At 67.2% G+C, this 56,527-nt stretch carries 50 protein-coding genes (1 of these 50 only partly in view); 28 read left to right on the top strand and 22 right to left on the bottom strand.

Translation table 11 applies throughout. From position 1 onward, the window contains the following. From HMPREF2581_RS16135 to HMPREF2581_RS16120, 4 genes are all read left to right on the top strand, one after another. Window positions 1–60: the 3' portion of an HD domain-containing protein gene (locus tag HMPREF2581_RS16135; RefSeq protein WP_004365055.1), read on the top strand. 495 nt of this gene lie to the left of the window's left edge; only the last 60 of its 555 coding nucleotides appear in the window; its start codon lies beyond the left edge, outside the window; the stop codon is at window positions 58–60. A 66-nt stretch (window positions 61–126) separates the two neighbouring features. After that, complete coding sequence (gene metF / locus HMPREF2581_RS16130; protein ID WP_003084639.1) at window positions 127–975, top strand: methylenetetrahydrofolate reductase [NAD(P)H]; 849 nt, start codon at window positions 127–129, stop codon at window positions 973–975. A 69-nt stretch (window positions 976–1,044) separates the two neighbouring features. Continuing rightward, entirely contained in the window at window positions 1,045–2,115 is a 1,071-nt protein-coding gene (locus tag HMPREF2581_RS16125; protein WP_003084637.1) for a hypothetical protein, read from the top strand. A gap of 250 nt (window positions 2,116–2,365) precedes the next feature. Then, complete coding sequence (locus HMPREF2581_RS16120; RefSeq protein WP_003084635.1) at window positions 2,366–4,285, top strand: RNA helicase RhlE2; 1,920 nt, start codon at window positions 2,366–2,368, stop codon at window positions 4,283–4,285. A 95-nt stretch (window positions 4,286–4,380) separates the two neighbouring features. Here HMPREF2581_RS16120 and oprM read toward each other — a convergent pair whose 3' ends face one another. The 3 genes from oprM to mexA are packed head-to-tail and all read right to left on the bottom strand — an operon-like array spanning window position 4,381 to window position 10,147. Continuing rightward, window positions 4,381–5,838: a multidrug efflux RND transporter outer membrane channel subunit OprM gene (oprM, locus tag HMPREF2581_RS16115; RefSeq protein ID WP_003084633.1), complete on the bottom strand. Its 1,458-nt coding sequence runs from the start codon at window positions 5,836–5,838 to the stop codon at window positions 4,381–4,383. Window position 5,839: 1 nt separating this feature from the next. Then, window positions 5,840–8,980, bottom strand: coding sequence for a multidrug efflux RND transporter permease subunit MexB (gene mexB / locus HMPREF2581_RS16110; RefSeq protein WP_003107312.1), 3,141 nt, complete (start codon window positions 8,978–8,980; stop codon window positions 5,840–5,842). A gap of 15 nt (window positions 8,981–8,995) precedes the next feature. Next, the gene (gene mexA, locus HMPREF2581_RS16105) at window positions 8,996–10,147 is read right to left on the bottom strand and encodes a multidrug efflux RND transporter periplasmic adaptor subunit MexA (RefSeq protein ID WP_003118819.1); all 1,152 of its coding nucleotides are present in this window, start codon (window positions 10,145–10,147) and stop codon (window positions 8,996–8,998) included. A 274-nt stretch (window positions 10,148–10,421) separates the two neighbouring features. On the opposite strand from mexA, the gene mexR reads away from it, so the two are divergent. Continuing rightward, a complete protein-coding gene (gene mexR / locus HMPREF2581_RS16100) occupies window positions 10,422–10,865 on the top strand; it encodes an effux pump transcriptional repressor MexR (protein WP_004365054.1) in 444 nt (147 codons plus the stop codon). A 68-nt stretch (window positions 10,866–10,933) separates the two neighbouring features. Here the strand turns inward: mexR and HMPREF2581_RS16095 are convergent, their stop codons facing one another. The 3 genes from HMPREF2581_RS16095 to HMPREF2581_RS16085 all read right to left on the bottom strand — a co-directional run bounded on the left by HMPREF2581_RS16095 (window position 10,934) and on the right by HMPREF2581_RS16085 (window position 13,761). After that, the gene (locus tag HMPREF2581_RS16095; protein ID WP_003084626.1) at window positions 10,934–11,509 is read right to left on the bottom strand and encodes a YceI family protein; all 576 of its coding nucleotides are present in this window, start codon (window positions 11,507–11,509) and stop codon (window positions 10,934–10,936) included. Window positions 11,510–11,520: 11 nt separating this feature from the next. Continuing rightward, a complete protein-coding gene (locus HMPREF2581_RS16090) occupies window positions 11,521–12,090 on the bottom strand; it encodes a cytochrome b (RefSeq protein ID WP_003106133.1) in 570 nt (189 codons plus the stop codon). Between the two features lie 180 nt (window positions 12,091–12,270). After that, entirely contained in the window at window positions 12,271–13,761 is a 1,491-nt protein-coding gene (locus HMPREF2581_RS16085) for a flavin monoamine oxidase family protein (RefSeq protein ID WP_004365053.1), read from the bottom strand. Between the two features lie 173 nt (window positions 13,762–13,934). Here HMPREF2581_RS16085 and HMPREF2581_RS16080 point away from each other — a divergent pair, with 173 nt between their 5' ends. The 3 genes from HMPREF2581_RS16080 (at window position 13,935) to HMPREF2581_RS16070 (ending at window position 17,603) form a co-directional block, all read left to right on the top strand. Further along, on the top strand, window positions 13,935–15,338 hold the full coding sequence (locus HMPREF2581_RS16080) for an adenosylmethionine--8-amino-7-oxononanoate transaminase (protein WP_003084617.1): 1,404 nt from the start codon (window positions 13,935–13,937) through the stop codon (window positions 15,336–15,338). Window positions 15,339–15,430: 92 nt separating this feature from the next. Next, a complete protein-coding gene (locus HMPREF2581_RS16075) occupies window positions 15,431–16,153 on the top strand; it encodes a 16S rRNA (uracil(1498)-N(3))-methyltransferase (RefSeq protein ID WP_003128980.1) in 723 nt (240 codons plus the stop codon). 34 nt (window positions 16,154–16,187) lie between these two features. Then, a complete protein-coding gene (locus HMPREF2581_RS16070) occupies window positions 16,188–17,603 on the top strand; it encodes a hypothetical protein (RefSeq protein ID WP_003128978.1) in 1,416 nt (471 codons plus the stop codon). Window positions 17,604–17,610: 7 nt separating this feature from the next. Here the strand turns inward: HMPREF2581_RS16070 and HMPREF2581_RS16065 are convergent, their stop codons facing one another. The 10 genes from HMPREF2581_RS16065 to pilG all read right to left on the bottom strand — a co-directional run bounded on the left by HMPREF2581_RS16065 (window position 17,611) and on the right by pilG (window position 32,545). After that, complete coding sequence (locus tag HMPREF2581_RS16065; protein WP_003084610.1) at window positions 17,611–18,222, bottom strand: LysE family translocator; 612 nt, start codon at window positions 18,220–18,222, stop codon at window positions 17,611–17,613. A 76-nt stretch (window positions 18,223–18,298) separates the two neighbouring features. Then, window positions 18,299–19,093, bottom strand: a complete 795-nt coding sequence (locus HMPREF2581_RS16060) for an AraC family transcriptional regulator (RefSeq protein WP_003128976.1) — start codon at window positions 19,091–19,093, stop codon at window positions 18,299–18,301. Window positions 19,094–19,100: 7 nt separating this feature from the next. Further along, complete coding sequence (locus HMPREF2581_RS16055) at window positions 19,101–19,607, bottom strand: chemotaxis protein CheW (RefSeq protein ID WP_003084602.1); 507 nt, start codon at window positions 19,605–19,607, stop codon at window positions 19,101–19,103. Then, window positions 19,604–20,635 carry a chemotaxis protein CheB gene (locus HMPREF2581_RS16050; protein WP_004365048.1) on the bottom strand — a complete coding sequence of 344 codons (1,032 nt, stop codon included), beginning with the start codon at window positions 20,633–20,635 and terminating at the stop codon, window positions 19,604–19,606. The genes HMPREF2581_RS16055 and HMPREF2581_RS16050 overlap by 4 nt, the downstream gene beginning before the upstream one ends. Then, window positions 20,628–28,058, bottom strand: a complete 7,431-nt coding sequence (gene chpA, locus HMPREF2581_RS16045; RefSeq protein WP_004365046.1) for a chemotaxis signal transduction system protein ChpA — start codon at window positions 28,056–28,058, stop codon at window positions 20,628–20,630. The genes HMPREF2581_RS16050 and chpA overlap by 8 nt, the downstream gene beginning before the upstream one ends. Before the next feature lie 11 nt (window positions 28,059–28,069). Further along, the gene (gene pilK / locus HMPREF2581_RS16040) at window positions 28,070–28,945 is read right to left on the bottom strand and encodes a type 4 fimbrial methyltransferase PilK (protein WP_003084594.1); all 876 of its coding nucleotides are present in this window, start codon (window positions 28,943–28,945) and stop codon (window positions 28,070–28,072) included. Between the two features lie 60 nt (window positions 28,946–29,005). Then, complete coding sequence (gene pilJ / locus HMPREF2581_RS16035; RefSeq protein WP_003084592.1) at window positions 29,006–31,054, bottom strand: chemotaxis chemoreceptor PilJ; 2,049 nt, start codon at window positions 31,052–31,054, stop codon at window positions 29,006–29,008. Window positions 31,055–31,138: 84 nt separating this feature from the next. Next, window positions 31,139–31,675 (bottom strand): chemotaxis protein CheW, encoded by a 537-nt coding sequence (locus HMPREF2581_RS16030; protein ID WP_003084590.1) that lies wholly within the window; start codon window positions 31,673–31,675, stop codon window positions 31,139–31,141. Window positions 31,676–31,725: 50 nt separating this feature from the next. After that, window positions 31,726–32,091, bottom strand: coding sequence for a twitching motility response regulator PilH (pilH, locus tag HMPREF2581_RS16025; RefSeq protein WP_003084587.1), 366 nt, complete (start codon window positions 32,089–32,091; stop codon window positions 31,726–31,728). A 46-nt stretch (window positions 32,092–32,137) separates the two neighbouring features. Continuing rightward, the gene (gene pilG, locus HMPREF2581_RS16020) at window positions 32,138–32,545 is read right to left on the bottom strand and encodes a twitching motility response regulator PilG (protein ID WP_003084583.1); all 408 of its coding nucleotides are present in this window, start codon (window positions 32,543–32,545) and stop codon (window positions 32,138–32,140) included. 254 nt (window positions 32,546–32,799) lie between these two features. On the opposite strand from pilG, the gene gshB reads away from it, so the two are divergent. The 7 genes from gshB to HMPREF2581_RS15985 all read left to right on the top strand — a co-directional run bounded on the left by gshB (window position 32,800) and on the right by HMPREF2581_RS15985 (window position 38,765). Further along, the gene (gene gshB, locus HMPREF2581_RS16015; protein ID WP_003100943.1) at window positions 32,800–33,753 is read left to right on the top strand and encodes a glutathione synthase; all 954 of its coding nucleotides are present in this window, start codon (window positions 32,800–32,802) and stop codon (window positions 33,751–33,753) included. Between the two features lie 146 nt (window positions 33,754–33,899). Next, window positions 33,900–34,793 (top strand): TonB family protein, encoded by an 894-nt coding sequence (locus tag HMPREF2581_RS16010; protein WP_003084580.1) that lies wholly within the window; start codon window positions 33,900–33,902, stop codon window positions 34,791–34,793. A gap of 48 nt (window positions 34,794–34,841) precedes the next feature. Beyond that, window positions 34,842–35,411, top strand: a complete 570-nt coding sequence (locus tag HMPREF2581_RS16005; RefSeq protein ID WP_003084577.1) for a YqgE/AlgH family protein — start codon at window positions 34,842–34,844, stop codon at window positions 35,409–35,411. Continuing rightward, complete coding sequence (gene ruvX, locus HMPREF2581_RS16000; protein ID WP_003084575.1) at window positions 35,411–35,845, top strand: Holliday junction resolvase RuvX; 435 nt, start codon at window positions 35,411–35,413, stop codon at window positions 35,843–35,845. The genes HMPREF2581_RS16005 and ruvX overlap by 1 nt, the downstream gene beginning before the upstream one ends. A gap of 111 nt (window positions 35,846–35,956) precedes the next feature. Then, a complete protein-coding gene (pyrR, locus tag HMPREF2581_RS15995) occupies window positions 35,957–36,469 on the top strand; it encodes a bifunctional pyr operon transcriptional regulator/uracil phosphoribosyltransferase PyrR (RefSeq protein ID WP_003084574.1) in 513 nt (170 codons plus the stop codon). Window positions 36,470–36,492: 23 nt separating this feature from the next. After that, the gene (locus HMPREF2581_RS15990) at window positions 36,493–37,497 is read left to right on the top strand and encodes an aspartate carbamoyltransferase catalytic subunit (RefSeq protein WP_003084569.1); all 1,005 of its coding nucleotides are present in this window, start codon (window positions 36,493–36,495) and stop codon (window positions 37,495–37,497) included. Next, entirely contained in the window at window positions 37,494–38,765 is a 1,272-nt protein-coding gene (locus HMPREF2581_RS15985; RefSeq protein ID WP_004365041.1) for a dihydroorotase, read from the top strand. The genes HMPREF2581_RS15990 and HMPREF2581_RS15985 overlap by 4 nt, the downstream gene beginning before the upstream one ends. A gap of 227 nt (window positions 38,766–38,992) precedes the next feature. On the opposite strand, the gene HMPREF2581_RS15980 is transcribed toward HMPREF2581_RS15985, so the two are convergent. The 3 genes from HMPREF2581_RS15980 to HMPREF2581_RS15970 all read right to left on the bottom strand — a co-directional run bounded on the left by HMPREF2581_RS15980 (window position 38,993) and on the right by HMPREF2581_RS15970 (window position 42,194). Further along, complete coding sequence (locus HMPREF2581_RS15980) at window positions 38,993–40,177, bottom strand: cystathionine gamma-synthase (RefSeq protein WP_003110017.1); 1,185 nt, start codon at window positions 40,175–40,177, stop codon at window positions 38,993–38,995. Next, window positions 40,174–41,547 carry a pyridoxal-phosphate dependent enzyme gene (locus tag HMPREF2581_RS15975; protein WP_004365040.1) on the bottom strand — a complete coding sequence of 458 codons (1,374 nt, stop codon included), beginning with the start codon at window positions 41,545–41,547 and terminating at the stop codon, window positions 40,174–40,176. Before HMPREF2581_RS15975 ends, HMPREF2581_RS15980 begins: the two co-directional genes overlap by 4 nt. A 242-nt stretch (window positions 41,548–41,789) precedes the next feature. Continuing rightward, window positions 41,790–42,194 (bottom strand): NINE protein, encoded by a 405-nt coding sequence (locus tag HMPREF2581_RS15970; RefSeq protein WP_003084560.1) that lies wholly within the window; start codon window positions 42,192–42,194, stop codon window positions 41,790–41,792. A 154-nt stretch (window positions 42,195–42,348) separates the two neighbouring features. Here HMPREF2581_RS15970 and czcD point away from each other — a divergent pair, with 154 nt between their 5' ends. Beyond that, complete coding sequence (gene czcD, locus HMPREF2581_RS15965; protein WP_004365039.1) at window positions 42,349–43,248, top strand: CDF family zinc transporter CzcD; 900 nt, start codon at window positions 42,349–42,351, stop codon at window positions 43,246–43,248. Between the two features lie 7 nt (window positions 43,249–43,255). Here czcD and pilU read toward each other — a convergent pair whose 3' ends face one another. Both pilU and pilT read right to left on the bottom strand, forming a co-directional pair. Further along, complete coding sequence (gene pilU / locus HMPREF2581_RS15960) at window positions 43,256–44,404, bottom strand: type IV pilus ATPase PilU (protein WP_003110016.1); 1,149 nt, start codon at window positions 44,402–44,404, stop codon at window positions 43,256–43,258. A 177-nt stretch (window positions 44,405–44,581) separates the two neighbouring features. Beyond that, entirely contained in the window at window positions 44,582–45,616 is a 1,035-nt protein-coding gene (pilT, locus tag HMPREF2581_RS15955; protein WP_003084552.1) for a type IV pilus twitching motility protein PilT, read from the bottom strand. 214 nt (window positions 45,617–45,830) lie between these two features. On the opposite strand from pilT, the gene HMPREF2581_RS15950 reads away from it, so the two are divergent. The 12 genes from HMPREF2581_RS15950 (at window position 45,831) to HMPREF2581_RS15895 (ending at window position 55,323) form a co-directional block, all read left to right on the top strand. Continuing rightward, window positions 45,831–46,523: a YggS family pyridoxal phosphate-dependent enzyme gene (locus HMPREF2581_RS15950; RefSeq protein ID WP_004365038.1), complete on the top strand. Its 693-nt coding sequence runs from the start codon at window positions 45,831–45,833 to the stop codon at window positions 46,521–46,523. A gap of 11 nt (window positions 46,524–46,534) precedes the next feature. After that, window positions 46,535–47,356: a pyrroline-5-carboxylate reductase gene (proC, locus tag HMPREF2581_RS15945; RefSeq protein ID WP_003084546.1), complete on the top strand. Its 822-nt coding sequence runs from the start codon at window positions 46,535–46,537 to the stop codon at window positions 47,354–47,356. 10 nt (window positions 47,357–47,366) lie between these two features. Beyond that, the gene (locus HMPREF2581_RS15940; RefSeq protein WP_003084544.1) at window positions 47,367–47,960 is read left to right on the top strand and encodes a YggT family protein; all 594 of its coding nucleotides are present in this window, start codon (window positions 47,367–47,369) and stop codon (window positions 47,958–47,960) included. Then, a complete protein-coding gene (locus HMPREF2581_RS15935) occupies window positions 47,957–48,253 on the top strand; it encodes a DUF167 domain-containing protein (RefSeq protein WP_031632852.1) in 297 nt (98 codons plus the stop codon). The genes HMPREF2581_RS15940 and HMPREF2581_RS15935 overlap by 4 nt, the downstream gene beginning before the upstream one ends. Window positions 48,254–48,360: 107 nt before the next feature. Then, window positions 48,361–50,328 (top strand): dynamin-like GTPase family protein, encoded by a 1,968-nt coding sequence (locus HMPREF2581_RS15930; RefSeq protein ID WP_003084539.1) that lies wholly within the window; start codon window positions 48,361–48,363, stop codon window positions 50,326–50,328. Between the two features lie 88 nt (window positions 50,329–50,416). Further along, the gene (locus HMPREF2581_RS15925; protein ID WP_003084535.1) at window positions 50,417–51,556 is read left to right on the top strand and encodes a homoserine O-succinyltransferase MetX; all 1,140 of its coding nucleotides are present in this window, start codon (window positions 50,417–50,419) and stop codon (window positions 51,554–51,556) included. A gap of 7 nt (window positions 51,557–51,563) precedes the next feature. Beyond that, window positions 51,564–52,184: a methionine biosynthesis protein MetW gene (gene metW / locus HMPREF2581_RS15920; protein WP_003084530.1), complete on the top strand. Its 621-nt coding sequence runs from the start codon at window positions 51,564–51,566 to the stop codon at window positions 52,182–52,184. A 131-nt stretch (window positions 52,185–52,315) separates the two neighbouring features. Next, complete coding sequence (locus HMPREF2581_RS15915; protein WP_003084528.1) at window positions 52,316–52,735, top strand: DUF4426 domain-containing protein; 420 nt, start codon at window positions 52,316–52,318, stop codon at window positions 52,733–52,735. After that, window positions 52,732–53,325 (top strand): RdgB/HAM1 family non-canonical purine NTP pyrophosphatase, encoded by a 594-nt coding sequence (gene rdgB, locus HMPREF2581_RS15910; protein ID WP_003084527.1) that lies wholly within the window; start codon window positions 52,732–52,734, stop codon window positions 53,323–53,325. Before HMPREF2581_RS15915 ends, rdgB begins: the two co-directional genes overlap by 4 nt. 120 nt (window positions 53,326–53,445) lie before the next feature. Beyond that, the gene (hemW, locus tag HMPREF2581_RS15905; protein ID WP_004365036.1) at window positions 53,446–54,600 is read left to right on the top strand and encodes a radical SAM family heme chaperone HemW; all 1,155 of its coding nucleotides are present in this window, start codon (window positions 53,446–53,448) and stop codon (window positions 54,598–54,600) included. 80 nt (window positions 54,601–54,680) lie between these two features. After that, window positions 54,681–55,004, top strand: a complete 324-nt coding sequence (locus tag HMPREF2581_RS15900; protein WP_003084525.1) for a DUF3392 domain-containing protein — start codon at window positions 54,681–54,683, stop codon at window positions 55,002–55,004. A 61-nt stretch (window positions 55,005–55,065) separates the two neighbouring features. Next, window positions 55,066–55,323, top strand: coding sequence for a hypothetical protein (locus tag HMPREF2581_RS15895; protein WP_003084524.1), 258 nt, complete (start codon window positions 55,066–55,068; stop codon window positions 55,321–55,323). A gap of 12 nt (window positions 55,324–55,335) precedes the next feature. Here the strand turns inward: HMPREF2581_RS15895 and HMPREF2581_RS15890 are convergent. Continuing rightward, window positions 55,336–56,527: DUF1329 domain-containing protein (locus HMPREF2581_RS15890; protein ID WP_070867351.1), on the bottom strand; the 1,192-nt coding region annotated here is incomplete at its 5' end.

Genomic DNA, 56,527 nt, shown 5'->3' with positions numbered 1-56,527 from the left:
CACGCCGCGACGGCCCGACGCCTGCGGGAAAAAATCGAGCACTACCGCCAGTACTACTGAAGTACCCGGCGCTAGTCGGAATCAACAAGAAGAGGCGCGGCCGTGGTCGCGTCCAAGGAACCGATCATGAGTCAGAGCGAACGCCGTTTCAGCTTCGAGTTCTTCCCGGCGAAGACCGAGGCCGGCCATGAAAAGCTGTTGGCCACCGCCCGCAACCTGGCGGGCTACAAGCCCGACTTCTTCTCCTGCACCTACGGCGCCGGCGGATCCACCCGCGACCGCACGTTGAGTACCGTGCTGCAACTGGACGGCGAGGTGAAAGTGCCGACCGCGCCCCACCTGTCCTGTGTCGGCGACTCGAAAGCCGAGTTGCGCGAACTGCTCGGCCGCTACCGCGAGGCCGGCATCCGCCGCATCGTCGCCCTGCGCGGCGACCTGCCGTCGGGCATGGGCATGGCCAGCGGCGAACTGCGCTACGCCAACGAACTGGTGGACTTCATCCGCACCGAGACCGGCGACCACTTCCACATCGAGGTCGCCGCCTATCCGGAAGTCCACCCCCAGGCGCGCAGCTTCGAGGATGACCTGGCGAACTTCGTGCGCAAGGTGAAGGCCGGCGCCAGCAGCGCCATCACCCAGTACTTCTTCAACGCCGATGCCTATTTCTACTTCGTCGAGCGGGTCGCCAAGCTCGGCGTGGACATCCCGGTGGTCCCCGGCATCATGCCGATCACCAACTACTCCAAGCTGGCGCGCTTCTCCGACGCCTGCGGCGCCGAACTGCCGCGCTGGATCCGCAAGCAACTGGAAGCCTACGGCGACGACAGCCGCAGCATCCAGGCCTTCGGCGAGCAGGTCATCAGCGAGATGTGCGAACGCCTGCTGGAGGGCGGCGCACCGGGACTGCATTTCTATACTTTGAACCAGGCCGATCCGAGCCTGGCGATCTGGAAGAATCTCCAGCTGCCACGCTGATACCGCCCACGCGGTTCGGCCCGGCAGCGTATACCGGCAGGGAAGCCTCTCACGCGATCCACGACAGACATGGCCAACTCACGCAAGCATCTGATCTACCTGGTCTACGGGCGACAGACCTACCACCAGGAAGCCCTGTTCAGCATCGCCAGCGCCTTCGCCCACCTCCGCGACGGGGCGGCGCATGGCCTGACGGTCAGGGTCTATACCGACGACCCCAGTCCCTACGCCGGCCTGCCGGTGCAGGTCCGCGAAGTGACGGCCGAGGAGCTGGTCGCCTGGTGCCAACCGCACGGCTATCACTTCCGCGCCAAGCACGTGGCCCTGCGCGACGCCCTGGAAGACGCCGACCAGGCATTGCTGATCGACACCGATACCTTCTTCCACAGTTCGCCCCTGCGCCTGTTCGACCGCATCCAGCCCGGCAGCCTGCTGTGCAACGCGATCGGCGCGCGCTATGGCGAACACCGTAACTTCCCGCTCTACCGCGACCTCTCGCCCTACCTGTTCGAGCGCGGCTGGGCCGACGACGAGATGCACCAGCTCAACTCCGGCGTCATCGGCCTGCCTCGGGAAGAGGCGAAAATACTCGACCGTTCGTTGGAATTAATGGATGAACTCTATCCAATTGCCAACGGTGCCTATACTCTTGAGGAATTCGTCCTGGCCGTCGCCGCCCACAAGCGGCTGGAGCTGGTGGGTTGTACCGACCTGATCCACCATTACTGGAGCCGGAAACAGCTGTTCCGCGCGAAGATCCAGGCCTGGTTGTGCAAGCACGGTTCCTCCCTTCTCAGCGCTGCAGCCCTCGACGACACCCTCAAGGTGACCGATCGACTGCCACGCCCACCGCGTGCCAAGCGTCTGCTGTACAAGCTGGGAACCCTGCCGTTGCCGGCTCCGATGCGCCAGTTCAGTATCGAACTGCTCTACGGTTGCCACGAATACAGTAACGAGTTCGACCGGGCCTGCGGCCCCGTCTGGTGGGAGAAAGCCGCGACCAATGCCATCGAACGCTATCCGCAGGAACCGATTGCGGAACAAATCGAGGATTGGCTGAATCACAGCTTGCTGCGCAACCTCCTTGGCTCCCGGGCCAACGAGATCCGCCAGCATTTGCGCCAGCGTGACCTGCTCTGACCGCAGCCCTCCGTTGACGCTGCCCCCGGCCCCCCCACCCAGGGCCGGGAGCGAACCGGCCAGCGCCCCCGACCAGGTGCGCGGCCATGCCCGCGAGGGCACCCGTTCGACACCGGCCACCGAGCGCATACGCAGCGCCGCGGCCAGACCTTCCGCCCTGGCCGACAGGGCCCGAAGGTAGACAGGAGTTCGCAGAACTTGGTGATTTCACAGCAGCCGGCCTCGCCCCGGCCCATATAGGAAAACCCGCATGTCCTTTTCTTCCCTCGGACTCTCCGAGGCGCTTGCCCGCGCTGTGGAGGCTGCGGGCTACAGCCAGCCCACTCCCGTGCAACAGCGGGCGATTCCCGCCGTGTTGCAAGGTCGCGACCTGATGGTTGCGGCACAGACCGGCACCGGCAAGACCGGTGGTTTCGCCCTGCCGGTACTGGAGCGCCTGTTCCCCGCCGGTCATCCCGACCGCGAACACCGCCACGGCCCGCGCCAGGCGCGCGTGCTGGTACTGACCCCGACCCGTGAGCTGGCCGCCCAGGTGCATGACAGCTTCAAGGTCTACGCCCGCGACCTGCCGCTGAACAGCACCTGCATCTTCGGCGGGGTTGGCATGAACCCGCAGATCCAGGCCCTGGCCAAGGGCGTCGACGTACTCGTCGCCTGCCCCGGCCGCCTGCTCGACCTGGCCGGGCAGAACAAGGTCGACCTGTCCCACGTGGAAATCCTCGTCCTCGACGAAGCCGACCGCATGCTCGACATGGGCTTCATCCACGATGTGAAGAAGGTTCTCGCCAAGCTGCCGCCCAAGCGCCAGAACCTGCTGTTCTCGGCTACCTTCTCGAAAGACATCGTCGACCTCGCCAACAAGCTCCTGCACAACCCGGAACGCATCGAGGTAACGCCGCCGAACACCACGGTCGAGCGCATCGAGCAACGCGTGTTCCGCCTGCCGGCGCCGCAGAAGCGCGCCCTGCTGGCGCACCTGGTGACCGTCGGCGCCTGGGAACAGGTGCTGGTCTTCACCCGTACCAAGCACGGCGCCAACCGTCTCGCCGAGTACCTGACCAAGCACGGCCTGCCGGCCGCCGCGATCCATGGCAACAAGAGCCAGAACGCGCGGACCAAGGCGCTGGCCGACTTCAAGGCCAACGACGTGCGCATCCTGGTGGCGACCGACATCGCCGCCCGCGGCCTGGATATCGACCAGTTGCCCCATGTGGTCAACTACGAGTTGCCCAACGTCGAGGAAGACTACGTCCACCGCATCGGCCGTACCGGCCGCGCCGGACGCAGCGGCGAGGCGATCTCGCTGGTGGCGCCGGACGAAGAGAAGCTGCTCAAGGCCATCGAGAAGATGACCAGACAGCGTATTCCCGATGGCGATGCCCAGGGTTTCGACCCCGAGGCCGTGCTGCCCGAGGTGGCCCAGCCGGAGCCCCGCGAAGCGCCGCAGAAGCAGCCGCGCCGCGACAAGGAACGGCGCAGCAGCCGCGAGCGCAAGCCGAAAGACGCCCAGGCGAGCAACCCCGACAGCAATGTCGCTGCGGCCCAGGACGGTACCGAGAAGCCGGCCGGCAAGCGCCGCCGTCGCGGTGGCAAGAACAAGGAAAACCGCGAGGCCGGCCAAGCGCAGCAGCCGCGGCAGAGCCGCGAAGCGCGTCCGGCCAAGCCCAATCGGCCTCCGGAAGTCGACGGTAATCGCGATCCGGAAGAGTTCCTCGACGACGACTTCGACAATTTCGGCAACCGCGCCGACTACGTCAGCCCCTACCAGGGCCAGGAAAACAAGGGACGCGGACGCCGCGGTGGCCAGCAGAAACCCCAGGGCGGTACCGGCCAGCAGGGTCGTGGCCAAGGCCAGGGCCAAGCTCGCGGCAAGAGCCAGGGCGCCGCTCAAGGCGGCGCTCGCGGTCAGGGTGCCGGCCAGGGCAAGGCGAAGAAACCGCGCGCCAGCAAGCCGCGCGGCCAGGGTCGCGAGAATGCCTCGCGGATGAGCGACGCGCCGCTGCGCGAGCCGTCCGAGTACGGCACCGGCAAGCAGCCGAGCCGCCAGCCGGTGGTGATCAACAAGCGCGACCTGGTGCGCATGGATCGCTTCCCCACCGCCGAGCAGCTCGACGAGCTGGAGCCGCGGCGCAAGGGCGAGCGCCCCGCACTGCTGACCCGCAACCGCTAAGGCCGAGCGGGTCCGTGACGCGGACCCGCCGACTTCCGCGAGGATAAAAAAACGCCGACCCTAGGGTCGGCGTTCTTGCATGGCGCGGAAGGCGATCAGGCCTGCGGATCTTCCTTCTTCGCGGTCTGCTGCTGGGTCACGGTCTGCTGGTTCCAGCCGCCGCCGAGGGCCTTGTACAGGTTGACCTCGCTGGTCAGCTGGTTGAGGCGGTCGGTGATCAGTTGCTGCTGCGCGGTGAACAGCGAGCGTTGCGCGTCGAGCAGGGTCAGGTAGTTGTCCACCCCCGTGCGGTAGCGCTTGTCGGCGAGCTGGTAGTACTCGTCGCTGGCCTTGACCAGATCGCGCTGTGCCTGCAACTGCTCGGTGAAGGTACCGCGCGCGGCCAGACCGTCGGCGACTTCCTGGAAGGCGGTCTGGATCGCCTTCTCGTACTGCGCGACGTTGATGTCCTTCTGGATCTTCGCGTAGTCCAGGCTGGCGCGCAGGCTGCCGGCGGTGAAGATCGGCAGGTTGATCGACGGCTGGAACAACCAGGAGCCCGAACCGGCGTCGAACAGGCCGGACAGCTGGCGGCTCATGGTGCCGGCGTTGGCGGTCAGGCTGATGCTCGGGAAGAACGCCGCGCGCGCGGCGCCGATGCTGGCGTTGGCGGCCATGAGCTGGTGCTCGGCCTCGAGGATGTCCGGGCGCCGTTGCAGCAGGTCCGACGGCAGGCCCGCCGGCACTTCGGTCAGCAGGGTCTGGTCCAGGCCCAGGCCTTGCGGCAGGTTCGCCGGGATCCCGGAACCCAGCAGCAGGACCAGTGCATTCTGGTCCTGGGCTACCAGGCGGGTGTACTGCGCCAGGGTCGCGCGGGCGCCTTCCACGGCGGTCTGCGCCTGGCGCAGGTCGAGCGCGGAGGCGACGCCGACGTCGTAGCTGCGCTGGGTCAGGTCGAAACTCTTCTGGTAGGTGCCCAGGGTGTCCTTGGTCAGTTGCAACTGCGCCTGGTCGGCCTTCAGCGTCAGGTAGGCGGTCGCCACGCTGGCCACCAGGGTGGTCTGCGCGCTGCGCTGCGCCTGTTCGGTCGCCAGGTACTGCTCCAGGGCCTGGTCGCGCAGGCTGCGCAGGCGGCCGAAGAGATCGAGTTCCCAGGCGGTAGTGCCCAGGGTCACCCCGTACTGGCTGGAAATCGCCGGACTGCCGGTGGTCGACAGGTCGCCCGGCAAACGCTGGCGGGTGCCGCTACCGTCCACGCCGATCCGCGGGAACAGGTCGGCCCGCTGGATGCGGTACTGCGCCCGGAAGGCCTCGACGTTCAACGCGGCGACCCGCAGGTCGCGGTTGTTTTCCAGCGCCACGCCGATCAGTTGCTGCAACTGCGGGTCGCGGAAGAACTCGCGCCAGCCGATGTCGGCGGCCGGAACGGCCGCCGCGCCGGTGTTCTGCCCGTAGGCCTGCCCTTGCGGGTAGGCCGCGGCTACCGGCGCCTCGGGGCGCTGGTAGTCGGGGATCAGCGAGCAGCCGGACAGAACGACAGCGGCTACCGCCAGGGAAAGGAAGGACCGTTTCATATCATTGCCCCTTTTCGACGGACGCTTGCTGCTTGGACGCCTCGTCCTTGAACAGCGTGCTGACCGCCACGTAGAACAGCGGTACCCAGAAGATCGCCAGGACGGTCGCAGTGACCATGCCGCCGATCACGCCGGTACCGATCGCATGCTGGCTGCCCGAGCCGGCGCCGGTGGAGATCGCCAGCGGAACCACACCAAGGATGAACGCCAGGGAGGTCATCACGATCGGCCGCAGACGCATGCGGCAGGCCTCGATGGCCGCCTCGACGATGCCCTTGCCCTGCTCGTGCAGCTCCTTGGCGAACTCCACGATGAGAATGGCGTTCTTCGCCGACAGGCCGATGGTCGTCAACAGGCCCACCTGGAAGAACACGTCGTTAGACAGGCCGCGCATGGACGTCGCCAGCAGCGCGCCGATCACGCCCAACGGCACCACCAGCATCACCGAGAACGGAATCGACCAGCTTTCGTACAGGGCCGCCAGGCAGAGGAACACCACCAGCAGCGACAGCGCATACAGCGCCGGCGCCTGCGAGCCGGACAAGCGCTCCTCGTAGGACAGGCCGGTCCAGGAGTAGCCAACGCCTTTCGGCAATTGCTTGACGATCTCCTCGACCGCCGCCATGGCGTCACCGGAACTCAGGCCGGGCGCCGGCTCGCCGAGGATCTCCATCGCCGGCACGCCATTGTAGCGCTCCAGCTTCGGCGAACCGTATTCCCACTTGCCGGTGGCGAAGGCGTTGAACGGCACCATCTCGCCCTTGTCGTTGCGCACGTACCACTTGCTCAGGTCGTCCGGGTTCATCCGCGCGTCCGGCCTGCCCTGCAGGTAGACCCGCTTGACCCGGCCACGGTCGATGAAGTCGTTGACGTAGCTGGAACCCCAGGCGATGGACACGGTGCTGTTGATGTCGGCGAGGGACACGCCGAGGGCGCTGGCCTTCTCGTCGTCGATCTCCAGCTTGTACTGCGGTTCGTCGCTCATGCCGTTGGGGCGCACGCGTTGCAGCGCCGGGTTCTGCGCGGCGAGCATGAGGAACTTGTTGCGCGCCTGGAGCAGGACCTCGTGGCCGACGCCCGCCTGGTCCTGGAGGAACAGGTCGAAGCCGGTGGCGTTACCCAGTTCCAGTACCGACGGCGGCGCGAAGGCGAACACCATCGCGTCCTTGAAGCTGAAGAAGTGCATCTGCGCGCGCTTGGCCAGCTCGAACACGCTGTTCTCACCACCGGGACGCTCTTCCCAGGGCTTGAGCATGATGAACGCCATGCCCGAACTCTGGCCGCGGCCGGCGAAGTTGAAGCCGGTCACGGTGAACACCGAGCTGACCGAAGAGCTTTCCTTCTCCAGCAGGTATTCGCGCATCGAGTCCACCACCACCTGGGTACGCTCGGCACTGGAGCCCGGCGGGGTCTGTACCTGGGCGAACAGTACGCCCTGGTCCTCGTCGGGGAGGAACGCGGTGGGAATGCGGGTGAACATCCAGATCATCCCGGCCACGATCACCACGTAGATCAGCAGGTACGGCGCGCGATGCTTGAGGATCGACGCCACGCCCCGCTCGTAGCCGTGGGTGGTGGAAAGGAACATCCGGTTGAACCAGCCGAAGAAGCCGCCCTTGTGCTCGCCATGGTCGCCTTTCTCGATCGGCTTGAGCATGGTCGCGCAGAGCGCCGGGGTGAGGATCAGCGCCACGATCACCGAGAGGGCCATGGCCGACACGATGGTGATGGAGAACTGCCGGTAGATCACCCCGGTGGAGCCGCCGAAGAACGCCATCGGCAGGAATACCGCCGAGAGCACCATGGCGATACCGACCAGCGCGCCCTGGATCTGGCCCATGGACTTGCGCGCCGCCTCCCTTGGCGACAGGCCTTCCTCGGCCATCACCCGCTCGACGTTCTCCACCACCACGATGGCGTCGTCCACCAGCAAGCCGATGGCCAGCACCATGCCGAACATGGTCAGGGTGTTGATCGAGAAGCCGAACGCGGCGAGCACGCCGAAGGTCCCCAGCAGCACCACCGGTACGGCGATGGTCGGGATCAGCGTGGCGCGGAAGTTCTGCAGGAACAGGTACATCACCAGGAACACGAGGAGGATCGCCTCGCCGAGGGTCTTCACTACCTCATGGATCGAGGCCGAGACCACCGGGGTGGTGTCGTACGGGTAGACCACCTTCATGCCCTGCGGCATGAACGGTTCCAGGTTGGCGATGGTCTGGCGGATCGCCTTGGCGGTATCCAGCGCGTTGGCGCCGGTGGCCAGCTTGATCGCGATACCGGACGCCGGGCTGCCGTTGAACTGCGCGTTGATGCTGTAGTCCTGGCCGCCCAGGCCGACATCGGCGACGTCCTTCAGGCGCACCTGGGAACCGTCGGGATTGACCTTGAGCAGGATGTTCTCGAATTGCTCCGCGGTCTGCAGGCGGGTCTTGCCGATGATGGTGGCGTTGAGCTGCTGGCCCTTGACCGCCGGCAAGCCGCCGAGCTGGCCGGAGGAAATCTGCACGTTCTGCGCCTGGATCGCGCTGCTCACGTCGCCCGGGGTCAGCTGGTAGCTGTTCAGCTTGGCCGGGTCGAGCCAGATGCGCATCGAGTACTGCGAGCCGAACACCTGGAAGTCACCGACGCCCTTGGTCCGCGAGAGCGGGTCCTGGATGTTGGAAACGATGTAGTTCGACAGGTCTTCCTTGGTCATGCTGCCGTCGGTGGAAACCACACCGACCACCATGAGGAAGTTCTTCACCGCCTTGGTCACCCGGATCCCCTGGCGCTGCACTTCCTGCGGCAGCAGCGGGGTGGCCAGTTGCAGCTTGTTCTGCACCTGGACCTGGGCGATGTCGGGGTCGGTGCCCTGTTCGAAGGTCACGGTGATGGTCATGCTGCCGTCGGAGTTACTCTCCGAGGAGATGTAGCGCAGATTGTCGATCCCGTTCATCTGCTGCTCGATCACCTGGACCACGGTGTCCTGCACCGTCTCGGCCGAGGCGCCCGGGTAGCTCACCTGCACGGCGATGGCCGGCGGGGCGATGGCCGGGTACTGGTTGACCGGCAGACTGAGGATCGACAGGCCGCCCGCGAGCATGATCACCAAGGCGATCACCCACGCGAAAATGGGCCTATCAATGAAAAACTTCGACATTACGAATCCCCTTGATCAGCCCTTGCTGTCGGTTTTCGCCGGAGCGGCGTCGGCCTTCTGCGCGGACGCGACATTCTTCGCCGGCACGGTCTTCACCTCGACACCCGGCTGCACGAACTGCAGGCCTTCGGTAATGATCTTGTCGCCGGCGTTCAGGCCTTCGGTGACCAGCCACTTGTCGCCGATCACCCGGTCGGCCTTGATCACCCGCAGCTCGACCTTGTTCTGCGCGTTCACCACCAGCGCGGTAGCCTGGCCCTTGAGGTCGCGGGTCACGCCTTGCTGCGGAGCGAGGATGGCCTTCTGCTTGACGCCTTCCTGCAACTGCGCGTGAACGAACATGCCGGGCAGCAGCTCGTTGTTCGGGTTGGGGAACACGGCGCGGATGGTGACCGAGCCGGTGCCTTCGTCGACGGAAACCTCGGAGAATTCGAGGCGGCCTTCCAGCGGGTATTGGCTACCGTCCTCCAGCTTCAGGGAGACCTTCGCAGCGTTGTCGCCGGCGCGCTCCAACTGGCCGCTGGCCAGTTCGCGGCGCAGGCGCAGCAGGGCGGTGGACGGCTGGGTGACGTCGACGTAGATCGGGTCGAGCTGTTGCACGGTGGCCATCGCGTTGGCCTGGCCGTTGGTCACCAGGGCGCCTTCGGTCACCGCGGAACGGCCGATGCGGCCGGAGATCGGCGACAGCACCTTGGTGTAGCGCAGGTTGATCCGCGCCTGTTCCACCGCCGCCTTGGACTGCAGGTAGGCGGCATTGGCGTCGGCGTACTGCTGCTTGCTCACGGCCTGGTCGGCGACCAGCAGCTTGTAGCGCTGGGCCTGCTCCTGGGTCGAGGCCAGGTTGGCCTGGGCGCTCTGGTAGTCGGCCTCGTAGGTGGCGGGGTCGATCTGGTAGAGCTGCTGCCCGGCCTTGACGTCGCTGCCTTCCTTGAACAGGCGCTTGAGGATGATGCCGTTCACCTGGGGACGCACCTCGGCGATGCGGAACGCATTGGTCCGGCCCGGCAGCTCGGTATTCAGGGTCACCGTCTGCGCTTCCAGGGTCACGATTCCGACCTCCGGCGTTTGCGCCGGCGGCGGCGCCTCGCTTTTTCCGCACCCGGAAAGGGCCGAAATCGCGACCAGCAGGGCCGGAACCAGTACACGCATGGCTGGCGTTCGTTGCATAGCGTTGTCCTCATGAGCGAAAGCGGCCGATGCAGCGTGAAGGCGCTGCACCGGCTCGAAGAAGGCAGGCAAAATACTTACATTCATAGGTGTTTGTAAACGTCCGAAAGCCTCGCGTGAAAACACCTGAAACGTTTTAGCTCGATGGCCGGTTATCCACCCGGCGCCATGGCCCATATTCAGAACCTGAAACAAGGTTGATAAGGTCAACTAAAATAAGCAAAATAGTTGACTGGATCAACCACATTTACATTAGGTTTACTCGGCCAAACCAATGAACTACCCCGTGAATCCCGACCTGATGCCCGCGCTGATGGCGGTCTTCCAGCATGTACGGACGCGCATCCAGAGCGAGCTCGATTGCCAGCGACTCGACCTGACCCCGCCCGACGTCCATGTATTGAAGCTTATCGACGAACAACGCGGGCTGAACCTGCAGGACCTGGGACGCCAGATGTGCCGCGACAAGGCACTGATCACCCGGAAGATCCGCGAGCTGGAGGGAAGAAACCTGGTCCGCCGCGAGCGCAACCCCAGCGACCAGCGCAGCTTCCAGCTCTTCCTCACCGACGAGGGGCTGGCCATCCACCAGCATGCGGAAGCCATCATGTCACGCGTGCATGACGAGTTGTTTGCCCCGCTCACCCCGGAGGAACAAGCCACCCTGGTGCATCTCCTCGACCAATGCCTGGCCGCGCAACCGCTTGAGGATATTTAAGAACATTCTTTTCGAAGCACAATGAAAAACGCCGGCGATCGCCGGCGTTTTTCGTTTCAGGTATCCGCTTACTGGCGAATGCCTTCGACGGAGAGCAGCAGCTCGACTTCCTGGGATGCCGGGCCGAGGTCCATCTTGATGCCGAAGTCTTTCAGCTTCAGGGTGGCGCTGCCTTCGAAGCCGGCACGGTAGCCGCCCCACGGGTCGTCGCCCTGGCCGATCAGCTTGGCCTTGATGGTGACCGGCTTGGTCACGCCGTTCAGGGTCAGGTTGCCGGTGATGTCGGCGCTGTCGCCGTTGGCCTTCACTTCGGTGGATTCGAAGGTAGCGGTCGGGTTCTTGCTGACGTTGAGGAAATCACCGCTGCGCAGGTGCTTGTCACGCTCGGCATGGTTGGTGTCCACGCTGTTGGTGTTGATGGTCACCTTGACCTTGTCGGCCGACGGGTTCTTCTCGTCGAAGGTGAAGCTGCCGTCGAAGTCGTTGAAGCGGCCGTACAGCCAGCTATAGCCCAGGTGCTTGATGCGGAACTCGATGAAGGCGTGCTGGCCTTCCTTGTCGATCTTGTAGTCCGCGGCCATTGCCTGGCCGGCGGTGAACAGTGCGGAGCCGAGCGCCAGCGCGGCAAGGGTCTTCTTCAGCATGGACATTCTCCTTAACGTGGTTGTTGATCATTCGACGAGCGACCGAGCATGCGCTTTAGGGTCGGGTCGCGGTCGACGAAGTGATGCTTGAGGGCGGCCAGGGCATGGAGGACGGCGAAGACCACCAGCGCCCAGGCCAGGTAGAGATGGATTTCACCCGCGACGTCCGCCTGGTCGGGCAGCCCGCTGAGGGTCGCCGGCACGGAGAACCAGCCGAATACGCTGATCGGTTCGCCGTCGGCGGTGGAAATCAGGTAGCCCGCGACGATCACCGCCAGCAGCAGCCCGTACAGCGCGAGGTGGCCGAGCTTGCTCGCTACCCGCGTGAGCGGACCGTGGTTGGCCGGCGCCGGCGGCGGCGGGCTGACGAAACGCCAGACGATCCGCACCAGCAGGGCGATGGCCAGCAGGATGCCGATGCTTTTATGCAGCGCCGGCGCGGGGTGGTACCAGGGGTCGTAATAGCTCAGTTCGCGCATCCACAGGCCCAGGCCGAACAGGCCGAAGACCACCAGCGCGCTGCCCCAGTGCAGGAACAGGCTGAATACGCCGTAACGGGATGAGGTATTGCGCCACTGCATGAAAAACTTCCTTGAAAAGCGAAGCCTCAAGACTAGCGGCAAATCCATCGAGTTAAAGCAGAAAATTCTGCTTTGAAACATCGATTCACAAGATAGGTTCGCAGGCTAAGAAAAAACCCTGGATTGCGCTGCGAACCGGGAAGCGCAAGGCGCCGGAGCTTCCGGCGCCGGCGAAGGGAATCAATCGAACAGGCGGGTGAACCAGGCGAACGGGTTCTTCTTCTCGCCGCCGGTCGTCGGTGCGGCTACCTTCTCGGCCTTCGCCACCATCGGCGCGCCCTCGATCACCGGCGTCTTGCCGGCGTACAGGTCGCGCACCTGGCTGGCGGCGCGCTTGCCGCTGCGCAGCGCCCCCTCGATGGTGCCGGGGTACAGCGCATCGGTGTGCTCGCCGGCGAAGGCGACCCGCGACAGCGGCTGTTCCCAGATCCGCCAGAAGCGCGTCACCTGGCCCGGACCGTAGGCCAGGTAGGAACCGCCGGTGCCCGGGTCGGCGCTGTAGCGACGAATTTCGTAGCCGCCGAAGGCACCGCGCATCTTCGGATAGAACTTGTTCATGCGGATCAGCACCTGGTCGACCATCTGCCGGTCGCCGAAAGCCTGCAGCACGCGGGCGTTGTCGCCGGACAGGTTGATCAGCACGTTGGCGCCGCCTTTCAGCGCCGGCTCGACCCAGATCATGCCCAGGCCCTGGTCGCTGAAGATCTCGCCGGAGAGGCGCGACTTGTCGTCCCACACCGGACGCTTGAACTTCAGCAGGATCTGGTCGCGCCAGCCATAGTTGGTGCCCTTCAGCGCGGACATCTGGGTACCGCTCAGGGACGGGGTCATCTGGATCTGGCCGAGCGCCTTCAGCGGCACGGCGAGAACCACGTAGTCGGCCTTGTAGGTCTCGCTGCCGGCCTTGACGGCGACGCCGTCCTTGGCCTGGACGATGCTCGACACCTTGGATTTGGTCTTGATCGTCTTGATCTGCTTGACGAAGGCTTCCGCCAGCACCTGGCTGCCGCCGGGCAGGCGCGCCGCGCGCAGGTCGCGGTCGTCGACGCCACGGTAGGCGCGGCCCTGCTGGGCGAGGTAGAGCAGCGACAGGCGCGACGGTTCGTCGTAGCGCGAACGGATACGCTGGTTGACCAGCAGGCGCGCGGTCGGCGACAGGTTCAGCTTGTCCAGCCAGCGCGCGGCGTTCATCTGGTCGAGGGCGAACAGGGTATTGCTCGAGGCAGGGTTGAGCGGGTCGGAGATCGATGCAGAGAGATCGTCCAGGGTCGACTCGAAGCGCTTGAGGTCGGCGGCGACGTTCGGCTGCTTGAGCGCGAGATCGCTGCTGCTGTAGTACAGGCCGTCGATCAGGTAGCTGGGGGTGCGGACGAAGTCCGGCGCCGGCACCGGCTTCAGCTTGAAGGTGTCCAGGTAGGCATTGAGCGTGGGCTGGACCTTCTGGTTGCCGACCCATTCGCTGGTGGCCAGGCCGGAACGCCCGCCCACCTGCGGCCGCGCTTCGAGCACCGTGACCTGCCAGCCGTCCTTCTGCAATTCGTAGGCCGCGCTCAGGCCTGCCAGGCCCGCGCCGACGACGATCGCCGTAGGCTGTTTATCCTTGCCCAGCGCCACCGCGCTGAACACCCCCAACATGAGAAACGCCGCGGCGCGCAGCCACCTTAACGACATACCGGACTCCCCAGGAAAAAAGCAAAGACGCAACGGCGCGCAGCATACGCCAGAGCCGTTTGGGCCACCATAGGAGTCCGTCGGCGGCTGCTGTCGGATGTGTCCCAACCCACCGGGTTGTTCATCTCACCCCCATTGCATAGGCTTTGCCGATCGATCCGAGGAGACAGCCCATGGGCCTTAACGCCGACTGGATGCAGCGCGACCTGAACGTACTCTGGCATCCCTGTACCCAGATGAAAGACCACGAACGCCTGCCGGTGATCCCGATCCGCCGCGGCGAAGGCGTCTGGCTGGAGGATTTCGAAGGCAAGCGCTACATCGACGCGGTCAGTTCCTGGTGGGTCAATGTGTTCGGCCACGCCAACCCGCGCATCAACCAGCGCATCAAGGACCAGGTCGACCAGTTGGAGCACGTGATCCTCGCCGGATTCAGCCACCAGCCGGTGATCGAGCTGTCGGAGCGACTGGTGAAGATCACCCCGCCGGGGCTCGACCGGGTGTTCTACGCCGACAGCGGCTCGGCGGGCATCGAGGTCGCGCTGAAGATGAGCTACCACTTCTGGCTCAATAGCGGCAGGCCGCGCAAGAAGCGCTTCGTCACCCTGACCAACAGCTACCACGGCGAAACCATCGCGGCGATGTCGGTGGGCGACGTGGCGCTGTTCACCGAAACCTACAAGTCGCTGCTGCTGGACACCATCAAGGTGCCCAGCCCGGACTGCTTCCTGCGTCCGGACGGCATGTGCTGGGAAGAACATTCGCGGAACATGTTCGCCCACATGGAGCGCACCCTGGCCGAAGGGCACGACGAGATCGCCGCGGTCATCATCGAACCGCTGATCCAGGGCGCCGGCGGCATGCGCATGTACCATCCGGTCTACCTCAAGCTGCTGCGCGAAGCCTGCGACCGCTATGGCGTGCACCTGATCCACGACGAGATCGCGGTGGGCTTCGGCCGCACCGGGACGATGTTCGCCTGCGAGCAGGCCGGCATCGCCCCGGATTTCCTCTGCCTGTCCAAGGCCCTCACCGGCGGCTACCTGCCGATGTCCGCGGTGCTGACCAGCGAGACCATCTACCGGGGCTTCTACGATGACTACCAGACCCTGCGCGCCTTCCTCCACTCGCACACCTATACCGGCAACCCGCTGGCCTGCGCCGCCGCCCTGGCGACCCTGGACATCTTCGAGGAAGACAAGGTGATCGAGGCCAACCGCGCGCTGTCCACCCACATGGCCAGGGCCACCGCGCACCTGGCCGACCACCCGCATGTCGCCGAGGTGCGCCAGACCGGGATGGTCCTGGCCATCGAAATGGTCCAGGACAAGGCGTCCAGGACGCCCTACCCCTGGCAGGAGCGCCGCGGCCTGAAGGTCTTCCAGCATGGCCTGGAGCGCGGCGCGCTGCTGCGCCCGCTGGGCAGCGTGGTGTATTTCCTGCCGCCCTACGTGATTACCCCGGAGCAGATCGACTTCCTCGCCGAGGTGGCCAGCGAAGGCATCGACATCGCCACCCGCGACGCGGTCAGCGTGGCGGTCAGCGACTTCCACCCGGACCACCGCGATCCGGGCTGAACGTCGCCGCCCCTTCGTCCCGAGGGGGCCGGTTCCAGCGCCCCGCGGCAGGCAGTAAACTGCGCGCCTGTCGCCACTACCCTCGAATCGCCATGCGCCTGTCCCGCTTCTTCGTCGACCAGCCCCTCGCCCTCGGCCAGCACGACCTGCCCGAGACCCAGGCCCACTACATCGGCCGCGTGCTGCGGCACGCCACGGGCGACGCCGTGCAACTGTTCGACGGCAGCGGCCGGGAATACCTCGGCGAGCTGGTCGAGGTCGGCAAGAAGAATGTCCGCGTCGAACTCCGCGAGCAGTTCGCCGGCCAGCCCGACTCGCCCCTGCGTATCCACCTGGGGCAAGGCCTGTCGCGCGGCGAGCGGATGGACTGGGCGATCCAGAAGGCCACCGAGCTGGGGGTGGCGGAAATCACCCCGATCGTCAGCGAGCGTTGCGAAGTGCGCCTGAAGGACGAGCGCGCCGACAAGCGCCTGCAACACTGGCGCCAGGTGGCGATCAGCGCCTGCGAGCAGTGCGGCCGTTCGAGCCTGCCGCTGATCCATCCGCCGCTGGCCCTGGAGGACTGGCTGCGCGGGCGGGACGATGAGCTCAGGCTGGTCCTGCACCCTGTGGCCGCCCCCCTGGCCAGCCATGTGCCGCCGTCGCGCCTGGCCTTCCTGGTGGGTCCCGAAGGCGGCCTGAGCGATGCCGAGGTGGAGCAGGCGAAGGCGGCCGGCTTCCACGCCGCGCGCCTCGGCCCGCGAGTGCTGCGCACCGAGACCGCGCCGGTGGTAGCGTTGGCGGTGGCCCAGCAACTCTGGGGCGACTTCGCCTGATATCTCTCCCGCCGCTTTACAACGGCGACAGCCAGTGAATACCGTTGCGCAACCCACTTCGCAACGGATCGCACGCATGGACACGCCCGTTACCTTCGATTGGAAGATCCGCCTGCCCGACGTGCTCGGCGTACTCCGCCGAGACTATGCCGGACGCTTCCCGCAGTTGGCCTCCGCCGCACTGGAGACGCTGCTGGAGCGCCTGCGCGACGACCTTCCCGAGGATTTCCTGCCAGCCCTCGGCCAGGAGCTGGAATCCCTCGGACTGGCGTTGGTGGAACGCCTGGACGAAGACGACAGCCTGAACCTGTACGTGGTCGGCGCCACCCACAGCCAGCGCCTCCTCGATGCGCTCGCAGCGCAGGGCCACAACGCCCGCACGCTGCGCCAGGAAAACGCCCCCGAGGGCGCCCGGGCGGCCCTCCCCGCCGCCGCGCCGGCCGGCCTGGCGCCGGCTTCGGCCTACATCTGCCTCGAACACGCCGAGCACCTGGCGCCCGGCCTGGCCATCGCCCGCCTGCCGGGCGAGGACAGCCGCAACCTGCTGGACCTGCGCCAATGGCCCAGGCTGCAACGCCTGCCCGATGGCGCGGAGGAAACCCAGGGCGCGTTGCTCTGCCGGGCCAGTTCGGCGGACGGCCTGCACGCCTGGGTCAGGATGACCCGTTCGGGAAGCCCCTACGCCTGGCTGCATCGCTCCCGCGACCTCGCCTCGTTGACGCCCGAACTACCGCCCTTGCCGCTGCCGCCGGCGCAGTCGTTGCGCCAACGCCGCACCCCGGAACTTGCCATCGGCCTGGCCGGGGACGACCTGCTCCTGGCCGACCGCGGCCTGTTCTTCCTCTATCCGGGCTTCGCCCAGGGCAACGACGAACCACGGTTGCTCTTCGAGGTGCCGCAAGCGCGGCACTCCATCGAGAATCCGCCGGCGGTCTTCACCACTCCGGACCAGCGCGTCTGCCTGCTCTCCCGCGGGCAGTTCTTCGAATGGCGCGAGGCACGCATCCAGCCCCTGCCGTTCCCCGTCGGCAAGGATCTGCCCGCCGATCCGGCGCAACCGACCTCGGCGGCGCCCGGGACCATCGTCTGGCTGGAGCGTGAAACGCTCTGCGAAGGCCGGCTCGACAGCGGCGAGATCCGCAGCCACTCGCTGGACGGCCTGGCCGAAGGTCCCTACCTGAAGCTCCAGGCCCTGGACGGAGGCTGGCTGCTCCTGGCACCGTGGCTGGAACCGCATCGCTCGCGGGACCTCGCCCAGCTCTGGCACCTCGAATCCGGCCGGGCGCTGCGCATCCGCTACGGCGAACTGGACCTGGAGGGCGGACTACAGCACTGGGCGGAGCTGCCCGACGGCCGGATCGTCGTCGGCGACCATGCCCGGCATGTCGACCTCGGCAGGTTCGAAAGCCTGCGCCAACGCCTGCTGCGGCGGCGCCTGGCGCCGGCCTGAGGCGCGGCTACAGCCCGCGCAGCGCCAGTCCCGCCAGGCCGAGCAGGAGCACGCCGCAACCGGCGTAGCTGACGCGGTGCCAGAACAGCGAGGTGTTGCGCCGCAGCCAGTCCACCAGCGCCGCGCAGCAAAAGCACCAGATCAGCGACGAGAGCATGAAACCGGCGAAGAACACCAGCGACTGCGCCTGGTTCGGCGTGCCGTCGACGATCCCCGCCAGGGCGCTGCCGAGGGCGCCCCAATAGACCACGTTCTTCGGGTTGGACAGGGAGATCGCCGCGCCGGCGCCGAAGGCGTTGCGCCCCTGCTCGCCGGCATCCTCCGCCGCCAGCGGCGGACTCCAGGCGTCGCGCAAGCCTTGCACGCCTAGCCAGGCCAGGTAGGCGGCACAGGCCAGGGTCAGGGGAATCCGCACCTGTTCGTAGCCCAGCAGCAGCGCCAGCCCGGTGAGCCCGAGCAGGGCCCAGACGGCATCGCCGATCAGCGACCCCAGTTGCACCAGCAACGCCGGGCGGAAGCCGCCGGTCAAACCACGGCGCAGCGTTTCGCTGAACACCGCGCCAGGAGAAACATTGAAGGCGAAACCGAACAGCAAGGCGGCGAGGAAGATGGCGAGCATGGGACGACGACTCCGTGGGTGGGTCGTCGGATTATCCCGGCCGGCAGCGAAGCGGACTTGAACCGGATTGCGCAGTTCAGCCGCGCACAGCGCGCTGGTAGCGGCCCGGCGAAATGCCGTAGGCGCTGGTGAAGTAACGGGTCAGGTGGCTCTGGTCGGCGAAGCCCAGGGCGTGGGCCACCTCGCCCACCGCCAGGCCACGGCGTAACAGGCCGAGGGCGCGGCGGGTGCGCAATTGCATGCTCCACTGTCGCGGGCTGAGCCCGGTGGCCTTCTTGAACGCCCGCAGCAGGTGGTATTTCGACAGGCCCACCTGCTCCGCCATCCCATCCAGGTCCGGCGGCTCGGCCAGGCGCTCGGCGAGCAGCGCCTGCAGGCGGGCGACAGCCGGGCGCCCAGGATCGGCCCTCTGCGGCAGGCGGGTGCCGCTCGCCGCCAGCAGGCGGCCGAGGAACTCCAGCAGGCGCTCCTCGCCCCGTTCGCGGGCGAAGCGGTCGCTGGCCAGCAAGGCTTCGATGCTGGCGGCCAACTCGCGGCCCAGCGCCGGATTGCGCAGCAGCGGGCGGTCGAACTCGACGGAGGAAAGATCCAGGCTGCTCGCCAGTTCGGCGGCAGGCAGATAGAGGCTGGCGAAGCGCCAGGGCTGGCCGTCGCGGACGCCGCCGCCCTGGATCTGCCCCGGGTTGTAGAGGGTCAGGTCGCCGCTGTCGGCCTGGAAGGTACGGCCATCCAGCCAGACATCTTCCAATCCGCAGAGGTTGGCGCTGATGACGAACTCGTCGTGGCTGTGCTTCTCGAAGCGGTGCCCGGCCAGGCTGGCGCTGGCGACCTCGAGGGAGGCGCCGATCCGCGCGTGTTGCAGGCCGGCCATGGACGGCTCAGATCAGGCCGGCGTCGGCGAGCTTCTCTTCGAGCCCGGCCAGGTCCGGAATCCGCGCGGTTTCGCCGCCGATGTCCACCGCCGCCAGTTCCAGCGCCGCCAGCGGCGCGGCGGTGCTCGCGAGATTGGCGTCCAGCCGCACCGAGCGCGGAATGCCCTGCACCAGCAGGGCGAGGAATTTCACATGGGGTCGTCCGCCGAGGGCGTTGATGACCACCACCCGCGCGCTGCTGCCGAGTACCGGCTGCTGTTCGCCGCTGGAGGCCGCCTCGAAGGACAGCAGCGGCAGGCGCAGGTCGCGCCAGGCCACCTGGCCCAGGTACCACTGCGGCACGCCGGCGGCGACCTGCGGGTTGCGATAGGCGATCAGTTCGGCCACGGCGACGTTGGGCAACAGCAGGGTGCGGTCGCTCAGCGGCAGGAGCAGCCCGGTGAGGCTGTCCGGGGTCGGGTTGGCTGGGGTGTTCCGGCTCATGCCATCCTGCTCGATCACGGCCTGGTTCATGTTTCGACTCCTGTCGGCGCGCAGCGTGCGGCCAGATGCTTGACCAATGCCTCGGCCAGTTCGCGGGGGCTGGCATTGAAACTGCTGTAACCGGCTTCGCGCAAGCTGTCCGGCATGCTCGAACAGACGCAACTGTCGGCGCGCTGGGTCCATACCTCGCCACCCTGGCGCCGCACGTAGGCGGCAGCGGCGCTGCCGTCGCTACCCATGCCGCTGAAGACGATCACCCCGCAGTCGGGCCCGAACTGCTGGGCCAGGTTGAGCATCATCTGGTCGATGGACGGGGTGTAGGGTTCCGGCCAGGGACGCTGGCTGCATTTCAGTCGCCCATCGTGGTGGAAACCGAGTTCGTGCAGCACCGGCACCACCATGACCTCGCCGCAACGCAGCGCTTCACCGTCGCGGACGTTCTTCACATGCCACTGGCTGTGCCGGCCGACTGCCTGCGGCAGGTTCTGCTCGAAGCTGGCGTCGATGTGCTGGGCATAGAGGAAGCCGATCGGCAGGCCGCCGGGCAAGGCGTCGAGAAATGCCTTCACCGCCGCCGGGCCGCCGAGCGAGGCCGCCAGCAGCCACACCTCGCGGGCCGCTTCGCCGGCCTGCAGCGGCATCGCCGCGAGGTCGCCGGGAATCTCCAGGCGCGGCGGACGCTCCTCGTCGAGCAATGCGCCGAGGCTGTCGCCAACGCCATCGCTGGGGTCGCCGATCAAGCGCTTCAGCTTGCCGATCAGCCGCCGCTCCCAGCGCGGGTAATGTTCGGTATGCCGCTCCGGCGCGTGGCCCTCGCCGAACAGCACCGGCGCACAGTCCTGCTCCAGCAGGCTGTCCAGCAGCGGCGAGTCGTCCTGCTGGGTCAGGTCCACCAGCCACAGGTCGGGCGCGCACTCCAGCGCGGCGTCGTCGACCCTGGCCGGGTCGGCGTTGAGCACCACCTCGTAGCCATGGCCGAGCAGCGCCTGTTGCAACACGTGGCGCTGCAACGAGGTGTCGGCGATCACCGCGACCCGTGGCGTGGCGCGCTCACTCATGCTGGCCGACCAGGGACTGGATGGCTTCGAGCAGCTCGGTTTCCTGGTAAGGCTTGCCGAGGTACTGGTTGACGCCGATGCCCAGCGCGCGCTCGCGGTGTTTCTCGCCGGTCCGCGAGGTGATCATGATGATCGGCAGGTTGCCCAGGCGCTCGTCGTGGCGCACCAGGGTGGCGACCTCGAAACCGTCCATGCGCGGCATCTCGATGTCCAGCAGGAGGATGTCCGGACGGTGCTCCTGGAGCTGGGCGATGGCGTCCACGCCGTCCTTCGCGGTCAGCACGTTCATGCCGTTGCGCTCCAGCAGGCGGGTGGTGACCTTGCGCACGGTGACCGAGTCGTCCACCACCATGACCAGCGGCGGCCGCTGCTGCTCGCTTTCGCTCGCCGCCATTTCCTGGCGCAGCGCCAGGCGTTCGCGACGGTTTTCCTGGCCGAGCAGCGCGTGCCGGGAGCGGATGGTCGCCAGCAGGTCGAGGATCACCACCACCCGGCCATCGCCGAGCAGGGTCGCCCCGGAAATCCCGGCGACCCCGGCGAACTGCGGACCGAGGCTCTTCACCACGATCTCGCGGGAACCGGCCAGCGAGTCGACCTGCACCGCCACCGCATGCTCCGAGGAGCGCACCAGGATCACCGGCAAGGGCAGCGACTGGCCGACCAGCTTGGGTTCCTGGCCGTTGTTCAGCAGCTCGCCGAGGTACTTCAGTTCGTAGGACTGCCCGGCGTATTCGAAGCTGGGCGTATCCAGCCCCGCCTCGCCGCGCTGGTCGTAGAGCGCCTCCAGTTCGTAGGGCGAAACCCGCACGATGCCCTCGATGGTGTTCAGCGGCACCGCGTAGAGATCCTCGCCGGATAGCACCATCAGCGCCCGGTTCACCGACACGGTGAACGGCAGCCGCACGTTGAAGCGGGTGCCCTGGCCCGGCTCGGTCTGGATGCTCACCGAGCCGCCGAGCTGCTTGACCTCGGAGTTGGCCACGTCGAGGCCGACGCCGCGCCCGGAGATCTGGGTGACCTTTTCGGCGGTGGAGAAGCCGGACTCGAGCACGAACTGCAGCACTTCATGATCGCTGAGGTCGCTGTCGGCGCTCATCAGGCCACGCTCGATGGCCTTGCGCCGTACCGCGTCGAGGCGGATGCCGGCGCCGTCGTCGGAGAGGGTGAGGAGGATGTCGCCGCCCTCGCGGCCGATGTTCAGGCGGATCGTACCGTGCTCCGGCTTGCCCGCCGCGCGGCGTGTCTCGCCGGACTCGATGCCGTGGTCCACGGCGTTGCGCAGCATGTGCTCCAGCGGCGCGACGATGCGTTCGAGAACGGTACGATCCATCTCGCCGTCGGCGTTGCCGACCACGAACTCGACCTGCTTGCCGAGTTCGCCGGCCACCTGCCGGACGATCCGCCGCAAACGCGGTACCAGCCGATCGAACGGCACCATGCGGGTACGCATCAGGCCTTCCTGGAGTTCGGTGTTGACCCGCGCCTGTTGCAGCAGCAGGGTCTCCGCGTCGCGGTTCTTCGCCGCCAGGGTTTCCTTCAGGTCGAGAAGGTCGGAGGCCGATTCGAAGAGTGCGCGCGAGAGCTGCTGCAACTGCGAATAGCGGTCCATTTCCAGCGGGTCGAATTCTTCGTAGCCGGCGCGTTCGGCATCGGCCTGGTGACGCGAGAGGATCTGCGCCTGGGTCTCGGTGTCGAGGCGGCGCAACTGGTCGCGCACCCGCTCGATGGTGGACTCCATCTCGCCGAGGGTGAAGCCGACGTCGCTCACCTGCTGCTCGACCCGGCCGCGGAAGATCGAGGTCTCGCCCGCCAGGTTGACCAGGTTCTCCAGCAGTTCCGCCGGCACCTTCACCAGTTCCTGCGGGGCACGCCGGGAAGCGGCCTCCTGGGCCGCCTCCTGGGCCTTGCGCACGAACGGCAGGGTGGTGGCCGGAGCAGCCGGAGGCGCCGCCTCGGCCGCCATGATCGCGCCGGCCGCCGGGGCCAGGCGGGTCAGCTCGGCCAGCGCGGAGGCCACCGCGCGGTCGGTATCGTCGGCCTGGACCAGCGCCTGGGCGGGCTCGGGCCGTTCACCGGCCTCGTCGTCCTCGGCCAGCCGCTCGCGCAACAGGTCGACCTGCCGCTGCAGGCCTTCCAGCCCCGACTGCGCATCCAGCAGCAGGCTGTCCGGCCACGGCGCGCCCTGTTGCTGCGCATCGGTGAGATGCTGCTCGAGGTCGTGGGCCAGGTTGCCCAGCTCGGTCTGCCCGGCCAGGCGCGCACCGCCCTTGAGGGTGTGCAGGATCCGCAGCAGGTCGTCCAGCGGCTGGGCGTCGCCGTTGCCGCCGTCCCAGCGGCCGAGCGCCAGTTCGAGGTTCTCCAGCAGGTCGTCGGCTTCCTCGAGGAAGATGTCGAGGATCTCGCTCTCGTCGGCCGCCGCACCCTTCGCCGCCAGCGGCTTGAGGCTGACGCTGGTGGGTACGCTCAGTTGCTCGTCGGGATCGCTGCGCAGGCGCCTGATCTCCGCGATCAGCGCCTGCCCGTCGGGCAGCGTGCGATGGCCACGCACCGCCTCGAGCATCTCGGCCAGCTCGTCGTGGCAGCGCTGCAGCAGGCCGAACAAGGCCGGGCTGGCGCGCAGGCGTCCGCCGCAGAGGCCTTCGTAGAGGAATTCAAGCTCATGGGCGAGGTCGCCGATCTCGCCGATCTCGGCCATCCGCGCACCGCCCTTGAGGGTATGCAGGTCGCGCTGCAAGGCTTCCAGTTCGATGGTGTTGTCGACGTCGTCGATCCAGCGCTGCAACGCGGCGGCAGCGCTGTCGAGGATATCGAAGCCTTCCTCGAGGAAGATCTCCACCAGTTCGGGATCGCGCTCTTCGAACGCCTCCGCAGCGGGCGGCTGCGTCGCGGCAGGCGCGGCGGGCACCTCGACGGCCGGTGCAACGAGTTCCTCGACGGGGCTTTCCGCCTCGCCCGGTGTCGCGGCCTCGGCCAGCGGGCCCTGGCGGAACCGGCGGATCGCCTGGATAAGGTCGTGCGGGTCGGCCAGGGGCTGGCCGGCGCTCAACTGGTCGAGCTGTTCGGCCAGGCGGTCGTGACAGGCTTGCAGCAATCCGGCCAGTTGCGGGGAGTGCTGGTAACGGCGGTCGACCAGTCCTTCATAGAGGGCCTCCAGCTCGTGGGCCAGGTCGCCGATCTCGGCGATCTCGGCCATCCGTGCGCCGCCCTTGAGGGTGTGCAGGTCGCGCTGCAGGGCGCTGAGCGAAGACAGCGCGCCCGGCTCGGCCTGCCATTGGGCCAGTGCCTGGCCGGCGCTTTCGAGGATGTCCACCGCCTCTTCGAGGAAGATCGACACCATTTCCTCGTCCAGCTCGCGGCCGGGAGCCGGTGCAGGCGCTGCCGGTACGGTCTCCTCGGCAGGCGTCCCGGCCTCTTCGAAGACCGCCTCGGGGAGGGCCAGCTCTTCGTCTTCCGGGGGGAAATCGTCGGCGCCGAGGCTCTCCGGGTCGATGAACGGAACGGCCTCGGCGGCGGGCGCTTCCAACAGTTCCTGCAGGGCCGCGACCCGCTCCGGACGCGGCGTGACCTGCAGGCCGGCGGCGACCTGGTCCATCATCCCGATCAGCGCCTCATGGGCCTGGCGGGCTTCCTCGAAGAACGCCGGGCTGACCGCCAGGCGGCCTTCCTCGACGGCATCGTAGAGCGCCAGCAAGGCCTGGCAGAGTTCTTCCACCTGCGGCAGCTCGGCATGCCGGGCGCCCTGGTCCAGAGCGCTGAGTTCCTCGCGCAGCGCGCTCAGCTCCTGGCGCTCCTGCGGATGCTCGTGCCAGCGCTCGAGCAAGTCCTCGGCGTCCAGCAGGATGTCCATGCCTTCGACGAGGAACGCCTCGATCAGCAACGGATCGCGGCGCTCGCCGGCATCGCTGTAGCGCTCGGCCTCGAGCGAGGCGATGCGCTCCTGGTGCAGTGCCTCGATACGCTCCAGCAGCGCATCGCTGCCGGGGATCGGGTTCAACGGCCGGTGCGCACCGACCTGTTCCAGGCCGATGCGGAACAGTTGCTCGGCGTCGTGCAGCAACTCGGCTTCGCGCAGGTCGAAGGCGAGCAGGTTGGACTTGTATTCCTTGACCAGTTTTTCCAGCGGCGTGGCGATCTCCGCGATCGGCAGGATGCCGGCCATGTGCGCGCTACCCTTGAGGGTATGCAGGGCACGCTGCAAGGCATCGGTGACCGGCTGCGGCAGTTCGCGGGCGCAGTCGGCGAGGAAGCCGACCAGGGCCTCGAGATGGGTCTCCGCCTCGTTGGTGAAGATCTCCAGCAGTTGCGGATCGAGCAGTTCGACGTCGCTCTGCGCCTCGGCAGCGGCCTGCGGCGCGTCGGCCAATGGCGGCGCCTGGACTCCGTTCTCCAGGCTCGACGGCTGCTCCGCCCCGGCTTCCGGCGGTACTCCGCCGTCGTCCGGCGCCGGCGGTTCCGGCAGCGGCTCGCCCTTGGCCAGGGCATGCGCGGTGGCCGCCAGCAGGTCGACATCGTCGCGCTGGCGCTGGGCATTGGCGGCGAACTCCTCGACCAGCTCAGGCAACAGGGCCACGACCTGGTCCACCACTCGCTGAACCGGCTCGCTGGCGGCGATGCTGCGATCGAGCACGCGGTTGAACAGGTTCTCTATCGACCAGGCCAGTTCGCCGATCACCAGGGCACGGACCATCCGTCCGCTGCCCTTGAGGGTATGGAAGGCACGGCGTACCTCGGTCAGCGCGTCGCGGTCGTCGTGGTCGGCTTTCCAGGCCGGCAGGTAGCGGCCGAGGGTCTCCAGGACCTCGCCGGCCTCCTCGATGAAGACCTCGCGCAGTTCCTCGTCCACCGGCTCCTCGTCGGCCGGCGGCGGCAGCAGGCTGACCGGAACGTTCTGCGCCGGCGGGTTGATCGGCTGCACCGGCGCAGCCATCACCTCGGCCAGAGACAGGGCCGGCGCTGCGCTGGCGAGCGCCTCGGCGGCAGGCGGCGCCTCGGCCTCGGGCAATTGCACCTCGGGGAGATCGAGGTCGGAAAGATCCAGTTCCTCCAGGCTCGAGCCCTCCCAGGCGGACACCTCGCCCTCCGCCTCCGGCAAGGCTACATCCAACGGCAGCGGATCGAGCGCATCGAGAACCAGCTCCTGTTCAGCGGAGCCGTCGAAAGGCTCCAGCGCCGGCAACGGCTCGAGGCTTTCCAGCGGCGCGTCGAAGGACAGCGCCGGCTCCTCCAGGCTCAGATCCAACGTCTCGTCGGCCTGCGCCGGCTGCGCCAGGTCATCGCCGAGCCCCCACTGCTCCGGCAGCGACCAGTCCGCCAGGGCCGCCGGCCCGGAGGCCGGGGCCGCATCGGCGGGCAGGTCGAGGCCGGAGAGATCGATCTCGTCGAGGCTGAAATCGTCCAGGCTGCGGGCAGGCGCCGGGGTCGACTGCGGCTGGCCGCTCTCCTCGACCACCTCCGGCAACGCCGGCGGCACTTCGGCGGAATCGTCCAGCGGCAGGTCCAGGGCCAGGTCGAGGGACGGCTCGCCGGCGTCGGGCGCGACTTCGCCAAGGGTCCAGTTGTCGTCGCTGGCCAGCAGCGGGGCATCTCCCCTCGCCGCCTCGGCAGGAGCCGTGTCGGCGGGCGGTTGCTCCGCTGTCTCGGCGACCTCGACGACCGCCTCCGGCCTCTCCGGCTCGGCAGCCGGGGACGCGATGGCAGCGGGCCCGGACAGGCCGGGCTCGGCCGGGGCCGACGAATTCGGTTTCAGCGTATAGCCGAGGTTCGCCAAGCTGTCCTCGGCGACGTCGAGGATCAGGTCGCTCTGGCTGGCATGGTCCTCGCTCAGGCGCTCCAGGTAATACTCGACGCTGGTGATGGCATCGGCCAGGGTATCCAGGCTCTGCCAGTCCGGCACCGCCTTGCGCGCCAGCAGCTGTTCCTGGATATAGCGGTTGCAGGTTTCCAGCAGGGTCGCGGCGCGCTCCAGCGGGATCATCGCCAGGCCGCCGCGGACCTGGGTCAGCAGCTCCGGCACGCGGGCCAGGTGCTCGTGGTTCCACTGCGAGGCGATGAACTCGATGATCGCGTCCTTGGCCTGCTCCAGACCGTTGCGCGCTTCCTTGATCACCAACTGGTGGATTTGCGCCACATCGGTGGTGGGCAGGCGGCTTTCCTCGCTGTTGCGCTCGTCGCCGGGACCGGCCATGCCGGCCAGGGTGGCCTCGACGTAGAGCAACGCGCCGGCGACGTCCATCAGGATCGCGTCGCTCGGCTCGCGGCGGCCCTGGGCCAGGGCGTGGATGACGTCCAACTGGTCGAGGATGACCTTGCGCGGTTGGCCGAAGCCGAGCACCGCCAGGGTATCGGCGATCTGCTTGAGCGGCGCCAGGAGGGCGTCCAGTTCCGAGGGGTGGCCACGGTCGCTGCGCACGAACAGGTCGAGGCTGTCCTTGATCCGCACCAGTTCCTCGCACAACGCACCGACCACCGAACGCATCGCGTCGCGGTCGGGTCCGGCGAGGCGGGCGCGCTCGGCGTCCACCGTCTCGTGGTCGGGCAGCGCCTCGTCGAGGCGGTACTGTTCCTTCAGTGCGCGGATTCGCGGCGACTGCGAAGGCGCCTTGGCCACGTAGAACAGCAGGTTCTTCACCAGCTCGTCCGGCGCGGCCTGGTTCAGGCCGTCGGCGCCCTGCTCGACCAGGCGCTTGAGTTCGCGGTCGAGCTGGCGCAGCAGGGTGCGCACCGAGGCGCTGTTGACCACGCTACCGTTGGCCAGGCCCTCGACCAGGCCGGAAGCGATGCTCCACAGCGGCCCCAGCGGTGCCTCGCGGCACAGGCCCTCCAGGCGCGCATAGACACGCGCCAGGTAGCCGAGGCTGGTGGCCACGTCCTGGTTGCGCAGCAGGCCGACCAGGGCCATCTGCTGGGTCTGGCGCAGCTTGCGCAGCAAGCCGCCGAGTTCGTCGGTGCGCAGTTGCGCGATGGCCTCGCCGTCCAATTGCGGCTGGCGCTGCGACAGGTCGGGCGCGAACAGGCTGGTTTCCGAGAGCAGCTTCTCGCCGCGCGCGGCGCGCAGGTCGTTGAGCAGCGGCAGGACCACCATCGGCAGGTCGCGCCGGGCGGTCTGGATCCGGTCGAGGTAGACCGGCAGTTGCAGGATCGCCTGCATCAGCACTTCCAGGGCCTCGCTCTGGTTCGGCACGCGACCGTCCAGCAAGGCCTGGACCAACTGCTCCATTTCCTCGGCGAGCAGGGCCGCGCCGTAGAACTCGACCATCTGCAGGGTGCCCTGCACCTGGTGCACGTAGGTCAGGCAGAACCGCATGCGGGTCGGGTCCTGCGGGTTCTCGACGAACGCTTCCAGCGCCTGGCGCGCCTGTTTCAGGGTTTCGGCGATCTCGCCTTTCACCCATTCCAGAGCGACGTAGTCGTGCCGGTCACCCATAGCCACTCCATTCATGTGCCTGAGTACCCCTTACGGGTAAAGGCCAGGACCCGCTCGTCGGCGACCGGCTCGAGCTCCGGATGGCTCCAGTCGACCACTTCGCCGACCCCGATCACCAGCAAGCCTCCCGGCGCCAGCCGTTCGGCCAACCGGTTGAGGATCTCGCGCCGTCGCCAGCGACGGAAGTAGATCAGCAGGTTCTGACAAAAAATCACGTCCATGCCGGACCAGGGCGCCTTCGCCAGGTCCAGCACATTCAGCCGGGCGCAGCAGACGCGCTCGGTCAGTATCGTTTTCACGCTGAAGCTGCCGTCGGCCTGGCGTTCGCAATAGCGTTCGACCAGTCCGGCCTCCAGTTGCTCCAGCTTGCGGGCCGGATAGTTCGCCTGCCGCGCCCGCTGCAGGGCGTGAAGGCTGATATCCGTCCCGGTGACGCCGAAAAAATCTTCCCGTTCCTGCCCGCGCAACGCCTGCGCGGCGCACATCGCCAGCGAGTAGGGTTCCTCGCCGCTGGAGCAGCCGACGCTCCACAGGGCCCAGGGCCGCGGCATGCCTTCGCGGCGCAGGCGCTCGCCCAGGTAGCGCTCGAGCAGCTCGAAAGACGGGGGATGACGGAAAAAACGGGTTTCCTGGACGGTCAGGCGGTCCAGCAGGGTCGCCCACTCCACTGCGCCACGCGGACCGTCGGTCACCTGGCGGTAGTAGCTGTGGTAGTCGCCGATGCCCAGTTCACGCATGCGCGCGGTCAGGCTGGCCTGCAGGAACGTCCGGCGCTGCTCGTTGAGCACCACGCCGGTGCGGTTCTCCAACAGGACCTGCCAGTCGCGGAACTCCGCTGCCGACATATCGGCCAGCGGCTGCAGTGACCAGACGCCGTTCGCCTGCATGCCGTGCCCCTCGTCCAAGGTGTCGACGCGGCGCCCGCCAGGCGGCCGCCGCGCCTATGCTCAGGCCTGCTCCACGCCCTCCGGCAGTTTGAAGCCGGATACCGAGTTGCGCATCTCGCTCGCCATCTTCGCCAGGTTGCCGATGCTCCGCGCGGTGGCGGTGGTACCGGCGGAGGTCTGCGAGGTGATCTCCTGAATGACGTTCATGGTGTTGGAAATGTGGCCGGCCGACGATGCCTGCTGACGGGCGGCGTTGGAGATGTTCTGGATCAGTGCCGCGAGGGTCTTGGATACCTTCTCGATCTCCTCCAGGGCCACACCGGCGTCCTGGGCCAGGCGCGCGCCGCGGACCACCTCGGAGGTGGTCTGCTCCATCGAGATCACCGCTTCGTTGGTGTCGGTCTGGATGGTCTTCACCAGCGCCTCGATCTGCTTGGTCGCCGCCGAGGAACGTTCCGCCAGTCGCTGTACCTCGTCCGCTACCACGGCGAAGCCGCGGCCCGCGTCCCCGGCCATCGACGCCTGGATCGCGGCGTTCAGGGCGAGGATGTTGGTCTGGTCGGCGATGTCGTTGATCAGGCTGACGATGTCGCCGATCTCCTGGGACGACTCGCCGAGGCGCTTGATTCGCTTCGAGGTGTCCTGGATCTGCTCGCGAATGTTGTCCATGCCGGTGATGGTGTTGTGCACCACCTCGTTGCCCTTGTTGGCGATGGCTACCGAACGTTCCGCTACCGCCGAGGATTCCGAGGCGTTCGCCGATACCTGGTCGATCGACACCGCCATTTCGTTGATCGCCGCCGAGGCGCCGGCGATTTCCTGCGCCTGGTGCTCGGAGGCTTCGGCCAGGTGCATCGCGGTGGACTGGGTTTCCTGGGCCGCTGCGGCCACCTGCACGGCGGTCTGGTTGATGGTCTCCACCAGTTCGCGGAGCTGGTCGATGGAGTAGTTGATCGAGTCGGCGATGGCGCCGGTGAAGTCCTCGGTCACGGTCGCGGCCACGGTCAGGTCGCCGTCCGCGAGGTCGGCGATCTCGTCGAGCAGACGCAGGATCGCGGCCTGGTTGCGGTCGTTCTTCTCGGCGGTCTCGGCCAGCCGGCGGTTGGTCTCGCGCACCATCACCAGGCCGATCAGGATGATCGAGGCCAGGGCCAGGGCGCCGAGGACGTAACCGGCGAACAGGTTGATGCTACGCCCGCCGGCCAGGTTCTCGAAGCCGTCGGCCAGTTGCGAGGCCTTGTCCAGCAGGGTTTGCGAAACGCTGAAGATGTTGTTCGCCGCTTCCCGGACCTGGAACAGGTCGGGCGAGGTCTCGAGGATCTCGTCCACCGAGCCGGAGACGAACTCGAAGAGTTCGGCGATCTCGTTCAGGCGATCCACCGCCTCGGCGTTGGTCACCTTGGAGATGCTCATCGCCGCGTTGCCTTCCTGCATGCCCTTCAGTACGCGGCCGAACAGGCTGGCGTCGCGGCCGAAGCTGTCGGCGGCCTGCACCGAGTTCTCGTCGCCGGCCAGCACCTTGTTCACCGAGCCGAGGATACGTTCGGCGAGCAGCGACTGGCGCTGGGCGACCGCGACCTGGTCGGCCGGGGCACCGTTCTCCAGCAGGATGTCGACCACCTCTTCGTATTCCACCTGCAGCTGCGGGATGGTTTCGGCGAGGGTCGAGGCCACCTGGTGCAGGGACAGTACGGTCTGTTCGCTGGCGAGGATGGAGTCGGCGTTCTTGCGCAGACCGTCCCAGTCCTGCTGCACCACGTCCATCTGCGGCTTCACCGCTTCGGGGCTGGGCGGCAGGGATGTGCTCTCGTCGCCGTTGACCAAGATGTTCCAGCGTTTCTCGAAGTCGTTGCGCGCATCCTTCAGGAGCTTGAACGCCTCGCCCTTGCCCGCCGCCGCTTCGGTGGCGTTCTTCGCGATCCGCTGCGACAGGACGCGCAGTTCGCCGGCATGGCCGATGTACTGCTTGTCATGGTTCGACTGGGTGTTGAGGTAGGCAAAGTTGGCGAACAGCAACACGATCGAGACGATGAGGACGATGAACAGCCCCGCGATCACCGAGCTGCTGCGCATGCCCGCGAAAAGATTGCCTGCGTTGATTTTCTTCATATTTGGCCCCCGCCCGGACCGACCACGATTACGATTTCCATGTCACGACACGGGCCGGCAGACCGGCCCAACCGGTGAAGCTGTTTATACGGCGACGTCGAGGAAGCCCTGGTGTTGCGCCAGCGCATGCGGGCTGAACACCAGCCACGGCTGCTCTCGATGGAAGACGCCATGAATGAAGGGTTGCAGTGCCGCTTCTAGTGGCGGCAGCTGTTCGCTGAAGGTGTCCACCGGGAAGTGCTGCATGCCGAACACCTCATCGACGATGAGGCCGGCGAACACGTCCAGGTGCTCCACCACCAGCACCCGCCGCTGCTTGCGCAAGGGCGACAGTTCGGTGCCGAGGAAACCGCAGAGGTCCATGATCGGCAGCAGGCGGCCACGTACGTTGGCCACCCCCTTGACCCAGGTCTTCACGCCCGGCAGCTGGGTGTAGCGCGGTTCGTGCAGGACTTCGCCGACCTCCCCCATGGGGGCGACGAAGAACCGCCCGCCCATGCGGAAGCCGATCCCGCTCCAGCTCTGCACCGCCTCCTGCTGGGCCGGCAGGCCGGCGGCCAGGCGTCGGCAGCGCTGATCGATGTCGACGAGGAGCTGGAAGGGGGTCTGAACGTCCGACATGCGGGGCCTGGTCTTTCCGGGGTCAGGGTGAGCGATGCGCTGCGACGGGCTCAGCCCGCCAGCACCGCATTGATGGTTTTCAGCAGGGTCTCTTCGTCCACCGGCTTGGTCAGGTAGTCGCGCGCGCCCTGGCGCTTGCCCCAGACCTTGTCGGTCTCCTGGTCCTTGGTGGTGACGATGATCACCGGGATGGCGCTGGTCTCGGCGTCCTTGGTCAACTGACGGGTCGCCTGGAAGCCGTTGAGGCCGGGCATGACGATGTCCATCAGGACCACGTCGGGCTTTTCCTGGCGGGCCAGGGCGACGCCGTCGCCGCCGTTCTCGGCCTTGAGTACCTGGTGACCATGCTTTTCCAGCATGGCGGTCAGCTTGTACATCTCGGTCGGAGAGTCATCAACAATCAAAATACGAGCCATGGGATCCCCATCACGAAATAAGCATCAACGGCCATGCGGCCGGATATCAGGAAACGGCGTCCACCGGGGTGAAGCTGGGTACGTGTGCCTTGATCGCGCCCAGCAGCTCTTCCTTGCTGAACGGCTTGGTGAGGTACTGGTCGGAGCCGACGATGCGCCCCTTGGCCTTGTCGAACAGGCCGTCCTTGGAGGACAGCATGATCACCGGGGTGGACTTGAACGCGCTGTTGTTCTTGATCAGGGCGCAGGTCTGATAGCCATCCAGGCGCGGCATCATGATGTCGACGAAAATGATGTTCGGATGGGTATCGGCGATCTTCGCCAGGGCATCGAAGCCGTCGATTGCCGTGATCACGTCGCAACCGACCTTTTTCAGCAGTGTTTCGGCGGTGCGACGAATCGTTTTCGAATCGTCGATCACCATCACTTTCAAACCGTCGGATTGCTGTTCCATGTTCGCCCTATATCGACTCGGTGAATCATTCTTCTGTGTTTTCTTCAGTGCGCTAACGCCCTGTCACCGACGGGCTGCGACCCAATCGCGGGCCTTTTTAGCACACTCGACGCAACTCTATCCATAATGCCCGGAACAGGCCGGCTTTTTCCTTGACCAAGCGCAAACGGGGCGCCAACCTGAGCGTCAAACCCGCTTGCCACGCGGCCTCCCCGCCGCGACCGGACAACCCACCCCCTTTCGGAGGAATTCCCATGAGCGTACGCCTCGGGATCGTCATGGACCCCATCGCGCGCATCAACTTCAAGAAGGACAGCTCGCTCGCCATGCTGCTGGCTGCCCAGGCCCGCGGCTGGTCGCTGTTCTACATGGAACAGCAGGACCTCTACCAGAAGGCCGGCGTCGCGCGTGGACGCATGCGCCCGCTGAAGGTCTTCAACGATGCCTCCCGCTGGTTCGAACTGGAAGCGGAAAGCGACCAACCGCTGCACGAACTGGACGTGATCCTGATGCGCAAGGACCCGCCCTTCGATAACGAATTCGTCTATTCGACCTACCTGCTGGAACAGGCCGAGCGTGCCGGCGCCCTGGTGGTGAACCGGCCGCAGAGCCTGCGCGACTGCAACGAGAAGTTCTTCGCCACGCAGTTCACCCAGTGCACTCCGCCGACGATGGTCAGCCGGCGATCCGATATTCTGCGCGAGTTTGCCGCCGAGCATCGTGACATCATTCTCAAACCCCTGGACGGAATGGGCGGTTCGTCGATATTTCGTCACCGCGAAGGCGACCCGAACCTCTCGGTGATCCTCGAGACCCTCACCCAGCATGGCAGCCAGCAGATCATGGCGCAGCGCTATCTGCCGGAAATCAAGGACGGCGACAAACGCATCCTGATGATCGACGGCGAACCGGTGCCCTACTGCCTGGCGCGCATCCCCGCCCAGGGCGAGACCCGCGGCAACCTCGCCGCCGGCGGCCGCGGCGTGGCCCAGCCGCTGAGCGAGCGCGACCGCTGGATCGCCGCCGAGGTCGGCCCGCACCTGCGCGAGCGCGGCCTGCTGTTCGTCGGCCTCGACGTGATCGGCGATTATCTGACGGAAATCAACGTCACCAGCCCGACCTGCATCCGCGAGATCGACCAGGCCTTCGACACCCGCATCGGCGACAAGCTGATGGACGCCATCGCCGCCCAGCTGGCTGCCCGCTGAATCGCGCGGGCGGGCCTCGGTCCGCCCGCCTCGGCCCGGCCGATGCGCCACGGCGAGCGACCGCGTGTCCAAGGCGCGGAGTGCGTCATAGACTTTTCCGCCCCCCATCGGCAGACTTCGCCCCACGCCAGCCACCACGATCCGCAATGAACGCCGCCGTCCTCAAGTCCCCCTCCGCCGCTGCCGGCGTCCGCCCGGCGGACCGTTTGGGCTTCACCCTGTTCATCGCAGCCATCCTGCACGTCGCCTTCATCCTCGGGGTGGGCTTCTCCATGCCCGCGCCGAGCCAGATCAGCAAGACCCTGGAAATCACCCTAGCCACCTTCAAGAGCGACAAGGCGCCGGAGAAGGCCGACTACCTCGCGCAGATGAACCAGCAGGGCAGCGGTACCCTGGAGCACAAGGCCGCGCCGAAGACCACCGAGGTCGCGCCGTTCCAGGACAACCAGGTGAAGAAAGTCGCGCCGCCGGCTACGCCGAAGCAGGCCAGGAGCGAAGAGGCGCCCAAGGCCGCGGTGACCACCACCCGCCAGCGCCAGCAGAAGGCACCGAGCAAGACCCAGGCACAGAAGGCCGAGCAGGTCGCCAAGCCGGCGCCGCATTTCGACTCAACCCAGCTGTCGGCGGAAATCGCCAGCCTCGAGGCCGACCTGGCCAAGGAGCAGCAGGCCTACGCCAAGCGCCCGCGCATCCACCGCCTGAGCGCCGCCTCGACCATGCGCGACAAGGGCGCCTGGTACAAGGAAGACTGGCGCAAGAAGATCGAACGCATCGGCAACCTCAACTACCCCGACGAGGCCCGCCGGCAGAAGCTCTACGGCAGCCTGCGACTGCTGGTGTCGATCAACCGCGACGGCACCATCTACGAGGTGCAGGTGCTGGAGTCTTCCGGCGAGCCGATCCTCGACCAGGCCGCCCAGCGCATCGTCCGCCTGGCCGCGCCCTATGCGCCGTTCAGCGGCGACCTGGCCGACATCGACCGGCTGGAGATCATCCGTACCTGGCGCTTCGAACGCGGCGACCGGCTGTCCAGCAAGTAGCGCCGGCAAGGCTGGCTTTCTCGCGTCCGAAGCAGGACACTAGCGGCCATGAAACAGAGCAGCCCAACCTACCTCAAGCATCATTTCCTGATCGCCATGCCGCACATGGCCGACCCCAATTTCGCCCAGACCGTGACCTACCTGGTCGAACACAACGAGCAGGGCGCCATGGGCCTGGTGATCAACCGTCCCAGCGGCCTCAACCTGGCGGAAGTCCTCGAACAGCTCAAGCCGGACGCCCTGCCGCCGGCGCGCTGCCAGCACATCGACATCTACAACGGCGGCCCGGTGCAGACCGACCGCGGCTTCGTCCTCCACCCCAGCGGCCTGAGCTACCAGTCGACCCTGGAACTGGGCGAGCTGGCGATGTCCACCTCGCAGGACGTGCTGTTCGCCATCGCCGCCGGCACCGGCCCGGAAAAGAGCCTGATCAGCCTCGGCTATGCCGGCTGGGAAGCCGGCCAGCTGGAGGCCGAGCTGAGCGACAACGCCTGGCTGACCTGCCCGGCGGACCCGGCGATCCTCTTCGACCTGCCGGCCGAGGAGCGCCTCAGCGCCGCCGCCGCGCGCCTGGGCGTCAACCTCAGCCTGCTCACCGCCCAGGCCGGTCACGCCTGATGGCCAGCGACAAGCCGCTGCGCCTGCTGCTGGGCTTCGACTACGGCACCCGGCAGATCGGCGTCGCCGTCGGCCAGGCGGTGACCGGCCAGGCCCGCGAGCTGTGCGTATTGAAGGCGCAGAACGGCGTGCCGGACTGGAACCGGGTGGAAGCGCTGATCAAGGAATGGCAGCCGGACGCCATCGTCGTCGGCCTGCCGCTGAACATGGACGGCAGCCCAAGCGAGATGAGCGAGCGCGCGGAAAAGTTCGGCCGCCGCCTCAACGGCCGTTTCAACCTGCCGGTCTTTACCCACGACGAACGCCTCACGACCTATGCCGCCAAGGGCGAGCGCCTGGCTCAGGGCCAGCGCGACGGCTACCGCGAGCGACCGGTGGACGCCCTGGCCGCCGCCCTGCTGCTGGAAGGCTGGCTGGCCGAACACCCGGATTGACCCATGGCAGCCGGCACGCCGCCGGTTGCCATTATGCTTTCGCCACCGCGGGCGCCTCCCTACAGCGGGCTCTCCCGGCGGCCATCCCATCGATGTCAGCGAGGAGCCACCATGAGCCTACCCAATCCCGCCGAACTCCTGCCGCGCATGGCCAGCGACCTGCGCGCCCATCTCGCCGAGCGAGGCATCGAGCGGCCGCGCTTCGTCGGCATCCACACCGGCGGCATCTGGGTCGCCGAGGCGCTGCTGAGGGAACTGGGCAACCAAGAGCCGCTGGGCACCCTCGACGTCTCCTTCTACCGCGACGACTTCACCCAGAACGGCCTGCATCCGCAGGTCCGCCCGTCGGCGCTGCCGTTCGAGATCGACGGCCAGCACCTGGTGCTGGTGGACGACGTGCTGATGAGCGGCCGCACCATCCGCGCCGCGCTCAACGAACTGTTCGACTACGGCCGTCCGGCCAGCGTGACCCTGGTCTGCCTGCTCGACCTGAACGCCCGGGAGTTGCCTATCCGCCCCGACGTGGTCGGCCAGACCCTGTCCCTGGGTCGCGATGAACGGGTAAAATTGGTCGGTCCCGCACCGCTCGCCCTCGAGCGCAAGGTCCTTTCCTCCGCTTCCTGATCCTCTTCACTAGGGCCTGCCCCATGCCGACAGACGCCAAGCGCCCGCTGCAGCTCAACGACCAGGGCCAGCTGCGCCACTTCATCTCGCTCGACGGATTGCCCCGCGAGCTGCTCACCGAAATCCTCGATACCGCCGATTCCTTCCTGGAGGTCGGCGCCCGCGCGGTGAAAAAGGTCCCGCTGCTGCGCGGCAAGACCGTCTGCAACGTGTTCTTCGAGAACTCCACGCGCACCCGCACCACCTTCGAGCTGGCCGCCCAGCGGCTGTCGGCCGACGTGATCAGCCTGAACGTATCCACCTCTTCCACCAGCAAGGGCGAGACGCTCACCGACACCCTGCGCAACCTGGAGGCGATGGCCGCCGACATGTTCGTGGTGCGCCACAGCGACTCGGGCGCGGCGCACTTCATCGCCGAGCACGTCAGCCCCAACGTGGCGGTGATCAACGGCGGCGACGGCCGCCACGCGCACCCCACCCAGGGGATGCTCGACATGCTGACCATCCGCCGGCACAAAGGGAACTTCGAGCAGCTATCGGTGGCGATCGTCGGCGATATCCTGCATTCGCGAGTAGCCCGTTCGAACATGCTGGCGCTCAAGACCCTGGGTTGCCCGGACATCCGCGTGATCGCCCCGCGCACCCTGTTGCCGATCGGACTGGAAGAGCAGTACGGCGTGCGCGTGTTCACCAACGCCGACGAAGGCCTGAAGGACGTCGACGTGGTGATCATGCTGCGCCTGCAACGCGAGCGCATGCAGGGTGGCCTGCTACCCAGCGAGGGCGAGTTCTTCAAGCTCTACGGCCTGACCGAGAAGCGCCTGAAGCTGGCCAAGCCGGATGCCATCGTCATGCACCCTGGCCCGATCAACCGTGGCGTGGAGATCGAGTCGGCGGTGGCCGACGGTGCCCAGTCGGTGATCCTCAACCAGGTCACCTACGGCATCGCCATCCGCATGGCGGTGCTGTCCATGGCCATGAGCGGCCAGAACACCCAACGCCAGCTGGAACAGGAGGACGCCGAATGACCATCAGTATCCGAGGCGCCCGCGTCATCGACCCGGCCAGCGGCCTGGACCAGGTCGGCGACCTCCACATCGAGGCCGGCAAGATCGTCGCCATCGGCGCCGCGCCGGCCGGCTTCAGCGCCCAGAAGACCCTCGACGGCGCCGGCCTGGTGGCCGCGCCGGGACTGGTCGACCTCAGCGTCGCCCTGCGCGAGCCGGGCTACGGACGCAAGGGCAACGTCGAAAGCGAGACCCGCGCCGCCGCGGCCGGCGGCACCACCAGCCTGTGCTGCCCGCCCTATACCCGGCCGGTGCTGGACACCCCGGCGGTGGCCGAGCTGATCCTCGACCGGGCCCGTGAGGCCGGCAACGCCAAGGTCTACCCCATCGGCGCGCTGACCCGCGGCTTCGGCGGCGAGCAACTGTCGGAACTGGTGGCCCTGCGCGACACCGGTTGCGTGGCCTTCACCAATGGCCTGCATGGCTTCGCCAGCAACCGCATCCTGCGGCGCGCCCTGGAGTACGCGGCGACCTTCGACCTGACGGTGATCTTCACCTCGCAGGACACCGATCTCGCCGAAGGCGGCCTCGCCCACGAAGGCCCGACTGCCAGCTTCCTCGGCCTCGCGGGGATCCCGGAAACCGCCGAGACCGTGGCCCTGGCCCGCAACCTGCTGCTGGTGGAACAGAGCGGCGTGCGCGCGCACTTCAGCCAGTTGACCAGCGCCCGCGGCATCGAACTTGTCGCCCAGGCCCAGGCCCGCGGCCTGCCGGTGACCTGCGACGTGGCGCTGTACCAGTTGATCCTCACCGACGAAGCGCTGGTGGGCTTCTCCAGCCTCTACCACGTGCAACCGCCGCTGCGCACCAAGGCCGACCGCGAAGCCCTGCGCGAGGCGGTGAAGAACGGCGTGGTACAAGCCATCGCCAGCCACCACCAACCCCACGAGGCGGACGCCAAGAACGCGCCGTTCGCCGCCACCGAGCCGGGCATCAGCGGCGCCGAGCTGCTGCTGCCGCTGGCGATGACGCTGGTGCAGGACGGCCTGCTCGACCTGCCGACCCTGCTCGCCCGCCTCTCCCACGGCCCGGCCCAGGCGCTGCGCCTGCCTGCCGGGCGCCTGGCGGTGGGCCAGGCCGCCGACCTGGTGCTGTTCGACCCGCAGGGTTCGACCCTGGCCGGTGAGAGCTGGTACTCGAAGGGGCAGAACAGCCCGTTCGTCGGTCACTGCCTGCCGGGACGAGTGCGTTACACCCTGGTGGACGGACACCTGACCCACGAGGGCTGATCCCTGCCACCACGAAAAAGCCCGCCATCCGGCGGGCTTTCTCATCTTCGCGTTCGCGATTCCGGTGGGCGTATCCGTTGCCGGGGTGGGCGCCCTATCCCAGCCTCTGCCACCAACCCGCCTTAACGGCAGGGCGAATAACGCGGAGCGTTATCCGCCGAGGCATGCTCGCCGGGGACACCCGATGGCCGGCAGCCGCGCCGGTCGGCGCCGCTCCCTGCGGAGCCTCAGATCTTCGCCAGCGCCTGCGCCAGGTCGGCCTGCAGGTCCTCCAGCGCCTCGACGCCCACCGACAGGCGGATCAGCGAGTCACCGATGCCCAGGTCGGCGCGGGTTTCCGCCGGGATGCTGGCGTGGGTCATGATCGCCGGATGCTCGATCAGGCTTTCCACCCCGCCCAGGCTCTCCGCCAGGGAGAAGATCCGCACGTTCTCCAGGAAGCGCCGGGCGCCGGCCAGGTCGCAGCGCAGGTCGAGGGAGATCATCCCGCCGAAGCCACGCATCTGCCGTTTCGCCAGCTCATGCTGCGGGTGCGAAGCCAGGCCGGGGTAGTAGACCCGCGCCACCTGCGGCTGGCGCTCCAGCCACTGGGCCAGGGCCAGGGCGTTGCTGCAATGGCGCTCCATGCGCAGCGCCAGGGTCTTCACCCCGCGCAGGGTGAGGAAGGCGTCGAACGGCCCGGAGATGGCGCCCACCGAGTTCTGCAGGAAGCCCAGGCGCTCGCGCAGGTCCGGGTTGTCGCCGACGATGGCGATGCCGCCGATCACGTCGGAATGGCCGTTCAGGTACTTGGTGGTGGAGTGCACCACCACGTCGAAGCCCAGTTCCAGGGGGCGCTGGATGTAGGGGCTGGCGAAGGTGTTGTCGGCCACGCTGATGATGCCGCGGGCGCGGCAGAGCTGGGCGATGGCGCGCAGGTCGGTGAGGCGCAGCAGCGGGTTGCTCGGGGTTTCCACCCAGACCATGCGGGTTTCCGGGGTCAGCGCGGCCTCGAAGGCCTGCAGGTCGGTCGGGTCGACGAAGCTGAAGCGATGCCCGGCGCTGCGCCGGCGGACCCGCTCGAACAGGCGGAAGGTACCGCCGTAGAGGTCATTTCCGGAAACGATGTGGGAACCGGCGTCGAGCAGCTCCAGCACCGAGGAGATCGCCGCCAGGCCGGAGGCGAAGGCGAAGGCCTGGGCGCCGCCCTCGAGGTCGGCCACGCAGCGCTCCAGGGCCCAGCGGGTCGGGTTGTGCGAGCGGCCGTAGTCGAGCCCCTTGTGTACCCCGGGGCTTTCCTGGATGTAGGTGGAGTTGGCATAGATCGGCGGCATGATCGCGCCGGTCGAGGGATCGGGGGCCTGCCCGGCGTGGATGACCCGGGTCGCGAAGGCCTGGGCCGGGGCGTCGGGATGCTGGTCGTGCTGGCTCATGTGAGCTTTCTCCGCAAATGGTTCAACAGGTCGAAACGGGTGATCAGGCCGTGGAAGCCGCTGGCATCGGCAACGATCGCCACCAGGCCGCGGTCCAGGACCGCCTGCAACTGGGCCAGGCTGGCGCCGGGCGCGAGGGTCTCCGGCGCGGCGTTCATCGCGCTGCTTACCGCATCGCGGAAGCGTGGCGCGTCGGCGTGGACGCCGAGCAGGATATCCGACTCGTCGATCACACCGACCAGTTTTCCATCGTCCAGCACCGGCAATTGCGAAACGTCGGCCAGGCGCATGCGCTGGAAGGCGGTGAGCAGGGTGTCGTCCGGACCGACGCTGATCACCCGGCCCTCCTCGAAGCGCCGCGCGATGATGTCGCGCAGGTCGCCGTAGTGCTTGCGTTGCAGCAGGCCCTGGTCGGTCATCCACTGGTCGTTGTAGATCTTCGACAGGTAGCGGGTGCCGGTGTCGCAGACGAAGCTGACCACCCGCTTCGGCTCCTTCTGCTCGCGGCAGAAGCGCAGCGCCGCGGCCAGCAGGGTGCCGGTGGAGGAGCCGCCGGGAATGCCCTCGACGCGCAACAGCTCGCGGGCCATGGCGAAGCTTTCCTCGTCGCTGATGGAATAGGCATGGCGCACGCTGGAGAGGTCGGCGATGGCCGGTACGAAATCCTCGCCGATGCCCTCCACCGCCCAGGACCCCGGCGTACCCAGGGTGCCGGAGCGGGAGTATTCGGCCATGATCGAGCCCTCGGGGTCGGCGAGCACCATCTCCAGCTCCGGCTGGACCTTCTGGAAGAACCGGGTAAGGCCGGTCAGGGTACCGGAGGAGCCGACGCCGACGACGATGGCGTCGAGATCGTGGCCGGTCTGCGCCCAGAGCTCCGGGCCGGTGCCGCACTCGTGGGCCAGCGGGTTGGCCGGGTTGTTGAACTGGTCGGCGAAGAATGCGCCGGGAATGTCCTGCGCCAGGCGCGCGGCAACGTCCTGGTAGTACTCCGGATGGCCCTTGCCGACGTCCGAGCGGGTGATGTGCACCTCGGCGCCCATGGCGCGCAGGTGCAGGACCTTCTCGGTGGACATCTTGTCCGGCACCACCAGCACCACCCGGTAGCCCTTGGCGCGGCCGACCAGGGCCAGGCCGAGACCGGTGTTGCCGGCGGTGGCCTCGACGATGGTGCCACCGGGCCGCAGGCGGCCGTCACGCTCGGCGGCCTCGATCATGGCGACACCGATGCGATCCTTGATGGAGCCGCCGGGGTTCTGCGATTCGAGCTTGAGGAACAGGGTGCAGGGGCCGGTATCGAAGCGCGTCACGCGAACCAGCGGGGTGTTGCCGATCAGGTCGAGCACGGCGGGGCGTGAGTCGGAAGTCATCTTTTCTCCTTTCGGTGTTTCCGCACGGAGCGATACGGTGCGCGGCCTCGTGAGCCATTGCACCTATCCGTTCTGGGGCTTGCAGACCATAGGGGCTGGCGCGCGCGGGCGCCAATAACCTACAGGTAGAACGTTAGAACCTTTGGTTCCTTAAGTCCCGCCGGAGGAATTCCCTGCCGACCGTGGCGCCACCCATGAAAAAGCCCGCCGGATGGCGGGCTTCTCGCACCTGGCGACGAGCCTCAGATGCGCTGCGGCCCGTTGCGCTCGGACACCTGTCCGTTGAGGGTCCAGAAGTCGTAGAGCACGCCGAGGAAGAACAGGCCGCCGGTGAACAGGTAGATGATCCCGGTGATCCACTTGCCCATGTACATCCTGTGCACGCCGAGCACGCCGAGGAAGGTCAGCAGGATCCAGGCCACGTTGTAGTCCAGGTTGCCGCCCTGGAAGCGCCGGTCGGCCTCGCGGTCCATCGACGGGATGAGGAACAGGTCGATGATCCAGCCGATGAAGAACAGGCCGAAGGTGAAGAACCAGATCGTCCCGGTGATCGGCTTGCCGTAATAGAAGCGGTGCGAACCGGTGAAACCGAAGATCCACAGCAGGTAGCCGATGGCCTTGCTATGGGTGTCGTGCTGTTGAGTCATGCGTCCCCCCTCGTTCCGTGCGCGGCTGCGGCCGCGCCTGAGCCGCAGGTTAGCGGAGCGGCGGACGCCGCGCCAGAGCGGCCCGGCGCATGACAGTTTTGCAATTGCCTATCCTGTAGGCTGGTGCTGCCGCCACCGCCCCACAGGAGCCGCCATGAGCGCCGGACACGAGCACAGCTTCGCCCAGACCAACTCGACCCGCCTGAAATGGGCGTTGCTGCTGACCGGAAGCTTCCTCGTCGCCGAGGTCGTCGGCGGCATCCTCACCGGCAGCCTGGCACTGATCTCCGATGCCGCGCACATGCTCACCGACGCCGTGGCCCTGGCCATCGCCCTGGCCGCGATCAACATCGCCAGGCGCCCGACCAACGATCGCCTGACCTACGGCTACCACCGCTTCGAGATCCTCGCCGCGGCGTTCAACGCGTTCCTGCTGTTCGGCGTGGCCTTCTATATCCTCTACGCGACCTACGAGCGGCTCAACCAGCCGGCGGAGATCCAGTCCGTGGGCATGCTGGTGATCGCCGTGCTCGGTCTGCTGGTGAACCTGGCCAGCATGCGCCTGCTGGCGCCGGCCCAGGGCAACAGCCTGAACGTCAAGGGCGCCTACCTGGAGGTCTGGAGCGACATGCTCGGCTCGCTGGGGGTGATCGTCGCCGCTATCGTGATCCGTTTCACCGGCTGGGCCTGGGTCGACTCGCTGGTGGCGGTGCTGATCGGTTTCTGGGTCCTGCCGCGCACCTGGATCCTGCTGCGCGAGAGCCTGCATGTGTTGCTCGAAGGGGTGCCGAAGGAAATCCAGTTGGCCGAGCTGCGCGAAGCGCTGCTGGGGATTCCCGGCGTGACCGGGCTGCACGACCTGCATGTGTGGTCGATCACCAGCGGCAAGATCAGCCTGACCAGCCATCTGGTCTACGACCCGGCCCTGGTCGACGCCGAGGCGCTGCTGGGAACGGTGAAGGCGCTGCTGCACGACCGCTACGAGATCGAACACAGCACCCTGCAACTGGAAACCTCGGCCTGCGCCCAGGCCGAGGAGCCGCTGGCCTACTGAAGACGGTTCAGCGGAAGCGCCGGCCGGCAGGGTCGTCGTCGGTGATTTCCAGGCTCAGGCCCTGGGTCAGGTTCGACAGGTGGTCGGCGTCGCTTTCCGAACCGAGCTTGATCATCAGGCGCAGGTCGTTGGCCGAGTCGGCGTGGGCCAGGGCGTCCTCGTAGGTGATCTCGCCCTGGGTGTAGAGCTGGTACAGCGCCTGGTCGAAGGTCTGCATGCCCTGCTCGGTGGAGCGCTTCATCAGCGGCTTCAGCTCGTGCACCTCGCCCTTGCGGATCAGGTCGGCGGCCAGCGGGGTGTTCAGCAGCACCTCGATCACCGCCCGCCGCCCCTTGCCGTCGGGGGTCGGCACCAGTTGCTGGGCGACGATGGCCTTGAGGTTCAGCGACAGGTCCATCCACACCTGGCCATGACGGTCGGCCGGGAAGAAGTGGATGATCCGCTCCAGCGCCTGGTTGGCGTTGTTCGCGTGCAGGGTCGCCAGGCACAGGTGGCCGGTCTCGGCGAAGGCCACGGCATGGTCCATGGTCTCCCGCGAGCGCACCTCGCCGATCATGATCACGTCCGGCGCCTGGCGCAGGGTGTTCTTCAGCGCCACCTCGAAGGAGTCGGTGTCCAGCCCCACCTCGCGCTGGGTGACGATGCAGCCCTGGTGCTGGTGGATATACTCGATCGGGTCCTCGATGGAGATGATGTGCCCGGTGGAGTTCTTGTTGCGGTAGCCGATCATCGCCGCCAGCGAGGTGGACTTGCCGGTGCCGGTGGCGCCGACGAAGATCACCAGGCCGCGCTTGGTCAGCGCCAGCTTCTTGAGGATTTCCGGGAGCTTCAGCTCTTCCAGGGTCGGGATGTTGGTCTCGATCCGGCGCAATACCATGCCCACCAGGTTGCGCTGGTAGAAGGCACTGACCCGGAAGCGGCCGATGCCGCGGGCGCTGATGGCGAAGTTGCACTCATGGTTCTCGGCGAAATCGCGGCGCTGCTGCTCGTTCATCACGCCTAGCACGGTCTCGCGGGTCTGCTCCGGCGACAGCGGCGTCTTGGTCACCGGCATCACCCGGCCGTTGACCTTCATCGACGGCGGTACGCCGGCGGTGATGAACAGGTCGGAGCCGCCCTTTTCCACCATCAGGCGCAGCAGCTTTTCGAATTCCATGATGTTCTCGCTCACTCAGGGGCGCGCCGCGACGGCGAGCCGGATGCGGGCGAGCGGGCGCTGGACGCGCTCGCCGGCAAGGATAGGTAGGAATGCGCCTACGGTACCGCTCTCCCGCTCTTGAATCCTAGACGCAGTTCCGGGATTCGGGCGAAGCGCGGCGGATCGGCGCCAGGATCAGAAGTTTTCCGGGATCTTCGCCTTCTCGCGGGCATTCTCGCGGCTGATCAGGCCCTTGGCGACCAGGCCCTTGAGGCACATGTCGAGGGTCTGCATGCCCAGCGAGCCGCCGGTCTGGATCGCCGAATACATCTGCGCGACCTTGTCCTCGCGGATCAGGTTGCGGATCGCCGGGGTGCCGATCATGATCTCGTGGGCCGCCACCCGGCCGCCGCCGATCTTCTTGATCAGGGTCTGCGAGATCACCGATTGCAGCGACTCGGAGAGCATCGAGCGAACCATGGCCTTTTCCTCGGCCGGGAACACGTCGACCACCCGGTCGATGGTCTTCGCCGCCGAGGTGGTGTGCAGGGTGCCGAATACCAGGTGGCCGGTCTCCGCCGCGGTCAGGGCCAGGCGGATGGTTTCCAGGTCGCGCATCTCGCCGACCAGGATGATGTCCGGGTCCTCCCGCAGCGCCGAGCGCAGCGCTTCGCTGAAGCCGAGGGTGTCGCGATGCACCTCGCGCTGGTTGACCAGGCACTTCTTCGATTCGTGGACGAATTCGATCGGGTCCTCGATGGTGAGGATGTGGTGGTACTTGGTGTTGTTCAGGTAGTCGAGCATCGCCGCCAGGGTGGTGGACTTGCCCGAACCGGTCGGCCCGGTGACCAGTACCAGCCCGCGCGGGACGTCTGAAACACGTTTGAACACTTCTCCCATGCCAAGCTCCTCCATGGTCAGTACCTTGGAGGGAATGGTCCGGAATACCGCGCCGGCGCCACGGTTCTGGTTGAAGGCGTTGACCCGGAAACGCGCGACGCCCGGCACCTCGAAGGAGAAGTCGGTCTCGAGGAATTCCTCGAAGTCCTTGCGCTGCTTGTCGTTCATGATGTCGTAGATCAGCGCATGCACCTGCTTGTGTTCCAGCGGTGGCAGGTTGATCCGGCGTACATCGCCATCCACCCGGATCATGGGCGGCAGGCCGGCGGAGAGGTGCAGGTCCGAAGCGCCCTGTTTGGCACTGAAGGCGAGCAGCTCGGTAATATCCATGGGACTCCCCAATTACAAGCAAGCAGGTAGAATGCCGCCAAAGCCGCCGTCTCGGACAAGGAAAACACCGGATGAACCAGGGTGCTTCCAGGACACGCGTGGTGTCCTGCGCCAGACGCGGAACCTCGACACTGGAACAGGAAGATGGCCATCGAGGCCGGCGGTTTCGAGGGCGTCTAGCCGACGCCGACCGCACTTCCATAGGGCGCAGGTAATGTCCACGATAGCAGAGAATATTGCAAAGGTTGCCGCACGCATCCGTGAGGCAGCGCAAGCTGCGGGGCGCGATCCGGCCACGGTCGGCCTGCTCGCCGTGAGCAAGACCAAGCCCGCCGCCGCGGTGCGCGAGGCGCACGCCGCCGGCCTTCGCGACTTCGGCGAAAACTACCTGCAGGAGGCCCTCGGCAAGCAGGCCGAACTGGCCGACCTACCCTTGAACTGGCACTTCATCGGCCCCATCCAGTCGAACAAGACGCGGCCCATCGCCGAGCATTTCCAGTGGGTGCACTCGGTGGACCGGTTGAAGATCGCGCAGCGCCTGTCGGAGCAACGCCCGGCCGGGCTGCCGCTCCTGAATGTCTGCCTGCAGGTCAACGTCAGCGGCGAAGCCAGCAAGTCCGGCTGCGCCCCCGAGGACCTGCCGGCCCTGGCCGAGGCCGTGAAGCAACTGCCCAACCTCCGATTGCGTGGCCTGATGGCCATCCCCGAACCCACCGCCGAACGCGCCGCGCAACACGCCGCGTTCGCCCGCCTGCGCGAACTGCTGCTGGACCTGAACCTTGGCCTGGACACCCTGTCCATGGGCATGAGCGACGACCTCGAGGCAGCCATCGGCGAAGGTGCGACCTGGGTCCGCATCGGTACCGCCCTGTTCGGCGCCCGCGACTACGGCGCGCCGGCTTCTTGAAGGAATCCCCTATGAGCACACCCCGCATAGCGTTCATCGGCGCCGGCAACATGGCCGCCAGCCTGATCGGCGGCCTGCGCGCCCAAGGCGTGCCGGCGGCGCAGATCCGCGCCAGCGACCCGGGCGCCGAGCAACGCGCGAAGATCGCCGGCGAGTTCGCCATCGACGTGGTCGAGTCCAACGCCGAGGCCGTGGCCGACGCCGACGTCGTGGTCCTGTCGGTCAAGCCGCAGGCCATGAAAGCCGTGTGCCAGGCCTTGGCGCCGGCGCTGAAGCCGGAGCAACTGATCGTCTCCATCGCCGCCGGCATCCCCTGCGCCAGCCTCGAAGCCTGGCTCGGCCAGCCGCGCCCGGTGGTCCGCTGCATGCCCAACACCCCGGCGCTGCTGCGCCAGGGCGCCAGCGGGCTGTACGCCAACGCGCAGGTCAGCGCCGCGCAACGCGAGCAGGCCGGGCAGCTGCTGTCTGCGGTAGGCATCGCCCTGTGGCTGGACGACGAAGCGCAGATCGACGCGGTGACCGCGGTGTCGGGCAGCGGCCCGGCGTATTTCTTCCTGCTGATGCAGGCCATGACCGACGCCGGCGAGAAGCTCGGCCTGTCCCGCGAGACAGCCTCGCGCCTGACCCTGCAGACCGCCCTCGGCGCGGCGCAGATGGCGCTGTCCAGCGAGGTCGAGCCGGCCGAACTGCGGCGCCGGGTGACTTCGCCCAACGGCACCACCGAGGCGGCGATCAAATCCTTCCAGGCCAACGGCTTCGAAGCACTAGTGGAGCAGGCCCTGAACGCCGCCAGCCAGCGCTCCGCCGAGCTGGCCGAACAGCTTGGCCAATAAGGAGTAGTCGATGATCGGCCTCAACACCGCTGCTATCTATATCCTCCAGACCCTCGGCAGCCTCTACCTGCTGATCGTGCTGCTGCGCTTCATCCTGCAACTGGTCCGCGCGGACTTCTACAACCCCCTCAGCCAGTTCATCGTGCGCGCCACCAAGCCGCTGCTGAACCCGCTGCGGCGGATCATCCCCGGCTTCGGCGGGATCGACCTGGCCTCGCTGGTGCTGGCGATCCTGATCCAACTGGTGCTGATGATCCTGATCCTGATGCTGATGGGCTACGGCGTCGGCGGCTTCATCATGCAACTGCTGATCTGGTCGATCATCGCCGTCACCTCGCTGTTCCTGAAGGTGTTCTTCTTCGCCCTGATCATCAGCGTGATCCTTTCCTGGGTCGCCCCGGGCAGCTACAACCCCGGCGCGCAACTGGTGAACCAGATCTGCGAACCGCTGCTGATGCCGTTCCGCAAGCTCCTGCCGAACCTCGGCGGACTGGATCTCTCGCCGATCTTCGCGTTCCTCGCGCTGAAGCTGATCGACATGCTGGTGATCAACAACCTGGCGGCCATGACCGGCATGCCCCAGCAGTTGAGCATCTTCCTCTGAGCTTCTACCGCTGGGACGGCGAGGATCTGCTCCTCGATTGCCACCTGCAGCCCAAGGCGAGCCGCGACGAGTTCGCCGGGCTGCACGGCGAACGCCTGAAGATCCGCCTCACCGCACCGCCGGTGGAGGGCAAGGCCAACGCCCATCTGCTGGCCTTCCTCGGCAAGGCCTTCGGCGTGGCCAAGAGCCTGGTGAGTCTCGAAAGCGGCGAGCTGAACCGGCAGAAACGGGTGCGCATCCGCCGTCCGACCCGATTGCCGGAGGAACTGGGGATCACCGCTCGACCCGCTTGACCGACCTTACGTGCAGGAATGTGAAGCAGGCCAATTGACGCTCCTCCGCTCCCCCGCATAATCCACGCCATCCTTCCCCCGCCGGTCCCGCGCCCTGGAGCCCCTGGATGAGCATGGAAAGACTCAGCCATCAAATCGACGCCTACGTCGCCTGGAAGCGCGAGCTGATGCGGGAAATCACCCGCTATCGCGGCTGGCTGGAGCGCAGCCGGCTGAACAGCCCGGCGGTCGAGGCCAAGCTCGAACGCGCCCTGCGCCAACTGCGCGCGGACCACATCACCCTGGCCTTCGTCGGCGAGTTCTCGCGTGGCAAGACCGAGCTGATCAACAGCCTGTTCTTCGCCGGCTACGGCCAGCGCATGCTGCCGTCCCACGCCGGGCGCACCACCATGTGCCCCACCGAGCTGTTCCACGATCCGCGCGCCGAGCGCAGCTACATCCGCCTGCTGCCGATCGAGACGCGCCTGGCCGACGCCAGCGTCGCCCAGTTCAAGCGCGTGCCGCGCCACTGGGTGAACATTCCGCTGGACACCGGCGACCCGGAGGGCATGGCCCAGGCCTTCGCCCAGGTCGCCAAGACCAAGGCGCTGCCGGTGGAACAGGCGATCCAGCTCGGCTTCCATCCGGATGCCCTGGAAGCCGCCGACGAACCCGACCAAGTGCGCGTCCCGGCCTGGCGCCACGCCCTGGTCAACTTCGACCACCCGCTGCTGCGCCAGGGCCTGCGGATCCTCGACACGCCCGGCCTGAACGCCCTCGGCAGCGAGCCGGAGCTGACCCTGTCGATGCTGCCCAACGCCCAGGCGATCCTGTTCCTGCTGTCCGCCGACGCCGGTGTCACCGCCTCGGACATGGAAATCTGGCAGAAGTACATCCAGCCACTGCGCGAGGACGGCCACAGCAGCCTGTTCGCCGTGCTGAACAAGATCGACGTGCTCTGGGACGACCTCTCCGGCGAGCGCTTCGTACAGAACGCCATCCGCCTGATCCAGGACGGCACGGCCCGCCAGCTCGGCCTGCAGCGCGGCGACGTGCTGCCGCTGTCGGCGAAGCAGGCGCTGCTGGCCAAGGTCCGCGGCGAACCGGCGCTGCTCGAACGCAGTCGCCTGGATCGGCTGGAAGCACTGCTCTGCGAGCGCATCGTCGCGCAGAAGGAAGCGCTGCTGGAGAACGCCGTGCTCGGCCAGGTCCTCGGCCTGCTGCACAACAGCCAGCATCTGCTGCGCCTGCGCCTGGAGAAGGTCGAGGAACAGCGCGCGCTGCTCGACGACAAGCAGCGCGACAGCGGCCAACTGCTGTTCGAACTGACCGCGAAGACCAAGGACGACCACGGCCGCCACCACCGCCGCCTGCTCAACCTGAAGACCAACCAGCGCCTGCTGCAGCACCAGGGCGCGACGCTGCGCGAGACGATCCGCAGCGAACGCATGGAACAGCACCTGCAGAAGGTGCGGCGCAACCTCAACGGCAGCCTGACCACGGTCGGCATCAACCAGGCGATCCTGGCGTTCTTCCGCGCGGTGGAGCACGACCTCGACAACCTCGAGCACGAGGCCGGCATGGCCAACCGCATGGTCGCCGCCATCTACCGCCGGCACAACGAGGAGAACCCGCTCTACGCCCTCGACGCGCCGCAGCTGCGGGTCCAGCGCTACCAGCGCGAACTGTTGCAACTGAAGAAGAAGGGCGACCAGTTCCGCCTGCAGCTGAAGACCGTGCTTACCGAGCAACGCCTGCTGACCCGGCGCTTCTTCGCCACCCTGGTGCAGGAGGTGGTCGGCCTGCACCAGCGCTTGCGCGAGGAAACCGAGCGCTGGGCCAACGACGCGCTGATGCCGCTGATGCAGCACACCCTGGAAAACAAACAGTTGCTCGAAAGCCACATGCTCCGCCTCAAGGGCCTGGCCCAGGAGACCCAGCAGGTACGCCAGCGCAGCCAGGCCTTCGCCGGGTTCGCCGAGGAATTGCAGGAACAGTTGCGCGAAGCCGGCGACATCCTCCGCCAGTTGCGCCGCCCCTCGCCCCTGCAGCGCCAGGCCAAGGTGGTCAACCTGCCCGGCTCGCAGCGCGCCTGACCCCGCTCCCACGGCGCGCGCCAGCGCGCTTGCCGCTGGGGGCGACGCTCTTTAGACTGGCGCCCTCCTTTGTTCGAGAGCAGGGTCGATGCCCACAGTCTTCCCCGACGACTCCGTCGGTCTGGTCTCCCCCCAGACGCTGCACTTCAACGAACCGCTCGAGCTGACCAGCGGCAAGTCCCTGGCCGAGTACGACCTGGTGATCGAAACCTACGGCGAGCTGAATGCCACGCAGAGCAACGCGGTGCTGATCTGCCACGCCCTCTCCGGCCACCACCACGCCGCCGGCTACCACAGCGTCGACGAGCGCAAGCCGGGCTGGTGGGACAGCTGCATCGGTCCGGGCAAGCCGATCGACACCCGCAAGTTCTTCGTCGTCGCCCTCAACAACCTCGGCGGTTGCAACGGATCCAGCGGCCCCGCCAGCATCAATCCGGCGACCGGCAAGGTCTACGGCGCGGACTTCCCGATGGTTACGGTGGAAGACTGGGTGCATAGCCAGGCGCGCCTGGCAGACCGCCTCGGCATCCGCCAGTGGGCCGCGGTGGTCGGCGGCAGCCTCGGCGGCATGCAGGCGCTGCAATGGACCATCAGCTATCCCGAGCGCGTCCGTCACTGCCTGTGCATCGCCAGCGCGCCGAAGCTGTCGGCGCAGAACATCGCCTTCAACGAAGTCGCCCGGCAGGCGATTCTTTCCGACCCTGAGTTCCTCGGCGGCTACTTCCAGGAACAGGGCGTGATTCCCAAGCGCGGTCTCAAGCTGGCGCGGATGGTCGGCCATATCACCTACCTGTCCGACGACGCCATGGGCGCCAAGTTCGGCCGCGTACTGAAGACCGAGAAGCTCAACTACGACCTGCACAGCGTCGAGTTCCAGGTCGAGAGCTACCTGCGCTACCAGGGCGAGGAGTTCTCCACCCGCTTCGACGCCAATACCTACCTGCTGATGACCAAGGCGCTGGACTACTTCGACCCCGCCGCCGCCCACGGCGACGACCTGGTGCGCACCCTGGAGGGCGTCGAGGCGGACTTCTGCCTGATGTCCTTCACCACCGACTGGCGTTTCTCGCCGGCCCGCTCGCGGGAAATCGTCGACGCCCTGATCGCGGCGAAAAAGAACGTCAGCTACCTGGAGATCGACGCCCCGCAAGGCCACGACGCCTTCCTCATGCCGATCCCCCGGTACCTGCAAGCCTTCAGCGGTTACATGAACCGCATCAGCGTGTGAGGACCCGATGCGCGCCGATCTTGAAATCATCCAGGAATGGATTCCCGCCGGCAGCCGCGTCCTCGACCTCGGCTGCGGCGACGGCGAACTCCTGGCCTGGCTGCGCGACCACAAGCAGGTCAGCGGCTACGGCCTGGAGATCGACCCCGACAACATCGCCCGTTGCATCGAAAACGGGGTGAACGTGATCGAGCAGGACCTCGACAAGGGCCTGGGCAACTTCGCCAGCGACAGCTTCGACGTGGTGGTGATGACCCAGGCGCTACAGGCCGTGCACTATCCGGACAAGATCCTCGAAGAGATGCTGCGGGTCGGCAAGACCTGCATCATCACCTTCCCCAACTTCGGCCACTGGCGCTGCCGCTGGTACCTGGCGCGCAACGGCCGGATGCCGGTCTCCGAGTTCCTGCCGTATACCTGGTACAACACGCCGAACATCCATTTCTGCACCTTCCAGGACTTCGAGCGCCTGTGCCGCCAGTTGCGCATGCGCGTGCTCGACCGCCTGGCCGTAGACCGTGACCACCGGCATGGCTGGGCCAGCCGGCTGTGGCCTAATCTATTGGGTGAGATTGGAATCTACCGGGTCACCGGACCCGGAGTGCAGACCCGCAACCTCGCCGTCTAGAAACGCGCCAGGCTGCGGGCCAGGGCCGGGCGCCCCTCCGCTCGTCCTCGGGAGAGCGCTGCCGAAGCCGGCCAAGGCCGCCGGCAGCAGACCATGGACAACGTCCATGCCACCTTTCAGGAGAAACCACCATGCGCCGCTTCACCGCTTTCGTCCTCGGCCTCTGCCTGAGCCTGCCGGTCCTCGCCGAGCAGGTGCAGCGCTTCGGCGACCTGGACGTCCACTACAACGTGTTCAACTCCAGCTTCCTCCAACCCAACGTGGCCAGCGCGGTCGGCCTGGTACGCAGCAAGGCGCAGGGCGTGATCAACGTGGTGCCGATGGAGAAAGGCAAGCCGGTGGAAGCCAGCGTGACCGGCTCCGCCAAGGACCTGACCGGCAAGGTCATTCCCCTGGAGTTCCGCCGGGTCAGCGAGGAAGGCGCCATCTACAACCTGGCGCAATTCCCGATCAGCCAGCGCGAGACCCTGGTCTTCACCATCAAGGTCGAGGCCAAGGGCGAACCTGCGCAAACCTTCAGTTTCAACAAGGAAATCTTCCCGGACGAATGATCAAGCTCGAACAGCTGGTGCTGGCCAGCCACAATGCCGGCAAACTCAAGGAACTCCAGGCCATGCTCGGCGCCAGCGTGAAGGTGCGCTCGATCGGCGAGTTCAGCCAGGTGGAACCGGAGGAAACCGGTCTTTCCTTCGTCGAGAACGCCATCCTCAAGGCACGCAACGCCGCACGCCTCTCCGGCCTGCCGGCGCTGGCCGACGACTCCGGGCTGGCGGTGGACTTCCTCGGCGGCGCGCCGGGCATCTACTCGGCGCGCTATGCCGACGGCCGGGGCGACGCGGCGAACAACGCCAAGCTGCTGGAGGCCATGAAGGATGTCCCGGACGCCGAGCGCGGCGCACAGTTCGTCAGCGTGCTGGCGCTGGTGCGCCACGCCGACGACCCGCTGCCGATCCTCTGCGAGGGCATCTGGGAAGGCCGCATCCTTCGCGAAGCCCGCGGCGCCCACGGCTTCGGCTACGACCCGCTGTTCTGGGTGCCGGAACGCGACTGCTCCAGCGCCGAGCTGGCGCCCGAGGAGAAGAACCGCCTCAGCCACCGGGCCCGCGCCATGGCCCTGCTCAAGCAGCGCCTGGGCCTCTGAGCCGCAGCCGCCGGCGCCGCCCCCGGGCGGCGTCGGCACGGCGTTTCGTCCGGCCGCCTTGGAGGTTGGCCGAACTCATGCCACGATAGCGCCCCGAAACCGCCCCCACCCCGCCCCGCCGTGACCCAAGCCACCCCGTTCCAGCTCCCGCCCCTGGCCCTGTACGTGCACATCCCGTGGTGCGTGCGCAAGTGCCCGTATTGCGACTTCAACTCCCACGCCGCTGGCACGGAGCTGCCCGAAGAGGCCTATGTCGACGCCCTGCTCGCCGACCTGGAGCAAGACCTGCGCCATGTCCACGGCCGGCGCCTGGGTTCGATCTTCTTCGGCGGCGGCACGCCCAGCCTGTTCTCGGCCAAGGCCCTGGGCCGGCTACTGGAAGGCGTCGAGCGCAGGGTCGGCTTCGCCGACGGCATCGAGATCACCCTGGAAGCCAATCCCGGCACCTTCGAACAGGTCAAGTTCGCCGACTACCGGCGCCTCGGCATCAATCGCCTGTCCATCGGCGTGCAGAGCTTCCAGGCCGACAAGCTGCAGGCTCTGGGGCGCATCCACGACGGCGCCGAGGCAGTGCGCGCCGCCGACATGGCGCGCCAGGCCGGCTTCGACAACTTCAACCTCGACCTGATGCACGGCCTGCCCGGGCAGAGCCTCGACGACGCCCTGGCCGACCTGCGCCAGGCCCTCGCCCTGGCCCCCACGCACCTCTCCTGGTACCAACTGACCATGGAGCCGAACACGGTGTTCTGGAGCCAGCCGCCGGAGCTGCCCGAGGACGACATCCTCTGGGACATCCAGGAAGCCGGCCAGGCCCTGCTCGACGCGCACGGCTACCGCCAGTACGAGACCTCCGCCTACGCCCGCGACGACCTGCGCGCCCGGCACAACCTGAACTACTGGAGCTTCGGCGACTTCCTCGGCATCGGCGCCGGCGCCCACGCCAAGCTGAGCGCGCCGGACGGACGCATCGTGCGGACCTGGAAGACCCGCCTGCCGAAGGACTACCTCAACCCGCAAAAGGCCTTCCAGGCCGGCGAGCGCCCGCTGGAAGCGGCCGACCTGCCATTCGAATTCATGATGAACGTGCTGCGACTGGTCGACGGCGTCCCCGCCGCGCTCTACCCGCAGCGCACCGGCCAACCGCTGGCGGCGATCGCCGATGCCTGCGCCGCCGCGCGCGACGCCGGGCTGCTCGCCGACGACCCGCAGCGCCTGCGTCCCAGCGAACGCGGCCAGCTGTTCCTCAACGACCTGCTGCAACATTTCCTGCCGTGACGACGGATGCACGCCCATCCGTGCCGGCAGGCAGGTAAACTCCGCCGACCGACACGCCGATTCGTTACAAGGAACCCTCGATGGATTACGCGCTGGACCTGATCGCCACCCTGTCGCGCTGGAGCCGCAGCCACCTGTCGGACATTTCCCTGGCCATCATGGCCACCCTGCTGGTGCTGTTCGGCCCGGCGATCAACGCCTGGGTACAGCAGCGCATCGGCAGCCTCAACTTCGTCTTCCGCACCCTGCTGTTCGTGTTGATCTGCGCGGTCGGCTACGGCCTGGCGATGGTCTTCGTCACCCCCTGGCTGGCCAAGGGCCTCGGCTACTTCAACAACTACACCCTGGCGCCCGTGCTCCTGCTAGTGTTCTTCGTGATCGGCATGATCGCCGATCGCAGCTGAGCCCCCGGTCTCCCGGCGGCCAGCGCCGTCCCCAAGAGCGTCATGGCCTCCGGGAGCCCGCATGAAACCGATCAAGCACCTCTATCTGCATTTCACCGACGGCCAGCGCCTGTCGCTGCGCTTCCCGCGCCAGCAGGACGACCCGGCCGAGGTCGCCCGCAGTATCCGCCAGCAGCTGGACACGCCCTATCTCAGCGTCGAGGTCGACGGCGACCTGCTGCTGATCCCGCGGGACAGCATCAAGTACCTGCAGATCAGCCCGGCGCCGGCGCGCCTGGACGACGACGGCACGCTGCGCGGCGCCGAGCTGATCGTCTGAGGGCCGTCCGCCTCAGTTACCCTCCCGGCGCAGCGCCTGCGGGGTGAAGTCGCGCGGCCCGACCTGTACGCCGAAGTCGTACATCGGCTCGTTGTTGTCCAGCCCATCGACGAAGTAGCGGCCGCCCTTGAAGTCGTAGATCGCTTCCAGGGTGCTGGAGACCAGCGGCACATCGTAGTAGTTGATCGGATGGACCTCCTGGGCCCGGGTCAGCACGCCATCCTTGTCGTAGATGTCGGCGGCGAGGATCTGCCAGCTGTCTTCGTCGAGGTAGAAGCGGCGCTTGGCGTAGGGATGGCTGAAGCCCTTGCGCAGGGTCGCCTCGACCACCCAGACGCGATGCAGCTCGTAGCGCAGCAGGTCGGGATTGATGAAGCGGCTCTTGAGGATGTCGCCATAGGCGAGGCCCTTCTGGTGCACCGCGTAGCTGTTGTAAGGCACCAGCATCTCGCGCTTGCCGAGCAACGCCCACTCGTAGTGGTCCGGTGCGCCGTTGTAGACATCCACGGTGTCCGCCGTGGCCATGCCGTTGGTATCCGGCTGCAGGCTGTCGTAGGCCAGGGTCGGCAAGCGCCGCACGCGCCGCTCGCCACGGTTGAAGCGCCAGGCCTTGCGGATCGACAGCACCTGGTCGAGGGTTTCCTGCACCACCAGCGCCGAACCGGCCAGGCGCGCCGGCGCGACCACCTTGTACTTGTAGTAGAACAACGTGTTGTCGAGGTTCTCCGGGATCATCCCCTCGCGGCCATAGACGAAGTACAGGTAGCGGTCGAGCTTGAGCAGGTTGTAGCTGCCGTTGGCCAGCACCGCCGCCTGGTTGGTCTGCAGGTGCAGTTGCTCGCCGCGGTAGCGCATGATGTGGTTCCAGATCGCTTCCTGGCCGCTCTGCGGCAGGGGGAAGGGCACACCGGCGGCAGCGCCTTGCACGCCGTTGCCGTCGGCGATCAGCTCGGCGCGGCTGGCGTTGGCGCGGGTAGCGTCGTACAGGCGCTGCGGCAGGGATGCGCTGCGGCGGGAGGGGAAGACCCGCAGGTGGTAGTCCGGGTTGGCCTGCAGCAAGGCCTGGGTGCCCGGCGTCAGCAGCGCCTGGTAGGCGGCCATGTTGCGGCTGTCGACGACCAGGCGCGGACGATCGGCGGCGAACGGGTCGAGGTGATGCATGCCGGGCCGGTAGCCGGCCGGCGCCTGGGTGATGCCGCCGGTC

Source organism: Pseudomonas sp. HMSC057H01, assembly GCF_001836405.1.
GTDB lineage: Bacteria > Pseudomonadota > Gammaproteobacteria > Pseudomonadales > Pseudomonadaceae > Pseudomonas > Pseudomonas aeruginosa.
This window is presented reverse-complemented; position numbering and strand designations above follow the sequence as displayed.

Bases quoted from the DNA above. Each gene is read 5' to 3' on its own strand.
- metF (WP_003084639.1), top strand. From the start codon at position 127: ATGAGTCAGAGCGAACGCCGTTTCAGCTTCGAGTTCTTCCCGGCGAAG.
- HMPREF2581_RS16125 (WP_003084637.1), top strand. From the start codon at position 1,045: ATGGCCAACTCACGCAAGCATCTGATCTACCTGGTCTACGGGCGACAG.
- HMPREF2581_RS16120 (WP_003084635.1), top strand. From the start codon at position 2,366: ATGTCCTTTTCTTCCCTCGGACTCTCCGAGGCGCTTGCCCGCGCTGTG.
- oprM (WP_003084633.1), bottom strand. From the start codon at position 5,838: ATGAAACGGTCCTTCCTTTCCCTGGCGGTAGCCGCTGTCGTTCTGTCC.
- mexB (WP_003107312.1), bottom strand. From the start codon at position 8,980: ATGTCGAAGTTTTTCATTGATAGGCCCATTTTCGCGTGGGTGATCGCC.
- mexA (WP_003118819.1), bottom strand. From the start codon at position 10,147: ATGCAACGAACGCCAGCCATGCGTGTACTGGTTCCGGCCCTGCTGGTC.
- mexR (WP_004365054.1), top strand. From the start codon at position 10,422: ATGAACTACCCCGTGAATCCCGACCTGATGCCCGCGCTGATGGCGGTC.
- HMPREF2581_RS16095 (WP_003084626.1), bottom strand. From the start codon at position 11,509: ATGCTGAAGAAGACCCTTGCCGCGCTGGCGCTCGGCTCCGCACTGTTC.
- HMPREF2581_RS16090 (WP_003106133.1), bottom strand. From the start codon at position 12,090: ATGCAGTGGCGCAATACCTCATCCCGTTACGGCGTATTCAGCCTGTTC.
- HMPREF2581_RS16085 (WP_004365053.1), bottom strand. From the start codon at position 13,761: ATGTCGTTAAGGTGGCTGCGCGCCGCGGCGTTTCTCATGTTGGGGGTG.
- HMPREF2581_RS16080 (WP_003084617.1), top strand. From the start codon at position 13,935: ATGGGCCTTAACGCCGACTGGATGCAGCGCGACCTGAACGTACTCTGG.
- HMPREF2581_RS16075 (WP_003128980.1), top strand. From the start codon at position 15,431: ATGCGCCTGTCCCGCTTCTTCGTCGACCAGCCCCTCGCCCTCGGCCAG.
- HMPREF2581_RS16065 (WP_003084610.1), bottom strand. From the start codon at position 18,222: ATGCTCGCCATCTTCCTCGCCGCCTTGCTGTTCGGTTTCGCCTTCAAT.
- HMPREF2581_RS16060 (WP_003128976.1), bottom strand. From the start codon at position 19,093: ATGGCCGGCCTGCAACACGCGCGGATCGGCGCCTCCCTCGAGGTCGCC.
- HMPREF2581_RS16055 (WP_003084602.1), bottom strand. From the start codon at position 19,607: ATGAACCAGGCCGTGATCGAGCAGGATGGCATGAGCCGGAACACCCCA.
- HMPREF2581_RS16050 (WP_004365048.1), bottom strand. From the start codon at position 20,635: ATGAGTGAGCGCGCCACGCCACGGGTCGCGGTGATCGCCGACACCTCG.
- chpA (WP_004365046.1), bottom strand. From the start codon at position 28,058: ATGGGTGACCGGCACGACTACGTCGCTCTGGAATGGGTGAAAGGCGAG.
- pilK (WP_003084594.1), bottom strand. From the start codon at position 28,945: ATGCAGGCGAACGGCGTCTGGTCACTGCAGCCGCTGGCCGATATGTCG.
- pilJ (WP_003084592.1), bottom strand. From the start codon at position 31,054: ATGAAGAAAATCAACGCAGGCAATCTTTTCGCGGGCATGCGCAGCAGC.
- HMPREF2581_RS16030 (WP_003084590.1), bottom strand. From the start codon at position 31,675: ATGTCGGACGTTCAGACCCCCTTCCAGCTCCTCGTCGACATCGATCAG.
- pilH (WP_003084587.1), bottom strand. From the start codon at position 32,091: ATGGCTCGTATTTTGATTGTTGATGACTCTCCGACCGAGATGTACAAG.
- pilG (WP_003084583.1), bottom strand. From the start codon at position 32,545: ATGGAACAGCAATCCGACGGTTTGAAAGTGATGGTGATCGACGATTCG.
- gshB (WP_003100943.1), top strand. From the start codon at position 32,800: ATGAGCGTACGCCTCGGGATCGTCATGGACCCCATCGCGCGCATCAAC.
- HMPREF2581_RS16010 (WP_003084580.1), top strand. From the start codon at position 33,900: ATGAACGCCGCCGTCCTCAAGTCCCCCTCCGCCGCTGCCGGCGTCCGC.
- HMPREF2581_RS16005 (WP_003084577.1), top strand. From the start codon at position 34,842: ATGAAACAGAGCAGCCCAACCTACCTCAAGCATCATTTCCTGATCGCC.
- ruvX (WP_003084575.1), top strand. From the start codon at position 35,411: ATGGCCAGCGACAAGCCGCTGCGCCTGCTGCTGGGCTTCGACTACGGC.
- pyrR (WP_003084574.1), top strand. From the start codon at position 35,957: ATGAGCCTACCCAATCCCGCCGAACTCCTGCCGCGCATGGCCAGCGAC.
- HMPREF2581_RS15990 (WP_003084569.1), top strand. From the start codon at position 36,493: ATGCCGACAGACGCCAAGCGCCCGCTGCAGCTCAACGACCAGGGCCAG.
- HMPREF2581_RS15985 (WP_004365041.1), top strand. From the start codon at position 37,494: ATGACCATCAGTATCCGAGGCGCCCGCGTCATCGACCCGGCCAGCGGC.
- HMPREF2581_RS15980 (WP_003110017.1), bottom strand. From the start codon at position 40,177: ATGAGCCAGCACGACCAGCATCCCGACGCCCCGGCCCAGGCCTTCGCG.
- HMPREF2581_RS15975 (WP_004365040.1), bottom strand. From the start codon at position 41,547: ATGACTTCCGACTCACGCCCCGCCGTGCTCGACCTGATCGGCAACACC.
- HMPREF2581_RS15970 (WP_003084560.1), bottom strand. From the start codon at position 42,194: ATGACTCAACAGCACGACACCCATAGCAAGGCCATCGGCTACCTGCTG.
- czcD (WP_004365039.1), top strand. From the start codon at position 42,349: ATGAGCGCCGGACACGAGCACAGCTTCGCCCAGACCAACTCGACCCGC.
- pilU (WP_003110016.1), bottom strand. From the start codon at position 44,404: ATGGAATTCGAAAAGCTGCTGCGCCTGATGGTGGAAAAGGGCGGCTCC.
- pilT (WP_003084552.1), bottom strand. From the start codon at position 45,616: ATGGATATTACCGAGCTGCTCGCCTTCAGTGCCAAACAGGGCGCTTCG.
- HMPREF2581_RS15950 (WP_004365038.1), top strand. From the start codon at position 45,831: ATGTCCACGATAGCAGAGAATATTGCAAAGGTTGCCGCACGCATCCGT.
- proC (WP_003084546.1), top strand. From the start codon at position 46,535: ATGAGCACACCCCGCATAGCGTTCATCGGCGCCGGCAACATGGCCGCC.
- HMPREF2581_RS15940 (WP_003084544.1), top strand. From the start codon at position 47,367: ATGATCGGCCTCAACACCGCTGCTATCTATATCCTCCAGACCCTCGGC.
- HMPREF2581_RS15930 (WP_003084539.1), top strand. From the start codon at position 48,361: ATGAGCATGGAAAGACTCAGCCATCAAATCGACGCCTACGTCGCCTGG.
- HMPREF2581_RS15925 (WP_003084535.1), top strand. From the start codon at position 50,417: ATGCCCACAGTCTTCCCCGACGACTCCGTCGGTCTGGTCTCCCCCCAG.
- metW (WP_003084530.1), top strand. From the start codon at position 51,564: ATGCGCGCCGATCTTGAAATCATCCAGGAATGGATTCCCGCCGGCAGC.
- HMPREF2581_RS15915 (WP_003084528.1), top strand. From the start codon at position 52,316: ATGCGCCGCTTCACCGCTTTCGTCCTCGGCCTCTGCCTGAGCCTGCCG.
- rdgB (WP_003084527.1), top strand. From the start codon at position 52,732: ATGATCAAGCTCGAACAGCTGGTGCTGGCCAGCCACAATGCCGGCAAA.
- HMPREF2581_RS15900 (WP_003084525.1), top strand. From the start codon at position 54,681: ATGGATTACGCGCTGGACCTGATCGCCACCCTGTCGCGCTGGAGCCGC.
- HMPREF2581_RS15895 (WP_003084524.1), top strand. From the start codon at position 55,066: ATGAAACCGATCAAGCACCTCTATCTGCATTTCACCGACGGCCAGCGC.